Below are 57,671 nucleotides of genomic sequence, written 5' to 3' on the forward strand. Positions count from 1 at the left end.
GCGGGCATTGCGGAACTCGCCGCGCTGGATGGCCACGAAAGTGATGATCGTCGCCCCCAGGGTCGCCAGCCACCAGGACTGGGCGTTGGCGGCGCCAAAGCAGGCGACGGTGAAGGCGGCCCCAAAGCAGGAGACGATGCCGGAGGTCAGGGCCGGATTGTTGTGGCGGCGCGAGGCGAAGATGGCGTAGCCAAGCGCCACAGCCGCCGCCAGGGCGCCGACAACGCCCAGCTCATACCAGATCTCGAACGGCAGCGTGCGCGGCGCATCCGGCGACAGGTAGCCGGCGACACGGGCGCGGATGCTGGTGTCGAGACCGTGTCCGGTGATCATGCGCAGCGGCTCACTGCCGGTTTCCTCAGCCCAGGCGCGCAGCGCCACGGCGCCGGGATACAACGGGCCGTGGAAAAACTTCAGGAACGGCCGCAGGATCAGCGGGAACAGCGGGGCCAGCGCCAGCAACGCCGGCATCAGCACCGCGATCACCCGCACGCCGCGATCGCCTGTCAGCCGGGTGATCGCGTACAGCACGGCGCCGACAGCGACAGCGAGCAGGGCGGCGCTCTCCGGCATGACGCAGGTCGCCACCGCCACAACGCCGAGCAGCACGCAGGCGCCGAGAATGCGCCGCCGCGACACCAGCCAGGCCACGGCCGGCCAGACCATCACCGCCAGCACGACAAGGCCGCGCTCCAGCGGATCGGCGTCCATCAGTTCGGCGTTGACGTCCTGGGCGCGGAACGCCCCCAGCGCCAGGGCGCCAAGCGCGCCGATGGCGACGCCGACGGGGATGAGATGCAGATTGGCGGTGCGCACCCGCTCCGGCAGGCTCGCCACGCCAGCAACGCCAATCAGGGTCATCCAGCCGATCTGGATGGCCTTCTCAGTGGCGGTTTCGGGAAACGGCGTCCAGCTGATGGAAACAATCGCCCAGCCCAGCAGCACCAGCGCAGCGACGCCGCCTGGCGTCATGAACACGTCGCGAATGGCGCGCAGGGGCTTCCTGGGCGCGCGATCGATCAGGCTGGCAAGCACCAGCAGGGCCACGGCGATCGGCGTCAGAATCACGGCCGCGCGACGGGAGACCACGGCGCCGATGGGCAGCAGGAACACCAGGGTGAAGAACCCCACGCGACGCAGCAACTGGGCGGCGTCGACCGTGGGGTCGAACCGGTTTGTCGTCTGGGCCTGCGCCTGCGCCGGCCGGGCCGTTGTCGCGCCCGCCGGTCCGCTTCCCTGAAGGACGGGACGCGCCGCCGGTTTGGAAGAGCCTGAACCCTGCATGTCCATCCGATTCCGCTACTGGCAAACCAGTCTCGCATAGCGTGGTCTTGATGGCGGCGCCACCTTCATGGCGGGATCATGGCGGACGCTACCCGTAAGCCGTTTGGGAAAAGCAACCCAACCTGCATAAAATTCTTTTCATTACAGACAGATAAACGAGGCCCGCATTTTGACCGGCTCAAAATTTGTTCCGGCCGTGTTGCAAAAAAACGCAAGCCCGAAGTCTGGAACCGGCGAAAAAAAGGCCCCGTGGGACGGGGCCTTTCCAGAATATCCATGCTGTCGCGATCTGACGTGAGGGCGTCGGCCAGACGGAACGTCTGGCAGGCCGGAATCCGTTCAGGCGGGATACAGACGACTAGTGCTTGCCGTCGCGCAGGAAGTTGATGATCCCCGAAAAATCGGAGCCGCCGAACCCCGCCGCCGCGAAGCGCTCGTAGATTGCCGCCGCAGCCGCGCCGAGCGGCGTCGCGGCGCCGCTGGTCGAGGCCGCGTCCTGGGACAGCTTCAGATCCTTCAGCATCAGGTCGACGGCGAAGCCCGGCTTGTAGCCGTTGTTGGCCGGCGAGGTCGGGACCGGGCCAGGCACCGGGCAATACGAGGTGATCGACCAGCACTGGCCCGAGGACGTGGAGGCCACGTCGAACAGCGCCTGATGCGACAGGCCAAGCTTCTCGCCCATGGCGAAAGCTTCGCAAACGCCGATCATCGAGATGCCGAGGATCATGTTGTTGCAGATCTTGGCGGCCTGCCCGGCGCCGGCGTCGCCGCAATGCACGATCTTGCCGCCCATGACGTCGAGCACCGCCTTGCCGGCGTCGAAGGCCTCTTTGGCGCCGCCGACCATGAAGGTCAGCGTGCCGGCCGCGGCGCCGCCGACGCCGCCGGAAACCGGCGCGTCGAGCGCCGCCATGCCGGCCTCCCCGGCCATGCGGTGGGCGACGCGGGCGCTGTCGACGTCGATAGTGGAGGAATCGATGAACAGGGCGCCCTTCTTCGCGACAGGCAGCGCCTGCTCCCAGACGTTGAGCACCAGCTTGCCGTTGGGCAGCATGGTGATGATCACGTCAGCGCCGGCGACGATGTCGACGGCGTTGGCTGAGACGCTGACGCCCTGGGCGGCGGCGGCGTCGCGCGAGGCTTCCGAAAGGTCGGCGCCGCGCACGACGTGGCCGGCCTTGACCAGATTGGCGGCCATCGGGCCGCCCATGTTGCCGAGGCCGATGAAAGCGATGGTGCTCATGGGAATGCTCCAGGAAGATGGGGCCGGCGCGGCCGGGACTGATGACAGGCCCGGATCCGTTCATGCCGAACCGGACCTGGGCCACTTTCTGTTTTCATGCGCGCCCTGACGCCAGGCGGCAGGAACGCCCGCCGCTTTGGTCTGACGCATTTTCTTGACGAAAAGTGGCGTCCACTTTTCTCGAAAATGCTCTGGATCGCTTCGGGCGAAACCCGGGCCTGGAGGCGCTCTGCCTTTTGGGTCTGACGCATTTTCTTGACGAAAAGTGGCGTCCACTTTTCTCGAAAATGCTCTAGCGGCCCACCAGGGCGCGGGCGACGATCACCCGCATGATCTCGTTCGTGCCTTCGAGAATCTGGTGCACGCGCAGGTCGCGGACAATTTTTTCCACGCCGTACTCGTGCAGGTAGCCGTAGCCGCCGTGCAATTGCAGCGCCTCATTGGCCACGTTGAAGCAGGCGTCGGTGACGAAACGCTTGGCCATGGCGCAAAGTTTGGTCGCCTCCGGCTCCTTGCGGTCGAGGGCGGCGGCGGCGCGCCACAGGAAGCTGCGGGCGGCTTCGAGTTCAATGGCCATGTCGGCGATGCGGAACTGCAGCGCCTGGAATTCGTCGAGGCGTTTGCCGAAAGCCTTGCGCTCATTCATGTAGGCCAGTGATTTTTCCAGCGCAGCCTGGGCGCCGCCGAGCGAACAGGCGGCGATATTGAGGCGACCGCCGTCAAGGCCAGCCATGGCGATCTTGAAGCCATCGCCTTCATTACCGAGCCGGTTGGCCACCGGCACGCGGGCGTTGTCGAAGATGACCTGGCGGGTCGGCTGGGCGTTCCAGCCCATCTTGCGCTCATTGGCCCCGAACGACAGGCCGGGCGTGTCCTTCGGAATCACCAGGGTTGAGACGCCTTTGGCTCCCTCGGCGCCCGTGCGGACCATGACCACGTAAACGTCGGTGTCGCCGGCGCCAGAGATGAACTGCTTGGCGCCGTTCAGCACGTAGTCGTCGCCATCGCGCACGGCCTTCGTCGACAGCGCGGCGGCGTCGGAGCCGGCGCCCGCTTCGGTGAGGCAGTAGCTGGCCATCCACTCCATGGTGGTGAGCTTCGGCAGCCATTGCATGCGCTGGCTTTCCGAACCCCAGGTGTCGATCATCCACGAGGCCATGTTGTGGATGGAAATGAAGGCGGCGACAGCCGGACAGCCGGTGGACATCGCCTCAAAGATCAGCGCCGAATCGAGCCGGGTCAGGCCTGAGCCGCCGACGTCCTCGCGGATATAAACGCCGCCCATGCCCAGCGCCGCGGCGGCGCGCATCTGCGCGACCGGGAAATGCTTTTTCTCGTCCCATTCCAGGGCGTGCGGCGCGATCTGCTCGCTGGCGAAGGCGCGGGCCATGTCGCGAATGGCGACGTGATCTTCCGAGAGAGCGAAAAATGGCGTGCTCTGGCTCATGCTTCTCCGTTCCCTCTTCCCGTTTCCCGCCAACAGCCGTTGGCTCACTGTCCCTGGCCAACCATTACTGGCCCACTGTTCTTGTGGCGTGGGCCGGACCCTGATCCGGCCCGCGCATGTCAGCCGCCCGGCGTCGTCCGCCAGGCGAAAACGCGATCAACCCATGGTCGGGATGACGAACTCGGCGCCTTCCTTGACGCCCGACGGCCAACGCGAGGTCACCGTCTTGGTCTTGGTGTAGAAGCGGATCGAATCCGGGCCGTGCTGGTTGAGGTCGCCGTAGCCCGAACGCTTCCAGCCGCCGAAGGTGTAATAAGCGATCGGAACCGGGATCGGCACGTTAATGCCGACCATGCCGACATTGACCTTCGCCGCGAAATCGCGGGCGGCGGCGCCGTCACGGGTGAAGATGGCGACGCCATTGCCATACTCGTGCTCGGACGGCAGGCGCAGCGCCTCGTCATAGTCCTTCGCGCGGACCACCGACAGCACCGGGCCGAAGATCTCTTCCTTGTAGATCTTCATGTCCGGGGTCACATGGTCGAACAGGCAGCCGCCCATGTAGAAGCCGTTCTCATAGCCCTGGAGCTTGAAGTCGCGGCCATCGACGACCAGCTTGGCGCCCTCGTCGATGCCGGCCTGCACGTAACCCTTCACGCGCTCCAGCGCGTCGCGGGTCACCAGCGGGCCATAGTCGGCGGTCAGGTCGGTCGACGGGCCGACGCGCAGCGCCTCGACGCGCGGGACCAGCTTTTCCATCAGGCGGTCAGCGGTGGCCTGGCCGACAGGAACGGCGACCGAGATGGCCATGCAGCGCTCGCCAGCCGAGCCGTAGCCGGCGCCGATCAGGGCGTCGACGGTCTGGTCGAGGTCGGCGTCGGGCATGATGATGGCGTGGTTCTTGGCGCCGCCGAAGCACTGGGCGCGCTTGCCGGTGGCGGCGCAGCCCTGGTAGATGTATTCGGCGATCGACGACGAACCGACAAAGCCAACGGCCTTGATGTCCGGGTCCTGGAGGATGGCGTCAACCGACTCCTTGTCGCCGTTGACGACATTGAGCACGCCAGCCGGCAGACCAGCTTCCAGCATCAGCTCGGCGAGGCGCATCGGCACGCCCGGGTCGCGCTCGGACGGCTTCAGGATGAAGGCGTTGCCGCAGGCGATGGCCGGGGCGAACTTCCACATCGGGATCATCGCCGGGAAGTTGAACGGCGTGATGCCGGCGACGACGCCGAGCGGCTGGCGCATCGAGTAGATGTCGATGTTCGGGCCGGCGCCCTCGGTGTACTCGCCCTTCATCAGGTGCGGCACGCCGATGGCGAACTCCACCACTTCCAGGCCGCGCTGGATGTCGCCCTTGGCGTCGGGAATGGTCTTGCCGTGCTCGCGGGCGAGCAGTTCGGCAAGGCTGTCATATTCAGCCTGCGCCAGTTCAAGGAACTTCATCAGCACGCGGGCGCGGCGCTGCGGATTGGTGGCGCCCCAGGCGACCTGGGCTTCGCGGGCGTTCTCCACGGCGGCGCGCAGCTCCGCCTTGCTGGCGAGCGCGACCTTCGCCTTCACTTCGCCGGTCATCGGCTCATAAACGTCGGCGAAACGTCCCGAGGCGCCAGCGACGTGCTTGCCGCCGATAAAATGGCCATAGGTGTGCATGCGACCCTCTCCCGTTGCCGCCCGGCCTGCGGGCGCCGTTCCCCAGAGCATTTTCCAGCCAAAATAATCATTTTGCGCGAAGAGAATGCATCATATCAAAATGATAGAGCGAAATTTCAGCCAGACCGGCCGCATTTCGCTCCAGAGCGCGCGCCGGGGATTGTTGTCCGGCTTGCGCCCTGATGCAATTTGGCGCCGCCCGACGCGTGTCGTCCCTTCGCGAAATCTGCTTGTCATTCCGCTGCAGCAACGCCACCGGACGCGAAAACCGTCTTGGGGGTATCACTAACAATTACGCACCGCTATATGCGTTTGTGAATGGTGTTGGTGCGAAAATCCACATACCCGCGATGCAAACAGGCTGGAGCAATGAACAGGTTTGACTGGGACGACCTGCGCTATTTTCTCTCGGTCGCCCGGGCCGGGCGGCTGACCGTCGCGGCGCGCCGCCTGGGCGCCGATCACGCCACCGTGTCGCGCCGCATCACCTCACTGGAAACGGCGCTCAAGGCCAAGCTGTTCGAGCGGCGCCCGCACGGCTACCAGCTCACGGCGCAGGGCGAGCAGCTGCTGGCCAACGCCGAGGCCATCGAAACCCAGGCGCTGGCGGCGCAGAGCGAAATCGGCGGCGCCGACCTGACCCTGTCCGGCGCCGTGCGCGTCGGCGCCCCGGACGGCTTCGGCTCCATTTTCCTGGCGCCGCGCATCGGCGCCCTGGCCGAGCGCTATCCGGAGCTGGACATCCAGCTGGTGGCCATGTCGCGCATTCCCTCGCTGTCGAAACGCGAGGCGGACATCGCCGTGTCGCTCAATCCACCGCGCGAGGGCCGGATCGTCGCCCGCAAGCTGGCGGATTACGATCTCGCCCTTTACGCCGCCCCGGCCTATCTCGACGCGGCGCTGCCGGTGCGATCGCCCCAGGACCTGTTTGAGCACCGCATCGTCGGCTACATTGATGACCTGATCTATACGCCGGAGCTGGACTATCTGGACGAGGTCGCCAAGGGACTGCGCCCGCGCATCCAGAGTTCCAGCATTCTCGCCCAGCTGGCGGCGACGGAGGCGGGCGCCGGCGTCTGCGTGCTGCCGCGCTTCATGGCCGACGGCGCGCGCCTGCGGCGGGTGCTGCCGCGGGAGGTCACCCTCACCCGTTCGTTCTGGCTGATCGTCCACGCCGATTTGCGCGACGTCGCCCGCATCCGCGCCACCATGGATTTTCTGGTGCGCGAAACCCGCGCAGCCCGCGCCGTGCTGCAACCAGAGACGGCCTGAGGCGTCTCCGTCATCAGCGCGTCCGGAGGCGCGCCAGACATCCTGGGCCGGGTAACCTTGCTCTGGCGCTGACATCGCCCTGCCGCCAGGCCAGGCTTCCTGGCGATTGGCGGCGACCATTCCCGTCGGTCCGTCGTCCGAATCCGTTGTCGGGAGCACCAGCCTTGCCCTTGCCAGTTCCGCCGCCCTGGCCTCCGCCCTACGCCGCATTGCCAGGGTTGGCGATGACGCCCCCTCGTCACCACCAGCAACGGCCTGACAGGATTTCATTCTGGACAGGCTGCTTCAGGCCAGACGCCGTCACACATGATGTCGACATACCTGCAGACCGGGAGGAGGTCTCCCTTCCGCCCTACCTGCCGAATGTCAACGCCACGCTCCAATGCGTGCGCGCCTTCCTTGAGCTGGACGCATGCATCTTTGGCAAAGACGGTGTCGACCAGCTATTTCTCACCTCTGGCGACTACGTCAGCCAGGTAATCGCCCATTTCCAGAACTATCGCATCATGGACCAGGGGAAAACGCCGCGCATCTGGCTTCAGGCCGACAAACGGTTGTCCGGCGTAGCGGAGTACGCATCCTCCTACAGCCAGTTCGCCGTCCTGCACCAGCGGTTGCGCGGCGTAGACGTCGCCGACCGGGATTGGGGCTGCCAGTTGATTGTCGGCGTCAAAGCGGGCGTCCCTGTTCCAGCCGAAGCGAAGTTTCCGGTTCCGCTGGACAGTGTCCGGCTATACGCCGGCGAACACAGTTTCCGCACAGCCCGCATCAGCACGCGCGCCCTGCTGCATCCCAACCTGTACGCACAACCGTTGCCCAGCGCGATGACGGAAGGCGTCGCTGACATATTCCGGGACGCCGACGCCCTGGCGCGCGAAGGGCTGCTGTAACGGGGGCCCGCGCGATGAAATGCGCGGTTTCCTCTTGCCCGGCCCGCATCACATCCCCATTTGTGGGCGCATCCGCGCCGCGCCGTCATGGCGGTGGTTTCTTTCCTGCATCTGTCGCGAGTTATTCATGGCCAGTTCTGACGAACCGACCTCCGCCCCCCCTGTGTCCGCCAGCCGCCGGCTGGGTCTCCTGCCAACGCTGATCTTCAGTTCGCGCTGGTTGCAGTTGCCGCTGTATCTCGGCCTGATTGTCGCCCAGGCTGTCTATGCCTTCCTGTTCCTCAAGGAACTCTGGCACCTTGTGGTGCACGCCTTCGACTTTTCCGAGCAGCAGATCATGCTGGTGGTGCTCGGCCTGATCGACGTGGTGATGATCTCCAACCTGCTGATGATGGTGATTATCGGCGGCTATGAAACCTTCGTGTCGCGCCTGAAGCTGGAAGGCCATCCGGACCAGCCGGAATGGCTCGACCACGTCAACGCCAGCGTGCTGAAGATCAAGCTGGCCATGGCGATCATCGGCATTTCGTCGATCCACCTGCTGCGCACCTTCATCGAGGCGGGCAATCTGGGCGTTCCCGGCAAGTCGAATTACACCGAAACCGGCGTCATCCTGCAGACGGTGATCCACGTGGTGTTCATCCTGTCCGCCATCGGCATCGCTTATGTCGACCGCATCAGCAACCCGCCGTCGCATCACGGCGCCGACCATCACTGAAGGCGGCTGAAAAGCACAGGGGCCGGCGCACGCCAGCCCTTGTGCATCCATCCATGCGCCCGATCTCAGCCGGCGCTTCCGCCCCAGTTGGGATCTGCGAGCACGTCGTCGCCGTCAGCGCCCAGCCCGGGCGACGCGCGCCTGGCGACAACCGGCTCGCCATCCATGATGATGGGCGAGCGCACGCCAGGCACGCTGCCGCCGGCGACGCCGGGGTGCGGCAGGTCCATGCGCAACCCGCGATGCACCACCTGCGGATCGGCGAACACCCCGTCCAGCCGGTTGATCGGTCCCACCGGCACGCCGGCCGCCGTCAGCCTGGCCAGAATGTCGTCGCGGGCGAAAGTGGCGGTGCGCGCCGCCAGTAGCCCGGCCAGCTCCTCCCGGTGGCGGATGCGGTCGGCGTTGTGACGGAAGCGCGGATCCTCCACCAGTTCCGGAAGACCGAGCACCGCGCAGATGTGCGCGAACTGCGGATCGGTGCCCGAGGCGATGATGAAATGACCGTCGCTGGCCGGAAACACCTGATAGGGCGCCACATTGACGTGGGCGTTGCCGACGCGGGCCGGGTTCTCGCCGGACACCAGATAGTTCATGGCCTGGTTGGACAGCACCGCCACCTGCGCATCGAGCAGCGCCATGTCGATGTGACAGCCGACGCCGCTGTCGCGCCGGCCCTGGAGCGCCGCCAGGATCGCCACGGTGGCGTACATGCCGGTGAACAGGTCGGCGACGGCGATGCCGGCCTTGACCGGCTCACCCTGCGGATCGCCGGTGAGCGACATGACGCCGCCCAGCCCCTGGATCATGAAGTCATAGCCGGGGCGCGGCGCATAGGGGCCGTTCTGGCCAAAGCCGGTGATCGAGCACCAGATCAGCGCCGGGTGCTCCGCCCGCAGGCTGGCGTGATCGAGGCCATATTTCACCAGACCGCCGACCTTGAAGTTCTCGATCACCACATCGGCGTGGGCGGCGAGCCGGCGCACCAGCGCCTGCCCTTTGGCGTCCTCGAAATCGACGGCGATGGAGCGTTTGCCGCGATTGGTCGCGTGATAATAGGCGGCGCCCATGTCGCCGCCGTCAGTCCCGGTGAGGAACGGCGGGCCCCACTGGCGGGTGTCGTCGCCGACGCCAGCGCGCTCCACCTTGACCACGTCGGCCCCGAGATCGGCCAGCAACTGGCCCGACCACGGGCCGGCCAGCACGCGGGCGAGTTCCAGGACACGCACGCCCTTCAGCGGTTGCGGCGCCATCAGCCTCTCCATCCTGGTGTGGGCGCGCGCCGGATGACCATGACGCGCGCAAGATCGTTGCGGACAAGATTGTTGCGGATTTGATGCGTCATGCATGCTGCCCCCGCGCCGCATCTCCGCCGCGCCGGGACGCGCTTCAGAAAAACGCCTGCAGGCCAGTCTGGGCGCGGCCGAGGATCAGCGCATGCACGTCGTGCGTACCCTCGTAGGTATTGACCGTTTCCAGGTTCTGGGCGTGGCGCATGACGTGGAATTCCTGATGAATGCCATTGCCGCCATGCATGTCGCGGGCAACGCGGGCAATGTCGAGCGCCTTGCCGCAATTGTTGCGCTTGACGATCGAGATCATCTCCGGGGCCATCTCCCCCGCGTCGAACAGCTTGCCGACGCGCCATGAGGCCAGCAGCGCCAGCGAGATTTCCGTCTGCATGTCCGCCAGCTTCTTCTGCACCAGCTGCGTCGCGGCCAGCGGCCGGCCGAACTGTTTGCGATCCAGCGTATAGGCGCGGGCGCGATGCCAGCAGTCCTCGGCGGCGCCCATGGCGCCCCAGGAAATGCCATAACGGGCGCGATTCAGACAGCCGAACGGACCCTTGAGGCCGGAGACGTTGGGCAGCAGGGCGTCCTCGCCCACCTCCACATTGTCCATCACCACCTCGCCCGTGATCGAGGCGCGCAGGGAGAGCTTGCCCTCGATCTTCGGCGCCGAGAGGCCTTTCAGGCCCTTCTCCAGCACGAAACCGCGAATCTCGCCGCCGTGCGCGGCGGATTTGGCCCAGACCACGAATACGTCGGCGATCGGCGCGTTGGAGATCCACATCTTGGAGCCGTTGAGGCGGTAACCGCCGTCGATCTTCTCGGCCCGGGTCTTCATGCCGCCAGGATCGGAGCCGGCGTCCGGCTCGGTGAGGCCGAAGCAGCCCACCCATTCGCCGCTGGCCAGCTTCGGCAGGTACTTCTTGCGCTGCTCTTCGGAGCCGTAGGCGTAGATCGGGTACATCACCAGCGACGACTGCACGCTCATCATCGAGCGGTAGCCGGAATCGATGCGCTCCACCTCACGGGCGACCAGGCCATAGGCGACATATGACGCGCCAGCGCAGCCGTATTCCTCCGGCAGGGTGACGCCGAGCAGACCGAGCGCACCCATTTCGTTGAAGATCTCGCGATCGGTGCGCTCATGGGCGTAGGCGCCGATGACGCGCGGCAGCAGCTGCTCCTGGGCGTAGGCGCGGGCGCTGTCGCGAATCATGCGCTCATCGTCCGTCAGCAGGCCGTCGAGAAGGAACGGATCCTCCCAGTTGAACGCCGCGCCAGAAGTACCAGCCATGTCTCCGCTCCCGTCACTTGCCCCGTCATCAGCGAAAGCGGGGACGTGCATACCTTGTTGCGTCAACAGCCATAGAGCAACTCCGGCCTGAGCGGGAGCCGTCGCGTCCCTGGAGCGGACAAATCGCCGCCCCCAACCATTTGATGAGAAAAGGAATGGTTGTCATCGGGCGGAACACGTGGCAGTCCACGCCTGTTACGGAAGCGCAAGGGGCATGCAGCCAGATCATGCCGCGCCAGTGGGCTCCCCGGCCAGCACGGCGCAGCGTGGGCAAGCGCCCGCTTCAATTGAAGCGGCGGCCGCGCCCAGGCGTCATGGCGGCGGCGTCATGGCGATGGCGTCATGGCGATGGCGCAAGCCCCGCCCCGGCGATGGACCGCTGCGGCGATCGTCCCGGCGCGCAACCCCGTGACAGCGCCTCCGCCGCATGCGCGCGGCGATGGCCAACGGGAGAAATTCATGTCTGCAGCCACCAGCCCTGCGACCCCGGTCGACTACCTGGACTTCATGAAGAGCTTCAACGCGAAGGACCTGTGGCGGGACGTCACCGCCGGGTCCGACGTAATCAACGCCTGCGTCGCCTGCTGCGACCGCTGGGCCGGGGGCGGCCGCGTCGCCCTGATCCATGACAGGGGCGGGGTGACTACGCAGACCACCTACGCCGACCTGAAGAAGCGCGCCGCCCGCTTCGCCCATCTGCTGAAGCGCCAGGGCGTCGGCAAGGGCGACCGCATCGCCGCCATGATGCCGCGCACGCCGGACATGCTGGCCGTGCTGCTGGGCGCCTGGCGCGCCGGCGCGGTTTACGTGCCGCTGTTCACCGCGTTCGGCCCGAAGGCCGTCGAAAGCCGCGTCCATGGTTCGGAAGCGAAGCTGGTGGTGACCGATGCGGTCAACCGGCCCAAGCTCGACGGCGCCGACAACATGCCGGAGATCGTCGTCATCGGCGGCGGCCAGCAGGCCATTGACGCCGGCGACCTCGACTTCGAGACCGAGATGGCGAAGGGGTCGGACGCGTTCGCCCCGGTCCCGCTCGATCGCGACGACCTGATCATGATGCTGTTCACCTCCGGCACCACCGGCTCGCCCAAGGGCGTGCGGGTGCCGATGTTCGCGCTGACCGGCTTCCTCGCCTACATGCGCTATTCGGTGGATCTGCGTCCGGACGACAAATTCTGGAACATCGCCGATCCGGGCTGGGCTTATGGCCTGTATTACGCCGCCACGACTCCGCTGCTGATGGGCCAGACCACCCTGTATAGCGAAGACGCCTTCACGGTGGACAATTTCTACCGGGTGCTGAAGCAGTACGGCATCACCAACCTGGCCGGCGCGCCCACCGCCTACCGGCTGCTGATGGCTGCCGGCGACCAGGCCGCCGCGGCCGTGAAGGGGCAGTTGCGCGCCGTGTCGTCCGCCGGCGAGCCGCTCAACGCCGAGGTGATCCGCTGGTTCGACCGGGCGCTCAATGCGCCGATCCGCGACCATTACGGCCAGACCGAAACCGGCATGGTGCTGTGCAATCACCACGCCCTGACCCATCCGGTGCATGAAGGCGCCGCCGGCTTCGCCCTGCCCGGTTACCGCATCGTGGTGATCGACCAGGACGATAACGAGCTGAAAAGCGAGCAGCAGGGCGAACTGGCCATCGACCGCCAGAACTCGCCGCTGCTGGTGTTCAACGGTTATTGGGGACGCGATCCGCTGCCCGCGGACCAGCGCTATTACCGCACCGGCGACACGGCCGAGATCAATGCCGACGGCACCATCAGCTTCTTCGGTCGCGCCGACGACGTCATCACCTCGTCGGGCTATCGCATAGGCCCGTTCGACGTGGAGAGCGCGTTGATCGAGCATCCGGCGGTGGCCGACGTGGCGGTAATCGGCAAGCCCGACCCGGAGCGCACCGAACTGGTCAAGGCCTTCATCATCCTGAAGCCGGGCGTCGAGGGCACGGACGCCCTGCGCGACGAGCTGGCCCAGCACGTGCGCAAGCGCCTGTCAGCCCACTCCTACCCGCGCGAGATCGACTTCGTCACGGAGCTGCCGAAGACGCCGAGCGGCAAGGTGCAGCGTTTCATCCTGCGCGCCGCCGAAGTGGCGAAGCTGAAGGACGCCGGCGTACAGATCTGAGCGCGGGCCAAAGCCGGCCATCCGATCCCCGCGCGGGTCAGGGCTCCGCAGGCCCTGTTTCTCCCCACCAGACGACTGAAGGCGCGCTCCCCCAGAGCGCGCCTTCTTTCTTTGACCCGGCCAGGAACCGCCCCCCAGAGACGTTCCCCGACCGATCAGGCCCTGGCTGCGGTTACGCCGCCAGCGCCTCGTCGGCAGGGCCAAAGAACTCATAGTGGATGCGACCGGCCGGGACGCCAGCCGCCACCAGGGCGGCGATGATGTCGCGCAGCATCGGGCGCGGGCCACAGATGTAATAATCGGCTTCGGCGACCGGCGTCTGGCGCTTCAGCCAGTCGCCGGAGATCACGCCTTCCTCGTCGAAGTCGCCGCCTGGGGTTGACGCGGGGCTGGGCGCCTCATGGAAGAACACGGCCTTGCCGTCCGGCAGCCTGGCCGCCAGCTCCCGCACATGGGCGGCCATGGCCTGGGCTGAGGAATCGAAGGCGCCGTGGGCGAACAGCACCTGACGCCTGGCGCCTTCCGCCGCAAGGCTTTCCAGCATCGCCACCATGGGCGTGAGGCCAACGCCGCCGGAGAGCAATACAACCGGGCTGTCGCCAGGCTGCAGATAGAAGTCGCCGGCCGGCGCGCCAACCTTGAGGCTGTCGCCAACCTTGACCCGGTCGTGCAGCCAGCGCGAGGCCAGGCCGCGCGGCTCGCGCTTGACGGTGATGCGGTAGCTGGCGCCGTCAGATGCGGCTGACACGGTGTAGTTGCGCTTCAGCGGCGGCTGGCCGGGGATGCTGAGCCAGAGGGTGAGATACTGGCCAGGCTTCTGCCGCACGACCGGTCCACCGTCGGCCGGACGCAGCACGAAAGAATTGATGATGTTGCTCTCGCGAATGATGTCGGCGACGACGAAATCGCGCCAGCCGTTCCAGCCGCCGGTCGCGCCGGCGATCTCCTTGTAGATCGTCTGCTCGCGCTCGATCAGCACATCCGCCAGGAACCAGTAGGCCTCGCCCCAGGCATCCATGATCTCATCCGTGGCGGCGTCGCCAAGCACGGTCCTGATCGCGGCCAGAAGGGCGTCGGCGACGTAAGGGTAGTGCTCCGGCAGGATCTGCAGGCCAACGTGCTTCTGGGCGATGCGCTCCACCGCCCCGGTCAGCGCTTCCAGATTGTCGATGTTCTGGGCGTAGGCGAGAATCGCCCCGGCAAGCGCCTGCGGCTGCGAACCGTTGTCGCCATGGTGCGACTGGTTGAACAGGTCGCGGATCGCCGGATTGCGGAACATGTTGGCGTACATTTCACGGGTGACGGCGAGACCGTGGAGCGCCAGCGCCGGAGCGGTGGCCTTTACCGTGGCGATGGTCCGTTCACTCAGTGACCGTGGCATGTGGAGGCTCCAGAAACAGTTTGACCGGCCTCGGCTCAGGTAGACTGGCGGCATGCCGGACGACGCCAAATCATGCATCGCAAATGCATCTATTCACGCCGTTGAAAATCATGCAACGAAAATGCATCTTTCAAATTGTCGCAGGAACCGGCTGCGGCGGCTGCGCAGCATCCGGTGAAACGGGCCTGTCGCCGCACCGGCGCAGGGATGGAAAACGGCGGAACGATGCGATTGACGCGCTACACGGACTACGCCATGCGCGTGCTGCTCTATCTGGGGGCGCGGCCTGACCGTCTGTGCTCGATCGCCGAAATCGCCGGGGCCTACCGTATCTCCCAGAACCATCTGATGAAGGTCGTCAACGATCTGGGGCGCGCCGGCTATGTGGCCAGCGTCCGCGGACGCGCCGGCGGCGTGCGCCTGGCCCATGACCCGGCCGACATCAATATCGGCGCGGTCGTCCGCCACACCGAGGACGGCTTCGATCTGGTCGATTGCGGCGGTTGCGTCATCGCCCCCGCTTGCGGCCTGACCAGCGCCCTCGGCGAGGCGCTGGCCGCCTTTCTGGCGGTGCTCGACGGCTACACGCTCGCCGATTTGCTGACCAAACGGGCCGACATGACGCGCCTGTTGCTCGGCGCCGCCTCGCCGCCGGCAACGGAAACGAAAACGCCCCGGCGGACAGCCTGGGCGTGATCAGGACATTTTCAGAACGCGCCGGACAGACATTGTCTGGCGAGGCGGCGCCCCCGGGCCAAAATCCGTTCATGCTGAAGCGGATCTGCCCCTGTTTCTGTTGAACGGACGCCTTCACGCCAGGTGGCGGCGCCCCGGCCCTCAGCCCTCAGCCTTGTCCAGGCCGTACAGGGTGTGCAGCGTGCGTACCGCCAGTTCCGTGTAGGCCGCGTCGATCAGCACCGAGAACTTGATCTCCGACGTGGTGATGGCGCGGATGTTGATGCCCTTGTCGGCGAGCGCCCGGAAGGCGCGGGCCGCGACGCCGGCATGGCTGCGCATGCCAACGCCGATGGCCGACACCTTCACCACATCGGTGGCGCCTTCGATCTCGGTGAGGCCGAGACTGTCGCGGCGCCCGTCAAGGATCTTGCGGGCGCGTTCGTAGTCCGCGCCGGGCACCGTGAAGGTGATGTCCGTGTAGGCGTTGTCGCCCGACACGACCTGAATGATCATGTCGACGTTGATATTGGCTTCGGCCAGCGGCACGAAGATATCGGCGGCGACGCCCGGCTTGTCGGCGACGCGACGCAGGGTGATCTGCGCCTCGTCCCGGGAATAGGCGATGCCGGTGACGACCTGCTGTTCCAAGATCTCCTCCTCGTCGCAGATGAGCGTGCCGCTGCCTGGATTGGCCGGATCATCGAAGGACGAACGCACATAGGTGCGCACGCCGTGCACCATGGCCACTTCGACCGAACGCACCTGCAAAACTTTCGCGCCAAGCGACGCCATCTCCAGCATCTCCTCAAAGGAGACGCGGTCAAGCCGGCGCGCCCGGCTGACAATGCGCGGATCGGTCGTGTAGACGCCGTCCACGTCGGTATAGATATCGCACCGGTCGGCGCCGATGGCGGCGGCGACAGCGACGGCGCTGGTGTCGGACCCGCCGCGCCCCAGGGTGGTGACCCGGCCGCTTTCCTCGTGCAGCCCCTGGAAGCCGGCGATCACCGCCACCTCGCCGCGGCCGAAGCCCGCGAGCAGCCCCGCGCCGTCAATGCCGGTGATGCGGGCGGAAGAATGGGCGCCGTCGGTCAGGATCGGAATCTGCCAGCCCTGCCAGGAGCGGGCGGGCTGCCCCATGCCCTGCAGGGTGATGGCCAGCAGGCCGGCGGTGACCAGCTCGCCCGAAGCGACGACCGCGTCATATTCACGCGGATCGTACAGCGGCGCAGCCTCACGGCACCAGGCGACCAACTCATTGGTCTTGCCGGACATGGCGGAAACAACGACCGCGACGTCGTTGCCGGCCTCCACCTCCCGTTTGACATGGAGAGCGACGTTACGGATGCGCTCGATATTCGCGACGGAGGTACCGCCGAACTTCATTACCAGGCGGGCCATGGCTCTCAATCACAATCGGTGGGAGGCGCGCGCCGCCAGACGGCGCGACCAACTGGGGAAAGAACCGCGCGTATAGGAAGCGGCATTGACGCTGTCAATGGATGCGCCCCGCCCTTCCAGGAGCACTCGACAGGGCGGCGCGCGTGGTGTAAAGGCGCGACTTCAACTGAAAACAGCGTGGCCGAAACGCTTGCAGTCTTCGTTGGACGTCGCCCCCGGCGGCCGGGTTCAGACCCGCGCCCCAAAGCAGGCGTCCTGATGGCTGCCACGGCAGGAGCACATGATGAACATTATCGAGCAGATCGATCAGGAGCAGATCGCCCGCCTGACCGCCGACCGCAATTTCCCGGAGTTCGAGCCCGGCGACACCGTGCAGGTCAACGTCAAGGTTCGCGAAGGCGAGCGTTCCCGCGTGCAGGCCTATGAAGGCGTCTGCATCGCCCGCGCCGGCGGCGGCATCAACCAGAGCTTCACCGTTCGCAAGATCTCCTATGGCGAAGGTGTCGAGCGCGTGTTCCCGCTGTATTCGCCGATCATCGACTCGATCAAGATCGTGCGTCGCGGCAAGGTGCGTCGCGCCAAGCTGTATTACCTGCGCGACCGTCGCGGCAAGTCGGCCCGTATCGCCGAGCGCGTTGAGCGCGCCCCGAAGGCCGCCAAGTAAGCCTTTAAAGCAAGTAAGACTGTCAAGTCAGGCGCCGGTCCCGGCGCCTCGCTTCCACCCGCCGCGCTCCCGCACGGCGGGTTTATTTTTGCCGTTTTCCCGCGACGCCTGTCGAGGCTGGGGCGCACGCCAGCCTGCCGGAGCAGGCCAGGCCCGTTGTGATGGCGATGCGGTGACAAGCCGCGACGGCTTCGCCGCTCATGGGCCCTGACGGCTCCAGCCGACGACTTTTCTCCCTACTCGGTGGCTTCGTCGGCCAGCGGCCGGAAGCGCGCGGCGCGGATGGAGATGCAATAGCCGGCCAGCACGTCGATGGCGGCGATCAGGGTGATGATCAGAAACGCCGCTTCGCCGCATTTGCGCACAAACAGGAATTCCACCGCGCAGACCAGGAAAACGACCAGCGACAGGGCGTGATTGACCAGCGACGAGGTGCGCGCCCGGGCGCTGATGATTTCCACGAACAACAGGGCGAAGGCCGCGACGACAAAGGCGTCGCCGGTGGTGATCGGCCACAGTTGCCCCGATGGCAGCGTCGTCTGGCCGACCACGGTGGTGGGCGTGGCCGAACCGAACACGACCAGACTGTTCCATGCCGCCACGATCAGGGCCAGCAACGGAAATGCGCGCAGCACAAACATTCGGAATGCTCCCAGGCAGCCTGTCAGGCGCCGTCATGACGCGGAGCGCCGCGACGCGACGCCGGGCGCAGTGTTGCTGGGCTGGCGGGCGCCCGTCAATCGGCGCGCCACGCGGCGCCGTTGATCAACACGCTCCGACGATGGCCAACGCCCATTGTCATGCGCCGCCCGCCCCCCATATGCCTGCGAAGACGACGCCCGTCAGATGGCGGCCGCGCCGCGCATCGCAATTATCCGCTCCATCCGCGCATGTGCGCCATCCATGCATGTGCTCCGCCAGCGCATGATCTGGCGAACCGACTGCGCTGGTTGCCGTTGTTTCGCCAGACTGGATTTGCTACAAACAGCCCATGGACGCCCGGACGATCATGACAGCGACAGCGCCTGGCCGCGTAGGGACGGTTCGTCCCTGGCGCGCGATGGCGGTTGCGCGGCTCGACGAGCCGGGCCGCATCCTGCTGCACGATCACACGCGCCTGCCCGGCCGGTTTTTCGGCCGCATGACCGCATCGGTGCAGGCGGAGCTTACCGGCTGAGGCTTGCGGCGCACCCGCCGCCAGCCTCGCGCAGCGGGCCATCCCGCGCAGGCCGGACGCCGTGCAACGCCATGGCGCATGTGTCGCCAGCAACCGGCGCACCCTCTCCCGGCCACGCATCAGGACCCGTTGCGCAAGCCCCGTGAACGACACGGCGGCTCCCACCATAACGATGGGGCCGCATTCCGGCGCACGCCATTGCGCCAGCTTTTCCGAACCAACGAGGCCTGCCATGGCTCCCCGCACCCTGTACGACAAGATCTGGAACGACCACGTGGTCGACACCCGCGAAGACGGCGCCAGCCTGCTGTATATCGATCGCCACCTGGTCCACGAAGTGACCTCGCCCCAGGCCTTCGAGGGCCTGCGCGTTTCGGGCCGCAAGGTGCGCGCCCCGCAGAAGACCCTGGCCGTCGTCGATCACAACGTGCCGACGTCCGACCGCTCCAAGCCCAACCCCGATCCGGAGAGCGCCACCCAGATCGAGACGCTGGCCCAGAACGCCCGCGACTTCGGCGTTGAGTATTACTCCGAGCACGACGTCCGCCAGGGCGTGGTGCACATCATCGGCCCCGAGCAGGGCTTCACCCTGCCCGGCACGACCATCGTCTGTGGCGACAGCCACACCTCCACCCACGGCGCGTTCGGCGCCCTGGCGCATGGCATCGGCACCTCCGAGGTCGAGCATGTTCTGGCCACCCAGACGCTGATCCAGAAAAAAGCCAGGAACATGCTGGTCCAGGTGGACGGCAGCCTGCCGGCTGGCGTGACCGCCAAGGACATCATCCTGGCGATCATCGGCGAGATCGGCACCGCTGGCGGCACCGGCCATGTGATGGAATACGCCGGCCAGGCCATCCGCGAGCTGTCCATGGAAGGCCGCATGACGGTCTGCAACATGAGCATCGAGGGCGGCGCCCGCGCTGGCCTGATCGCCCCGGACGAGAAGACCTACGAATATCTGCGCGGCCGCCCGAAAGCGCCGCAGGGCGCGGCCTTCGACGAGGCCGTGCGCTTCTGGGACACGCTGCGCACCGACGAGGGCGCGCACTTTGACTCGGTGATCCGCCTCGACGCCGCCAATTTGCCGCCGATCGTTTCCTGGGGCACCAGCCCTGAGGACGTGATCTCGGTGGCCGGCGTGGTGCCGGATCCGGACCAGATCACCGACGAGGCCAAGCGCATCTCCAAGCATCGCGCCCTGGAGTACATGGGCCTGAAGGCCGGCACGAAGATCACCGACATCGGCATCGACCGGGTGTTCATCGGCTCGTGCACCAACGGCCGCATCGAAGACCTGCGCGCCGTGGCCCGCATGGTCGAGGGCCGGAAGGTGCACGCCAGCGTCAACGCCATGGTGGTGCCGGGCTCTGGCCTGGTGAAGCAGCAGGCCGAGCAGGAAGGCATCGACAAGATCCTGATCGCCGCCGGCTTCGACTGGCGCGAGCCGGGCTGCTCGATGTGCCTGGCCATGAACCCCGACCGCCTGGCGCCGCATGAGCGTTGCGCCTCGACCTCGAACCGCAATTTCGAGGGCCGTCAGGGCTTCAAGGGCCGCACCCATCTGGTGTCGCCGGCCATGGCCGCCGCCGCCGCGATCGAAGGCCACTTCGTCGACATCCGCAACTGGGGTTGAGAGCCTTGAGCGCTTCCGCCGCCGACATTGCCGACGGAAGCGCTGGCGATCCCGCCCGGGTCGCCAGCCTGACGGCGCCCACCATCGCTGACTTCGAACGGATGGCCGACGACGCGTTCGCCGCCCTGCCGCAGGAGTTCCGCGACATGTGCGCCGGCGTGCTGATCCGCGTCATGGATTTTCCTGACGAGGACACCATGCGGACCATGGATTGTGAAACGCCGTTCGACCTGCTCGGACTGTTTCACGGTCTGGGGCTGGCCCAGGGCGGAGCGTTCCAGCACACCGGACAGTTTCCCAACCAGGTGTTTCTCTATCGCCGGCCCATCCTCGACTATTGGGCCGAACATGAGGAAACCCTCGGGGACATCGTCACGCACGTCCTCGTCCATGAGATCGGCCACCATTTCGGCCTCTCGGACGATGACATGGAAGCCATCGAGGCCGCCGCCGAGGCGACCTGATCGGCTCCGGTTTTATTTGACGCATTTTCTTCACGAAAAGTGGCGGCCACTTTTCTCGGAAATGCTTTCGGGCCGCGCTGGCGGCTGGAGAGACAACATGCAGAAGTTCACCACGCTGACGGGCGTCGCCGCCCCGCTGGAAATCATCAATGTCGACACCGACATGATCATTCCCAAGCAGTACCTGAAGACCATCAAGCGCACCGGCCTCGGCACCGGCCTGTTCTCGGAAATGCGCTACAACGAGGACGGCTCGGACAATCCGGACTTCGTGCTCAACAAGCCGGGCTACAAGGCGGCCACCATCCTCGTCGCCGGCGACAATTTCGGCTGCGGCTCCTCGCGCGAGCATGCCCCGTGGGCGCTGGTCGATTATGGCATCCGCTGCGTCATCTCGACGTCGTTCGCCGACATTTTCTACAACAACTGCTTCAACAACGGCCTGCTGCCGGCGATCGTCTCGCGCGAGGACCTGGACAAGCTGTTCGACGACGCCAATCGCGGCGCCAACGCCACCCTGACCATCGATCTGGAAGCCCAGGAAATCCGTGGGCCCGACGGCGGCGTGGTGAAGTTCGAGATCGACCCGCAGCGCAAGCACAAGCTGCTGAATGGCCTCGACGACATCGGCGAGACCGTGCACGCGCGCGGCCCGGCCATCGACGCCTATGAGCAGCGCATCGCCGGCAACCGCCCCTGGCTGTGAGGCGTTCGCGCCCCTGATACAAAAACGCCCCCGCAAGGGGGCGTTTTCATTTGGGGCCCCCGCAAGAGGCAGCGGTCGCAAGAGGCAGCGGCGGCCCGTTCGCCGGGGCAAACGCGTCAGACGTCGGGACCGCCCGCCATATCCGCCTCCAGAAAGGCGCGCACGTCGTCGCGCGGGACGTTCTTCGCGATGAAGCTCTGGCCAATGCCCCGCGCCAGAATGAAGGTCAGGGCGCCGCGCGACACCTTCTTGTCCTGGGCCATGGCCTCAAGGACCTCATCCACCGTCCCGACGCCGCCGGGGATCTGGGTGGGATGCACCGGCAGGCCGGCGGCCGCCAGATGGCGGGCGACACGGTCAGCGTCAGCCGGGGCGCAAAGGCCGAGCCGGGCGGAGAAGCGGAACGCCTGGGCCATGCCGATGGCGACGCCCTCGCCGTGAACCAGCCGGGCGGAATCGTATTGCGTCAGCCGCTCCAGGGCGTGGCCGAAGGTGTGGCCGAGGTTGAGCAGGGCGCGATCGCCGGTTTCGGTCTCGTCACGGGCGACCACAGCGGCCTTGGCGGCGCAACTGGTCGCGACAGCGTATTCGCGCGCCTCCGTCCCGCTGTAGACGGCGTTCCAGTTCTGCTCGCACCAGGCGAAGAACTCCGGCTGGTCGATCAGGCCGTATTTGGCCACCTCGGCGTAGCCGGCGCGAAACTCGCGCGCCGGCAGGCTGTCGAGCGCCGCCGTGTCGGCCAGCACCAGCGATGGCTGGTAAAACGCGCCGATCAGGTTCTTGCCGTGCGGCGAGTTGACGCCGGTCTTGCCGCCCACCGAGGAATCAACCTGGGCGAGCAACGAGGTGGGAACCTGGACGAAACGCACGCCGCGCCGCAGGATCGCCGCAGCGAAGCCGGTGAGATCGCCAATGACGCCGCCGCCCAAAGCGACGACGATGTCGCCGCGCTCGATCTTCGCCGCCAGCAGCGCTTCGCAGACCTGCTCGACATGACGCCAGCTCTTGGTGGCCTCGCCCGGCGGCAGCACGATGGCGTCCACCCGCAGGCCGGCCTGCGCCAGGCTGGCGCGGGCCCGTTCGCCCAACTCGCGATTGACGTTCTCATCGGTGACGATCGCCACATTGGCGCCAGGCGCCAGACGGGCGACGGCGTCGCCCAGACCGTCGAGCAGGCCGCGGCCAATGCGGATGTCATAGGAGCGTTCGGCCAGCGCCACGCGGATCACGCGCTCGCCGGTGCTGCTGCCAGCCGTTTTTGCCTGCGCCGCCGCTGCGGAGGCCGCCGTCGTCATGCCCGGTTGTCCTTCTCGATGGGCCGGATGCCCGGCAAATAGTCCAGCACCGCCGCGATCACGTCGTCGACGACGACCTCGTGCGGGCTTTCATGGGAATGCACGGTAAGGTCCGCCTCGGCGTAAACCGGATAGCGCTCATCCATCAGCCGGCGCATGGCCCCTTCCGGGTCGGGCGTCTGCAGCAGCGGCCGGTTGCCGCGCTTGCGCACCCGCTTCATCAACACGTCCAGATCAGCTTTCAGCCAGACGGAAATGCCCCGGGCGCGCACCAGCGCGCGGGTCGTGGTGTCCATGAAGGCGCCGCCGCCGGTGGCCAGCACATGGCCGCCCTCGGCCAGCAGCCGGGCGATCACGCGGCGCTCGCCATCGCGAAAATACGGCTCGCCGTGGGCGGCGAAGATCTCTGGAATGGTCTTGCCGGCGGCGCGCTCGATCTCGGCGTCCGCGTCCACGAACGGCAGGTCGAGCCGCGCGGCCAGCCGGCGGCCGACCGTGCTCTTGCCGCAGCCCATCAGGCCGACCAGAACCAGGGAGCGTCCGCGCAGGCCACGGCGCAGCCGCTCGTAATCGGCGGAGGCGTCCGGTCTGTCAGCGGAAGTCTGTTGCAACGTCATGGGCTGTCGATACCATGCCTTCACGAAACTGTCTTGCTGCGACTGCCCCCCGCGCGCCCGTGAAACCGGGAAAAATCTGGCGAAAATCGTGGGCGTTAACTGTTCCCTGCCAGACAGGTTGCAATATGATCCGGGCGCTCGCACGCGCCGGTTTGGGTTCGGGCGCTTTCCGGCCAGACGGAATCGTCTGGTCGACCAGAATGCGCGCAAAACAGGACAGTCTGGAGCAGCTTTCGATCCACATGGATCGGAAACCGCCCGAGGATCGCCGCCGGGGGCCGGATGCCGACGCTTTTTCGCCTACTGGCCATTCTCGCCGTCGCCGGCGCGGTGGCTGCAGCCGCCATGACGGCGCTCGCGACGCTGGTCACGCCGACGCCGCGCGAAATCACCACGACCATCCGGCTGCCGCCGGACAGCAAGGCCCCGACAGGAGCCGGCCATGCGCGCTGACGCCGCCGTTGATCTGTTTCTGGACATGCTGGCGTCCGAGCGCGGCGCCGCCGCCAACACGCTCGACGCCTATCGCCGCGATCTCGACGACTATACGGAATTTCTCGCTGGCGAGGGGCTGTCGCCGGTCGACGCCGACGCCAGCGCCGTGCGCCGCTGGATCGCCGACCTGCATGAACGCGGCCTGAAGGCCTCGTCGGCGGCCCGCCGGCTTTCCGCCGCCCGCCAGTTGCACAAGTTTCTCTATAGCGAGGGCGAACGGTCCGACGACCCCACCATCGCCATCGACGGGCCGAAGCTGGGCCGGCCGCTGCCGAAAATCATGTCCATCGCCGAGGTCGACCAGTTGCTGGCGACGGCGCGGGAGGGAGTCGAAGACACCGGGCGCCCCCGGCTGGCGCGGCTGCGCGCCGCCCGCATGAGCTGCCTGCTCGAACTGCTCTACGCCACCGGCATGCGCGTGTCCGAACTGGTGTCGCTGCCAGCCTCGGCCGCGAATACGCGCGAGCGGTTTCTGGTGGTGATGGGCAAGGGGCGCAAGGAGCGCCTGACGCCCCTCACCGACGCGGCCCGCCTGGCGATGCAACGCTGGCGGGACATTGCGCTGGAAGCCGCTCCCATGCCGCAGGCGACGCCGGACGCCGCGCGAGAAAAAACGGCCCCGAAGCGGGGGCGGCCCAAAAAGGCGCCGCCGCCGGCCCCGGCCAGTCCCTGGCTGTTCCCTTCCGACAGCGCCAGCGGCCATCTGACCCGCCAGGCCTTCGCCCGCGATCTGAAGGACATCGCGGCGGCGGCCGGCATCGCGCCGTCCAGGATCAGCCCGCACGTCCTGCGCCACGCCTTCGCCAGCCACCTCCTGCACAACGGGGCTGATCTGCGCATCGTGCAGGAGCTGCTCGGCCACGCTGACATCGCCACGACCCAGATTTACACGCATGTGCTGGACGAACGGCTGAAATCCGTGGTGCGCGACCTGCATCCGCTGGCCCGAAGCTGACCGGTGTCGACGCCAACATTACAAAATGCTCATTTGACACGTAAAACAGGCGTTTGACATGAAGGGGCCCGATATCAGGGCCAATATGACCGGTGAAATGGCCTGAACCGGACGGCTGACGTCGCCCATGACGGCTCCCGGTCAATCAGTGAGCGCGTCGCCGGACAACGCCCATGGGCCCGGCATTGCGCCCTGCGCCCTGGCAGCGCCAGACCCGGTCTCCCCGGAGCGCTGACCAGTCACATGAAGACGGGGCCTGCGCCCCGCAGCCCGGAAGGGACGGGAATCTGATGCGTTTGCGCCCTGTTGTCATCGCCCTGGCCATCGCCGCTGTCGCCGGTGGCGGCTGGTATTACGCGCGGCATCAGGGCGGAGCCGGAAAAGCCGACGGGAAAACCACGGAGAGTCGCGGACAGGCTGGCCGTCCTGGCGTCGCCGTCATCACCGCCGCCGCGACCTCTGAAACCTTTCCCGTGCGGCGCCGCGCCATCGGCGTCATCGAGACGCCCGCATCGGTTGTGGTGCGCTCGCGCATCGCCAGCCAGATCCTCGAACAGCACATCCGGGACGGACAGATGGTGAAGGCGGGCGATCCGCTGTTTACCCTGGACGACAAGGAAGCCCGCGCCGCGGTTGCCCGCGATGAGGCGGCCGTTGCCCGCGACACGGCTTTGCTGGCCCGGGCCAACGCGGACCAGGAGCGCGTCAAGCAACTGGCGGCGCGCAACACCGCCGCCCAGTCCCAGGTGGACCTAGCCGTCGCCAACGCCCGCAGCGCCGCCGCCGCGCTCGCCGGTTCGCAGGCGGCGCTCGCCGCCAGCAAGCTCCAGCTGAGTTACACCAAAATCGATGCGCCGATGGCCGGCCGCATCGGCGCCGTGCGCGTGCCGCCGGGCAATCTGGTGGGCGCCGGCGACCTCTCGGGCCTGGGGCTGGTGACCATCACCCAGATCCAGCCGGTGCGCGTCACCTTCACCCTGCCGGAACGTGACCTCGGGGCCCTGCGCGGAGCCATGCTCAGGCAGGCGCCCACGGTGCGGGTGATGTCGCCGAATTCCGGCGAAGAGCTGGCCAGCAGCATCGTTGATTTCGTCGACAACGCCGTCGACACCGGCTCCGGCACCATCGTCGCCCGCGCCACCTTCCCCAACGGCGACCTGCGGCTGTGGCCCGGCATGTTCGTCGACGTGGCCATGGACCTGGACCAGCGGCGGGACACCACCATCGTGCCGACGGTCGCGGTGCAGCAGGGCCAGGACTCGCCCTTCGTTTACGTAGTGGGCAAGGACGGCAAGGTCGACTCGCGACCGGTGAAGGTGTTCGCCGCACTGGAGGGGCGCACCGCCATCGCCAGCGGCGTCAGCCCTGGCGAGCATGTGATCATTGAGGGGCAACAGCGGGTCGGGCCTGGCGTGCGGGTTAACGAAACGCTCCGACCCCCCGACAAGAACGCGGAAAAGGAAGACATGGCCCGGACCGGAGCGCCGCGGGCCCGGCCTGAGAAGGGCAATCCCACCTGATCCTGAACCAGGCGGCGCCGGCGTAACGCCGACGCTCCGCTCCAGGGTCCAGGTTTGATGATGATTTTTCAGACGGCGCGACCGGTCTCGTCCGACCGCAACGCGCCCGGCTAGCGCATTTTCGCGAAACGCGGGCTCCGCCTTTCCCGACGAAATGCGTCCGATCCAAGCAACAGAGCGCTTCCGGCCAACCGGATTTCACTGAAGGCGCTCTGGCACACACGGCGGCGGCCGGCGTCAGGAGCAAGGCGACGTGAATATTTCCGAGTTCTGCATTCGCCGGCCCGTCGCCACCATCCTGATGTGCGCGGCCCTGCTTGTCGGCGGCCTGTTCGCTTACCGGCAACTGCCGGTGGCGGCGCTGCCGCGCACGGATTTTCCGGTGATTTCCGTCTCCGCCACCTTGCCCGGCGCCTCGCCGGACACCATGGCGAATTCCGTAGCGACGCCACTGATCAAGCAGTTCGCCACCATCGCCGGCATCGATCAGATCACCACCACCAATTCGCTTGGCTCCACCACGATCAATATCCAGTTCGACCTGAACCGGAACATCGACGCGGCCGCTGCCGACGTTCAGGCGGCGTTGACCGCCGCCCAGCGGCGTTTGCCGGTGGAAATGACCACCCTGCCCAGCTTCCGCAAGGTCAATCCGGCCGATGCGCCGGTGTTGCTGCTGGCGCTGACCAGTTCGACGCTGCCGCTGCCGGAACTGGATGGCTTCGCCCAGCAGGTGATTTCCCCGGCAGTCTCGACGGTGAACGGCGTCGCCCAGTTGCTGGTGTTCGGCTCGCAGAAATTCGCCGTGCGGGTGCAGGTGGACGCCAACGCCCTCGCCGCGCGCGGCATCGGCCTCGACCAGTTGCAGCAGGCCATCGCCGCCGCCAACTCCTCCACGCCGGTCGGCACCATCGACAACGACCGGCAGAGCATTACCATCCAGACCAACACGCAGATGATGCGGGCCGCCCAGTTCCGCGACATCATCGTGTCCTACGCCAACGGCCGGCCGGTGCGGCTGCGCGACGTCGCCAACGTCATCGACTCGGTGGAGAACAACAAGACCGCCAGCACCTATGACGGCGTGCGCTCGATCGTGCTCGCCGTCTACCGCCAGCCCGACGCCAACACGGTGGAGGTGGTGGACCGGGTGAAGGCGATGTTGCCGGCCTTCCAGGCGCAATTGCCCCCGGCGGCGCAGCTGTACACGCTGATCGACCGCTCCACCTCGATCCGCGAGGCGGTGGCCGACGTCCAGTTCACGCTCTACCTGATCATTGTTCTGGTGGTGCTGGTGATCCTGCTGTTCCTGCGCCGCATCTACGCCACCTTCATTCCCAGCCTCGCCGTGCCGATCTCGCTGATCGGCACCTATGGGGCGATGTATCTGTTCGGCTTCTCCATCAACAACATCTCGCTGCTGGCGCTGACCCTGGCGGTGGGCCTCGTCGTCGACGACGCCATCGTGATGGTGGAGAACATCTACCGGCACATGGAGGAATACGGCAAATCCGCCTGGGAGGCGGCGCTCGACGGCTCGCGGGAGATCGGCTTCACCATCGTCTCGATGACCCTGTCGCTGATCGCGGTGTTCATTCCGGTGCTGCTGATGGGCGGCGTGGTCGGGCGGGTGTTCAACGAATTCGCCATCGTGGTGTCGTGCGCCCTGCTCGTCTCGGCCTTCGTGTCGCTGACGCTGACGCCGATGCTGTGCGCCCGCATCCTGCCGCCGCCGCTGACCCATGACGAGGCGCGCGCCGGCGTCGCCGGCCTGCTGGAGCGCGGCTTCGACGCGCTGCTGTCGGCCTATGACCGCACGCTTCAGGCGGCGTTGCGGGCCAAACCGCTCACCTTCATGGTGTTCGTCATCACGGTGGCGGCCACCGTCTGGATGTTCATCACCATTCCCAAGGGGTTCTTCCCGACCGAGGACATCAGCCAGCTCAACTTCAACACCGAGGCGCGTCAGGACATTTCATTGCAGGAGATGGCGAACCTGCAACGCCAGGTGGAGAACGTGTTCCGCAATTCGCCGCACGTCTCCCATGTGGCCTCGGTGATCGGCGCCTCCGGCGGCACCCTCAACCAGGGGCGCGGCTTCATTGAACTGAAGCCCAAGACCGAGCGCGGCCATCTCGACAAGGTCCTGACCGACCTGCGCCGCGAACTGGTGAAAATCCCGGGCATCACCACCTTCATCACGCCAACGCAGAACCTGCGTTTCGGCGCGACGCGCTCGCGCAGCCAGTACCAGTTCGTCATGCAGGGCCTGAACCAGGACGAATTGTACGGCTGGGCGACGAAAATGGGCGACGCGCTGCGCCGCGATCCGCTGTTCCTCGACATCGCTTCCGACCTGCAGATCAACGCCTTGCAATCGTCCCTGACCGTGGACCGCGACAAGGCGCTGGCGCTCGGCGTCGACGCCGACCGACTGCGCTCCACCCTGTACGGCGGCTTCGGCGCCCGGCAGATCTCGACGATCTACAGCACCGGCGACAGCTACCAGGTGATCCTGCAATTCGATCCCGGCATGCAGTGGAGCGACGAGTTGCTCGACACGGTGCGGGTGCGTTCGGCCAGCGGCAAGCTGGTTCCCGTCGGGGCCTTCGCCCGCATCGACCGCACCGTCGGCACCCTGTCGGTGAACCAGCTTGGCCAGCTTCCCGCCGTCACCCTGTCGTTCAACCTGCCGGCCGGCGTGTCGCTGGGCGACGCCACCAAACGCATCGACGCCATCAAGCAGACAATGAACCTGCCGACGACCATTTCGACCACCTGGTCTGGCGACGCCAGCATCTTCCAGGCGGCGCTGGGCAATCAGGGCCTGCTGCTGCTGGCCGCGGTGCTGACCATCTATATCGTGCTGGGCATGCTCTACGAGAGCTTCATCCACCCGTTCACGATTCTCACCGGCCTGCCTTCGGCGGCGGTGGGGGCGCTGATCTCGCTCCAGATCTTCGGCATGGATCTCAGCGTCATCGCCATCATCGGCATCCTGATGCTGATTGGCATCGTCAAGAAAAACGCCATTATGATGATCGACGTGGCGTTGCAGCTGCAGCGCGGCGGCGAGACGCCCGAAAAGGCCATTTACCGGGCCTGCCTGATGCGTTTCCGGCCGATCATGATGACGACGCTCGCGGCGCTGATCGGCACGCTGCCAATCGCCATCGGCCATGGGCCAAGCGCCGAGCTGCGCCAGCCGCTGGGCGTCGCCGTGGTCGGCGGCCTGCTGCTGTCGCAGTTGCTGACCCTGTACATCACCCCCGTGCTGTACATTTACATGGAGGGCCTGTCCCAGGGGGTCAACGCCGGCTTCGCCCGCCTGCGGCGCAAGAAACCTCCGGCGGCGCACACGCCGGCGGAATAGCGCGATCACGCAAATTCCGCCATTGTTGCGCGCCAGAGAGGTTTTTTGGGATGACTTTGCGTTCCGGCCTGACGCCAGAATTCACTGGGCCTGACCCGGTGGATTCTGGCGAAGCCCGGGCGGCGCCTACGCTTTGCGGGTCGCGGATGCGTCAGCATCTTCGCGGTCTGGCGTGACGGCCCGCTTTTGCAAGTTGCGCCTGGCAAGTTGCACCTGGATCACCGCGGCAAGTTCGCCGCGATGATCCAGGCGGAGCGGCCTGGACGCGGTGCTGGAAAACGCTCTGGTTCATCAGACGGGAGCAGGCATGGCAGGCGCAGTAGCGGACCGGTTTCAGGGCGGCGGACGGGCAAGGCGTCCACTACGGTTGATCGCGCTGACATGGCTGGCGCTGTTCGCAGCCGCGCTGTCGGGCCAGCTGGCGCTGGGACAGACCAGTCCGGCCCAGCCGCAATCCACACAGCAAAATCCCGGCCCGCAACAACCAGCGCCTGCGAAACCCGCCGCCGGGGCGCCGACGCCCGCTCCGCCCTCCCCCGCCACCGTCGATGAAGCGGCCCGCATCTCGGCGGAGGCCCGCGCCAAACTGCTGGCGTCGGCGCGCGGGGTGTTCGACCAGCAAAAAGTCCGCCTGGCGGAGATCGAAACCTCGCTGTCGCGGCGCAACCACACCAACGCCCAGCTTGATGAGTTGCGCATCCAACTGGCCGAAGCCACGGCCGCCCTGCAGGACGCGCTGGGGCCGCTGGCCCAGCGGGCCAACGCCGCCAAGGCCCTGGTCGACCAGCTTGGCCCCAAGCCGGACGAGAAGAAGGACGGGCCGGAAACAGCGGAAGCCGCCGCCGAGCGCGAAAGCCGGCAGCGCAACTACACCGAAATCGCCGACATGGCGCGCATCGGCAATGCCTTGCTGCTGCAGGCCAGCCAGTTGTCCGAAACGGTGGCGGGCGAGCGGCGCAGCCGGTTCACCCACGCCCTGTTCGACCATTCATGGAGCATTTTCAGCCCACAGCTGTGGACGTATGTCGCCGCCTCCGCCGCTTCCAACCTCAAAGCCCTGGGCGCCATCGGCGCGGACTGGCTGACAGCCCTGAACGCCCGCATCGCCGACAAGCGCATGCTGCCCTTTGGCCTGTCGCTGGTGGCTGTGGGGCTGGTGTGGCTGGCCCGGCGCTTCCTGCTGCGGCGGCTGCATGTGCGCATCGTCAGTTACAATGCGCCCGGCCAGTTGCGCCGCGCCGTTTCGGGCCTGGTCATTACCGTCAGCGACACCGCCGCCGTCGCGCTTGGCTGCTGGTTTGTCTACCTCGGCCTGGACGGCAGCAATCTGGCGCCTGCCAGCGTCGAGCCGCTGATCAGGTCCGTGCTTGAGGCGATCGTCGTCGTCACCTTCATGCGGGCGCTGATCGTCGCCCTGCTGGCGCCGGACGCGCCGCAATGGCGTATTCTCGATATCCCTGACCAGACAGCCGGGCCAATCGCCACGACGCTCACAACCATTTCGGGCCTGGCGGTCACAGGCTGGGCGCTGGGGGAGATTCTGGAGATTATCGGCGGCGACCGGGCCACCGCCACGGCGCTCGACGCCGTGGTCAACGCCAGCGTCGCCCTGCTGTTCGTGCGCATGCTGCGCCGGATGCGCGATGACGCCGACTGCGATGCGCAAAGCCTTGGCCCTTATGTGCCGACCGACGGCGCCACCTCCGGCCTGTGGCGGCTCGGCGCCTGGACCATCGGATCGCTGACGCTCGCCGCAACGGCGACGGGCTTCATTCCGCTGGCCAGCTTTCTCATCAACCAGACCCTGTGGACGCTGACCCTGCTCGCGGTGCTCAAGCTGCTGCTGGTGATCATTGATGAGGGTCTTGGCCAGGCGTTCGGCGACAACAGCCGGATGTCGCTGGCGATGCAGACCACCGTTGGCGTGCGCAAACGCTCGCTGCAGCAACTGGGCGTGGTGCTTGCCGGCGTGTTGCGCATCACCCTGATCGCGCTCACCGTGCTGCTGGCCCTGGCGCCATTCGGCATCCAGTCAACCGACTTCATTGGCTCGGTCCGCAACGTGTTTTTCGGGCTGCACGTGGCCGGCTTCAACATCTCGCCGGTCAGCATCCTGTCGGGCCTGGCGCTGCTGGTCGTCGGCGTCATCGTCACCCGCGCCTTCCAGGGCTGGTTGCAACAGAAATTCCTGCCGGCGACCAATCTCGATTCAGGCCTGCGCAACTCGATCACCACCGCCGCCGGCTATCTGGGCGTGTTCATCGCGGTGGCGGCGACGCTGGCCAATTTCGGCCTGAGCCTCGACCGCATCGCCATCGTCGCCGGCGCGCTGTCGGTCGGCATTGGTTTCGGCCTGCAATCGATCGTCAACAATTTCGTCTCCGGTCTGATCCTGCTGTGGGACCGGTCGATCAGCGTCGGCGACTGGATCGTCGTGGGGGCCGAACAGGGCTATGTGAAGCGCATCAGCGTCCGGGCCACGGAAATCCAGACATTCGAGCGCGCCTCCATCATCGTGCCCAACTCCACCCTGGTCTCGGGCACGGTGAAGAACTGGCTGCGCAATAACCGCACCGGGCGCATCGCCATCACTGTCAGCGTCGGCTACCAGCAGGATCCGCAAGTGGTGGCCGATCTGCTGCTGAAATGCGCCAACGCCCATCCGGACGTGCTGCGTGAACCGAAACCATCGGTGCTGTTCAGCAATTTCACCGCCACGAGCCAGGACTTCGACCTGCGCTGTTTCAGCGACGTCGAGGCGATGTCGCGTATCCGCAGTGACCTGAACTACCGGATTTTCTCCGCGCTGACCGAAGCGCGGATTTATGTGGCTCCGGGGCCGGCGCGCAGCGAGGTGCAACTGCTGCTGCCCGAAGATCTGCAGCAGGTCATCGGCGGGCGGGCGGCGGCGGGCGGCCCGGCCAGAGCCCCAGCTCCGGCGCCTGAGGCAACGGACTCTTGACGATTGCGGAGGCAGGGTGCGTCGCGCGCTGATCGCGGATAAGCCCGCCCACGCGCACCATTATTGACGGGACGCATTTTCCTGACACAAGCGGTCGCTTTTCCTGGAAAGTGCTCCGAACCTGGAGCCGGCCCCTTGCCTCCTGCCTTTCTGTCCCCCGCCGCTTTGCGCTCCGGAATCCTCGCGGCTCCGGCGCTGACCGTCGCCGCCCTGCTGGCCGGTTGCGCCAGCCAGCCGCAGGCGCCGTCCGCGCGCCAGCCGGCCTTCTACGCCAACCTTGCCGAAACGGGCGCGCGTCTTGATGTGGCTGACGCCGCGCAGACCATCAATCTCTACCGCCAGCGCCACGGCCTCGCGCCTCTCGGCGTCGATCCCGACCTGACGGCCCTGGCCAACAGCGAAGCCGGCGCCATGGCCGGTCGCGACGCCCCGGCCTCCGCCGACGCCCTGCGCCGCTCGCTCGCCAGCCGCGGCGTCAGCGCGCCGATGGTCAACATGTCGGCCGGCTATCGCACCATGGCGGAAGCGTTTTCCGGCTGGCGCGACTCGCCGGCCCACAACGCCGCCATGCTGAACCCACGCGCCACCCGCATGGGTGTGGCCGCCGCCAGCGCCAGGCCCAACTCGAAATACCGGGTGTACTGGACGCTGATCACCGCGGGGCCCTGAACCGTCCCGGCCGGGCCGGCGCCTGCGCGCCTGACCGCAGGCCCCAGGGAAAAATCCGTTCACGCTGAACCGGATTTCACCGCACGGGCGCTAGCGAAAAACGGCCTCCACGTCGCTGGCGACGCTCGTATCGCGCGGCGGCGTGGCGTACCAGACGATCAGCCCAATGACGCCAACTGGCGCGAACAGCGACAGCAATTGCAGCCAGCCGCTGCGGTTAAGATCGTGAAGGCGTCGCGCCGACAGGGCGAGGCCTGGGAGCAGGACCGCCAGGCTCCAGAGCATCTCCAGAACCCCCGACCGATCGATGACGCCAAGGATCACCGAGACACCGACCAGCATGAGAACCGGCCACCAGAATTCCGAGCGACTGGCCCGGCCCGAGAAGGTGGCGTAATTCCGGAAAAAACTGGCGATTGCCGCCGGGAAATCCTGCGGCCGTCCAGGCGCGGCGCCAAAGCGGTTTGGCCCTGGGGGCGCCTTGCGGAGAAGGAACGCCAGCGGGAGCGCCACGACAAGAAGCACCACGATCCAGTGCCAGATTGAAACTCCGCCCAAGACAACCTCCCATGCCCCCAAAAGCCGGCTGGACGCGCAACGGCCCCATCAGGGTCGCGTCGCGCAGCGGGTCCTGCCGCGCTCGCCGGTCCCCACGACAGGCGCAGGCGCCGTTACAGGCGATCTGGCGGCTGGGCTCCGCCCGCCCTGCCTGGCTCATCCGGCGTGCGAGCGGTGATCGCCAGGGCGTGGATGCGGTCCGGCGTCAGTTGGTCAGCCAGTTCCGCGTTGACCAGGCGATGGCGCTCCAGCCGGGACTTGCCTGCGAAGACTGCCGATACAATGTATACGGAGTAATGGGTTTCCCCCTCCGGTCGCGCCCCGGCATGGCCGGCGTGACGGTGGGAGTCGTCAACGACGTCCAGCTCCATCGGCGAGAACGCCGCCTGAAGACGGTCGCGGATCAGGTCTGCGCGCTTCATGGTTTGCTCCTTTGGGCGAGCCGTCAAGACGGGCTGCGGGAACAGTCTGGTACGGCGTGAGCGCCATTTTGGCCACCGTTTTCCACCGGCGCCGGACTGGCGCCGCCCTTTTCAGAAGCCCGGCCCGCCAGCGTTTTCGCCTGCTGTTTTCAGATGGGGACTGGGGCGGCGGTTTGCAGGGGCGTTGGCATGGGCATTTTCCCGGCGTGCGCAAGCCGTCGGCGTCTGGTATGATGCCGGCCCGCCAGACCTCCCGGTTCTCACCGGGACGGCGGGCGGGATTTGCCTGGCAATATTGGCGGCGGGGCGCCGCGCCGGAAACATTGATCCCGGCGCAACCGGCGACGGCACGGATTGGCCGCCCTGTCGCCATGGTTTTCCATGCGCCGTCGGCGGGGCGTCGCGACGCCTGGCTAAAGCGTTTTCCCGCGGAGCGGACGTTTCGCGGGAAAAATATGGCGTTCATTCAAAAAGACGGAATGAACCGATCTCAAACCCCGGCGACAACGACCCATCGGGGTTTCGACAGGCTCAGGCCGCGTTTCCTGTGCGGAAATGCGTTTCGCTGCCTTGAGCCGCGCAATGGCGGACGCACCAGCGTCCTCGCAATACGGCCTGACCCGCGGCGCGCCGTGGATTGCGCCACCATGACCATTCTGACGCCGGCGGCCTCGGCCCCAGCGCGCCAGGCGGAGCCATGACCCAGGGCGAAACGCCATCCGGCCGGGCTGGACGTCGCCCTGCCTTTTTGTTTGGACGCACGCGTCAGGAACGGACAGCCTTCCGCTCCCGACCATGCCTTGAATTGCAAGACGCACGGACAGATGGATCTCAATTCACCCCTGTTTGACCGCATTCGCGCCAGTCGCAAGAAGGAAGAAGAGCCGCAGCCGAAAACCCCGGCGTGCGACCATCCCGGCTGCCGTGAACCTGGCGTGCACCGCGCGCCCAAGGGACGCCAGCGGGAAGGGCAGTACTGGTGTTTCTGCCTTGAGCATGTGCGCGCCTACAACCAGTCGTACAATTATTTCAATGGCATGGACGACGCCTCGGTCGCCAGCCACCAGAAGGCGGACCAGGTGGGGCATCGCCCGACCTGGAAAATGGGCGTCAAGGGTTCGGCCGGCATGCGCTCGAAGATCGACGCCAGCGGACGGGTCGCCGACCCTTTCAACCTGTTCCGCAGCGCGGCGGCCCAGCGCAATCCCGCCGCCGCGCCGCGCGTCGGCCTCGCCGCCCGCAAGGCGCTGGAGACGCTCGGTCTCGACGAAAGCGCCGACGCAGCCGCCATCAAGACGCGCTACAAGCTGCTGGTGAAACGTTTTCACCCCGACGCCAATGGCGGCGACCGCAGCTTCGAGGCGCGCTTCCAGGAAATCATCAAGGCGCACGGCGTACTGCGCGCCCAGGGCCTCTGCTGAGTCCCCGCGAGCAAACAGATGCACTGAAGGAGACGGACGCCCCGGGGGCGCGACGCCGCGGATTGACCGCCCGCGCCGGGGAATTTCAGCCTCCAGCCCGCCCGCCCTGTCGCGCCGGCGCCGAATCCCGACAAAAACGCCGCTCCGGCGCCCCTGTCATGAGCCCGGAACATTGCCCCCCGGGCAAACGGGTTCTAGAACTGTGGGTGTCGCCTGTCCGTTGGCGGCGCGCCCACAGGAGCAGCGCCGGACCGGGCCAGCCCAGCGGGCAGGTCCCGGCGTTGGCATCCAGATGGCGGATCCGTCTCCGGTCCTGACCGGATGGGTCGCCATGTCATGCGGCGGCGTTCAGCCGCCATATGACCGGATCTCGCTCCAGGGCCTGGCGACATGCGTTTGAGCTTTGAGATCCAGCCCGTCCGGGCGCCTTTTCAAAAGCCAAATTCGCACGCCGCTGGAAGTATCATGTGGGTGGTCTTTTGATTCCCGCGTCTGCGTCGCCACCCGGCCAGGCAAAACGCTGGAACCAAAGGACCACCAGGCCGGCTGCTGATCGAGGAATTACATGCAAGCCCCAAGCGCGTCATCCGGCGTTCCGGATGTGAAAGTCTCCGTCCGCAAGCTGTTCGGCATCGATTCCGACATGGAGGTTCCCGCCTTCTCAGCGCGCGACGAGCATGTGCCGGAAATCGATCCCGATTACCTGTTCGACCGCGAGACCACGCTCGCGATTCTCGCGGGGTTCGCCTTCAACCGCCGCGTGATGATCACCGGCTATCACGGCACCGGCAAATCCACCCACATCGAGCAGGTGGCCGCGCGCCTCAACTGGCCATGCGTGCGCGTCAACCTCGACAGCCACGTCTCGCGCGTCGATCTCGTCGGCAAGGACGCCATCGTCCTTCAGGACGGCAAGCAGATCACCGAGTTCCGCGACGGCATCCTGCCGTGGGCGCTGCAGAACAACGTCGCCCTGGTGTTCGACGAATATGACGCCGGCCGCGCCGACGTGATGTTCGTGATCCAGCGCGTGCTGGAAGTGTCCGGCAAGCTGACGTTGCTCGACCAGAATCGCGTCATCCATCCGCACCCGTCGTTCCGCCTGTTCGCCACGGCCAACACCGTCGGCCTCGGCGACACTTCTGGCCTGTATCACGGCACCCAGCAGATCAACCAGGGCCAGATGGACCGCTGGTCCATCGTGGTGACGCTGAACTACCTGCCGCACGAGCGCGAAGTGGACATCGTTCTCTCCAAGGCGCCGCACTATCGCGACGGCGCCACGGGCCGCGACACGGTCGACCGCATGGTCCGGCTGGCCGCTCTGACCCGCAACGCCTTCATGAACGGCGACCTCTCCACGGTCATGAGCCCGCGCACGGTCATCACCTGGGCCGAGAACGCCCGCATCTTCGGCGACGTTGGCATGGCTTTCCGCCTGACCTTCCTCAACAAGTGCGACGAGCTGGAGCGCACGCTGGTGGCGGAGTTCTATCAGCGCTGCTTCGGCAAGGAGCTGCCGGAAAGCGCCGCCAATCTGGCGCTGGCCTGACGTCGGCAAGCACCGGCGCCGGCTGGCGTCGTCCTGCCGCTGCATGACCCGCCGCCTCACCTGGATGAGCCGGCGCGTCATCGACATTCGCGGGCGGAGCGCTTCCCCCCGGAACGCTTCGCGAATACCGGATCTGGCGACGACCCGGATTGGTTGCTGGCCAACATGGATCGCAGGCCGCTCCACGTTGTCCTGTTTTGAGTGAATTCTGGTCGACCAGACATTTCCGCCTGGTCGCAGAGCGCTCCAGACGCCTTTCACACGGGCCGGACCGCCCGGCGCGGCAGGCCCCGGAGCAGACATCCGCCGGATTGGGCCGGAGGTTTGCTCCATCATTTTGATGTGACGCGTTTCCTGACGCGAGGTGGCGTCCACTTCGCAGGAAAAGCGCCCAGGCAGGATACAGGCGATCGTGACGATCCCGAACACCCGACCAGCGGGCGCGAAACCCGCCCCCACCGAACCGCTGAAGCGGGCTGTCGGCGACTGCATGCGGGCCATGGCCGGGAGCAGCGCGCTTGAGGTGACCTTCGGCGCCGACAAGCCGAGCCTGGTCGTCGACCGCGCCCGCATTCCCGAGCCGCCGCGCAAGATGTCGGCGGCGGACGTCGCGGTCATGCGCGGCCACGCCGATTCGATGGCCCTGCGCGTTGCCTGTCACGACGATGCGGTGCACCGCAAATTCGCGCCGGAAAGCCCCCAGGCGCGCGCCGTCTATGACGCCGTGGAGCAGGCCCGCGTCGACGCCATCGGCAGCCGCCGCCTGACCGGTTCGGCCAGCAATATCGCCGCCATGCTGGAAGACCGCTATTCCCGCGCCAACCTCCAGCACGTCGCCGACCGGGCCGACGCGCCGCTGGCCGACGCGCTGGCGATGCTGGCGCGCGAGCGCATGACCGGCCTGCCCCCGCCGCCCGCCATTCGCCGGGTGGTGGACCTGTGGCGTGAAGGGGTCGAGCACAAGGCGGCCGCCAGCCTTGACGCCCTGCTCGATTCGCTCACCGACCAGAAGAAGTTCGCCCGCACGGTGCGCGAACTGCTCTCCAGCCTCGACATCGCCGACGAACTCGACGCCGACGAGAGCGAGGACGACGACGACAGCCAGCAAGACGCTCCCGAATCCGGCGCCGACCAGGAGCAGGGCGACGGCGACCAGCAGGACACGGGCGAGCGCGGCGACGCGGAACTGTCCGAAGATGTCTCCGAGGAGATGCAGGAAGGCGCCATGGAGGCGGACGACGCCCCCCCTGGCGAACTGCCCGACGAATCCGATCTCGGTGATTCCGAAAGCTCCGGCGAGACGCCGCGACCGCCCCAGACCAAACCCGGCGACAACCGCGCCACCGACTACAAGGCTTACGCACCGCGTTTCGACGAAGTGGTCAGCGCCGAGGAGCTGTGCGACGCCGAGGAGCTGGCGCGGCTGCGCGGCTATCTGGACAAGCAGCTGGCCAATCTGCAGGGCGTGGTGGCCCGTCTGGCCAACCGCCTGCAACGCAAGCTGCAGGCGCAGCAGAACCGCGCCTGGGAGTTTGACCTTGAGGAAGGCATGCTCGACCCGGCGCGGCTACCGCGGATCATTATCGATCCGTTCCAGGCGCTGTCGTTCAGGCAGGAGAAGGACACCAACTTCCGCGATACGGTGGTGACGCTGCTGATCGACAATTCCGGCTCGATGCGCGGACGGCCGATCACCGTGGCGGCGACCTGCGCCGACGTTCTGGCCCGCACCCTGGAGCGTTGCGGCGTCAAGGCCGAGATCCTGGGCTTCACCACCCGCGCCTGGAAGGGGGGGCAGTCGCGCGAGCTGTGGCTGCAATCCGGCAAGCCGGCCAATCCGGGCCGCCTCAACGATCTGCGCCACATCGTCTACAAGGCCGCCGACGCGCCATGGCGGCGGGCGCGCAAGAATCTGGGCCTGATGATGCGCGAAGGCCTGTTGAAGGAGAACATCGACGGCGAGGCGCTGGACTGGGCTCACAAGCGGCTGCTGGGCCGGCCCGAGCAACGCAAGATCCTGATGGTGATTTCCGATGGCGCGCCAGTCGACGATTCCACCCTGTCGGTGAACCCGGGCAACTATCTGGAGCGCCACCTGCGCCAGATCATCGCCGAGATCGAGCAGCGCTCGCCAGTGGAGCTGATCGCCATCGGCATCGGTCACGACGTCACCCGCTACTACCGGCGCGCCGTCACCATCGTCGACGCCGAGGAACTGGGCGGCGCCATGACCGACAAACTGGCCGAACTGTTCGATGAAACGCCAGCGCCCCGCGCTGGCCGGGCCGAACGGACAGCCCGCGGCCGGTAAGGTTTAGTGCTGGGCAGATTGGCTGACGGAGAATGGGTGGCGCGGTCAGCCCGCGCCATTTGTTTTGGGCGCAGGGCGAGGTTCGGGCCGCTCACAGGGGATCGCGCGGCTGCCGGGCGGCATGGAGAGAGCGGCGCGGCGTGGATGCGCGCCAAGGGTCCGGGATGACGGCGGCAGTTTTGGGCGCGGCGAAGAATAAATGGCGCACGCTGACCGCGCCATCTTCGTCGATCATGCGGACCCATGTCCGCGAACATCAGCGGAATGCCAGCACAATCTGAAAACTGAAGGCAAACCTGGAAACCGGTGAACACCCGTCTCTCACATGGCGGAACGCCAGCGCGACGTGGCCTCCGAGGCGGCGCAGAGCCCGCGCGCCGCCATGCGGACAACAAAAAAGGCGGCCTGGGCCGCCTTTTCATCGGGCTAGTCTGGCTCCGTCAGCCGGAGCCTCGCCCTTCTGTTCACGCACGCCCTGACGTCTTGCGTCGGGTCATGCGACCGGCGCGCCTTAGCTGGCGGCGGCGGCCTTCTTCTCGATCTCGCGCTTCAGCGCGAGCGCGCCCTGCGACAGATCGGAAGCCGAAGCCTTGGCGAGGAAGCCGTCCAGGCCGCCACGGTGCTCGACCGTGCGGAGGGCGGCGGCGCTGACGCGGAAGCGAACAGCGCGCTCAAGGGCCTCCGACTGGAGGGTCACATTGCACAGGTTCGGAAGGAACCGGCGCTTGGTCTTACGATTGGAGTGGCTCACGAGATGGCCGGTCAGAACGGCCTTCCCAGTCAGCTCGCAACGGCGGGCCATGATCGTTGTCCTGCTCAACGGCGAAGCGGCGCGGTCCCCAAATGGCGGACAGCTTGCTTGACCGACAATTCCATGAAGTGCCGGAGCTATAATGGCGCGTGGCGGCAGCGTCAAGCCATTGTCCCCGTGCACGAGGACAAATGTCCCCGCCGGGCGGGGCAACCGGGGGACGCAAGGCGATCCAGCCGCGCTTGCCGCCTCCTTGGCCGCCTTCGGGATCCCGGCGCCGCAAAAAACGTCACGCCAGTTTCACCATACAGAAACCGGAATCATGCCATATGGCCGCCCACCATCTGACATCTGGCGCGCGTCCCCCCGGGACGACGCATGCGGAGGACCTGCTGTGGCCGCGAAACTGTCGAGCGATCTGCGATCTGGAGCCCTTGTTTATCACAGCCATCCGAAGCCGGGAAAGCTGGAGATCAAGGCGACGAAGCCGCTCGGCAACCAGCGCGATCTTGCCCTGGCCTATTCGCCGGGCGTCGCCGCCGCTTGCGAGGCCATCGCCGCTGACCCTGCGGAAGCCGCCCGCCTCACCATCCGTCAGAATCTCGTGGCGGTGCTCTCCAACGGCACCGCCGTGCTCGGCCTCGGCGACATCGGGCCACTGGCCGCCAAGCCGGTGATGGAGGGCAAGGCGGTCCTGTTCAAGAAATTCGCCGGCATCGACGTTTTCGACATCGAGGTGGCGGAGCATGACCCCCAGCGGCTGATCAATGTGGTGGCGGCGCTGGAGCCGACATTCGGCGGCGTCAACCTTGAGGACATCAAGGCGCCGGAGTGCTTCGAGATCGAGGAGCAACTGCGTGAGCGCATGTCGATCCCGGTGTTCCACGACGACCAGCACGGCACCGCCATCATCGTCGCGGCGGCGGTGACCAATGGTCTGGCGCTGGCCGGAAAGGACATCGCCAACGTCAAGATCGTCGCCTCGGGCGCCGGCGCGGCCGCCCTCGCCTGCCTGAACCTGCTGGTGTCGCTCGGCGCGAAGCGGGAGAACATCTGGGTCACGGACCTCGAAGGCGTGGTCTACGAAGGCCGTCCCGTGCTGATGGACCGCTGGAAGGCGATTTTCGCCCAGAACACCGACAAGCGCACCCTGGCTGACGTGATTCCCGGCGCCGACATTTTCCTCGGCGTCTCCGCCGGCGGCGTGCTCAAACCGGAGTTGCTCGCCGCCATGGCGCCGCGCCCGCTGATCATGGCGCTGGCCAATCCGTACCCCGAGATCATGCCGGATGAGGCGGAAAAGGCCCGCCCGGACGCGATGATCTGCACGGGACGCTCCGACTTTCCCAACCAGGTCAACAACGTCCTGTGTTTCCCCTTCATTTTCCGCGGCGCGCTGGACGTCGCGGCCACCACCATCAATGAGGAAATGAAGCTGGCGGCGGCGCACGCCATCGCCGCCCTGGCGCGTGAGGCGCCCTCCGACATGGTGGCGACGTCGGGCGGCGGGGCGCAGCCGTTTGGTCCGCGCTCGCTGATTCCCAACCCGTTCGATCCGCGCCTGATCCTGCGCATCGCCCCGGCGGTGGCCAAAGCGGCGATGGACACCGGCGTCGCCACCCGGCCGCTGGCCGACGTCAAGGCCTATGCCGACAGCCTGACGCGCTTCGTGTTCCGCTCCGGCTTCGTCATGAAGCCGCTGATCAGCCGCGCCAGGGAAAATCCCATGCGCGTCATCTATGCGGAAGGCGAGGATGAGCGCGTGTTGCGCGCCGTTCAGGCGATCGTGGAAGACGGGCTGGCCCACCCCATCCTCGTCGGCCGTCCGGCGGTGGTTGAATCGCGCATCAAGCGGTTCGGCCTGACCATCCGTCAGGGCGTCGATTTCGACCTCACCAATCCGGAGGATGATCCGCGCTACCGGGACTATGTCGCCGCCTATCTCGATGTGGCCGGCCGCAAGGGCATCACGCCCGACGCCGCCCGCACCCTGGTGCGCACCAACAACACGGTGATCGCGGCGATCGCGGTGCGGCGCGGCGACGCCGACGCCATGATCTGCGGCCTGGAGGGGCGCTTCCAGTCGCGGCTGCGGCACATTGGCGACATCATCGGCCTCGCGCCCGGCATCAAGGAAATGTCGGCGCTGTCCCTTGTCATCACCAGCAAGGGGCCATTCTTCATCGCCGACACCCATGTGCGCCAGGACCCGAACGCCGAAGAACTCGCCGACATGGCCATCGCCTGCGCCAGCCATGTGGCCCGCTTTGGCATGGAGCCGCAGATGGCGATGCTGTCGCATTCGGATTTCGGCTCGTCCGATTCGCCCTCCGCCCGGAAAATGCGCGCCGCGCTCGAACTGGTGCGCGAACGGGCGCCGGATCTTGTCATCGACGGTGAAATGGCCGCCGACACGGCGCTTTCCGAAATGGTGCGCGACAAGGTTTACCCCAACGCCCGCATCAAGGGCGCGGCGAACGTCCTGATCATGCCCAACCTGGACGCCGCCAACATCGCCTTCCAGATGACGCGGGCGGTGGCGGACGCCCTGCCGGTCGGCCCCATCCTGATCGGTCCGGCGCAACCGGCGCACATCGTCACCCCCTCGGTCACGGCGCGCGGCATCGTCAACATCACGGCCATCGCCGTGGTCGAGGCTCAGGAGCACGCCAGGAACAGGCTGGCCAGCGCCGCGACTTGAAAGCAGGCCGGCCTGACGGCAGTGTCAGACCACCACAATGAACCGGAGGGGGCGTCATGAGCCTGTCGGGATTGCAGACGTCCGCGCCGGCGCGGACGTGCGGCCCCTGCACCCTGTGCTGCAAGGTGATGGGCATCGTCGCGCTCGACAAGCCGCGTGGCCGCTGGTGCCCGCACTGCAAGCCGGGCAAGGGCTGCGACGCCTATGAGGCGCGCCCGGACGAGTGCCGGACGTTCTCCTGCCTGTGGCTGGGCGAGGGATTTCTGGGGGAGGAATGGCGGCCGGACCGCAGCAAGCTGGTGCTGTACACGGAGCACGGCGGCGCCCGGCTGGTCGTGCAGACCGATCCCGGAGCCGCTGGCGTCTGGCGGCGCGAACCATGGTTCAGCCAGATCCGGACATGGGCCGCGGCGGCGACGGCCAGCCGCCGCCAGGTGCTGGTGGTGACCGGCGACAACACCACCATCGTGCTGCCGGATCGTGAGGAAAACCTCGGCCGCCTGCATGATGGCGACCAGGTGATCGTTCACGAGCGCCAGGCCAACGGCGCGTCGACGTGGGACGTGGAAGTCGTCCGGGCCTGAGAAGTCCCGGGACAGTCCGTCATCCACCAGGAGCATTTCGGGAAAAGCGGCTTCCACCTGTCTCGCATAAAATGGCGTTCGATCAGGGAAACAGGGCGAACCAGCGAACTGGATTTCGCCGGAACGCCCTCGCCAGATTACAGCTGGCGGGCTTCGTCCGGCAGCATGATCGGGATGCCGTCGCGGATCGGATAGGCCAGACGCGCCTGGCGGCTGATCAGTTCCTGGCGCTCCGCGTCATATTCCAGCGTCGCCTTGGTCAGCGGGCACACCAGCAATTCGAGCAGGCGCGGGTCGAGCCGGGTGACGCCCGGCGTGGGATTGTCCTGGTTTTGGGCGTCGCTCTGGCCGGTCATGGGTTACTTCCAGTTGATAGACATCGGGACGTTGTCTCCAGAGCATTTCCGGTGAAACCAGTTCACCCAAAATGCTCCATCTCTTCAGGGCAATTCCCGATCTACACGGATCGCGGATGGCTCCAGTTGCCCTCGTTTTTTGAGCGAATTCTGATCGACCGGATGGTTCCGTCCCGTCGGAAAACGCTCCAATTTCACGCATTTTCTTCGCGAAAAGTGGGCTCCGCTTTTCTCAGGAATGCTCCGGCGCCAGCCTATTGCAGCGACGGGTCTGATCCGGCGCCGCCGCGCGCCAGCTCAATCTCGGTGATGGCCACCAGCATCTCGGCGCGGGTTTTCAGGTCCGGCGCCTCCAGCAGCGCCTGCTTTTCACGCATGCCGTAAGGGCTCATCATCGACAGGGCGTTGACAAGCGCCTCGTTGGAAGCGCTGCGCACGCCGCGCCAGTCGATGCGCAGGCCGCGCGCCTTCACGAAAGCCTCAAGCGCGGCGATGACGGCGTCGCGATTGACGTCGTCCTCACCAGCGCGCGCGCAAAAATCATTGCCAAACGGGTGATAGTCGACCCGCGCCTGGCGATAGGGCGTCGTCACCACCAGCTCTTCCGTCAGGCGGAAACGCGCCACGCCGGTCAGGGTGATGAGATAGCGCCCGTCGCCAGTCTCGGCAAAGTGGGTGACCCGGCCGATGCACCCGGTTGCGTACAGCTCCGGCGCCGGCGACGGATCCTCGTCTTTGAGCGGCTGGATGATGCCAATGACCCGGCGGCCAGCCAGAGCGTCATCGACCATGGCCAGATAGCGCGGCTCAAAAATATTCAGGGGCATCTCGCCGCGCGGCAGCAGCAATGCTTCCGGCAGCGGAAACAGCGGAATCGTCAGCGGGCAGTCCTGCGGACCGCGATAGACAGCATTCATAACCACGGCGTCATGCCTCTTCCTGAGCTTCTGCCTGCGCTTTTGCTGTGGCTCAGGCAAACATCAGCGACGACAGGCGGCGCCGGCCTGTCAGGGTCGCGGGGTCCTTGGGACCCCATGCCTCGAAAAACTGCACGAGCTGCTTGCGGGCGGCTTCGTCGTTCCAGCCCCTGTCCTTGCGGAAGATCGTCAGCAGCTCCTCAACGGCAGCCTTGCGGTCCCCCCTGGCGTTATGCGCCAGCGCCAGATCGAAGCGGGCTTCGTGATCATCCGGATTGGCGGCGAGGCGCGCCTCCAGCTCCGCGGCCGGACCAAGATCGCCGGCCTGCTCCGCCAGCTCCAGCGCCGAACGGGCCGAGGCAATGGCGGGATGATTGAGCTTGTCGGCGGGGGCGAGCGCAAGGAAGCTGCGGGCGCCTTCCAGGTCGTCCAGCTTCACATGCAGCTTGACCAGCGCGGCGATGGCGTCGGCATTGTCCGGCTCCTGCTGCAGCACGGCGGCGTAGAGCTCGGCGGCTCCCTGGGCGTCGCCTGCGGCGTCAAGCGCCGCCGCCTCTTCGAGCAACGCGTCAATCGCCGTCGGCCCCAGCGGCCCGACCAGCCGCTCGATAAAGGAACGGATCTGCCCTTCCGGCACCGCGCCCATGAATCCGTCCACCGGCTGACCGCGCTTGAAGGCGATCACGGCCGGAATCGACTGGATGCCCATCTGGCCCGCGACTTCCGGGTGGTCGTCGATATTCATCTTGACCAGCGACACCTTGCCGCCAGACGACGCCACCACCTTCTCCAGCACCGGCGCAAGCTGTTTGCATGGCCCGCACCACGGCGCCCAGAAGTCTACCAGAACCGGCGCATTCATCGAGGCGCGGATCACGTCGTCGGCGAAGCTCGCGGTGGTTACGTCCTTGACGGAGGTTGCAGCGGAAACAGCGGTCTGGTCGGTCATCGGCAACTCGGTCATGGGTGGCGGGGTCCCTGGCAACAGCGTCCTGAGCGCAATGGGGCGGTGTGTTTCGCTCACCACGCGCTGACGACATTTCTGCCCGTCAAAATGGGGCCTCGCCAGCCAGAAAACAATTCCGGCGGCGCAATTCGGGACAGACAATTGCGGACGGCCGCCGTGGCGAACCGCATGGACCGTGGCGCCGCCGATCCCGGAAAGCCGCCAGGCGCAACCGCCGCAGCCGCAGACCACGCGCAGAAGCCGGCTTTCTTGCACGCCTCCCCAGGCATGCCTGAGCGCGCTTGCCTGCACGCCGCCTGTCGACGATCTGCCCGCCGTCCTGTTGTCCACATCCCTGACAGAGTGTCTCAGCTTTTTCACAGGGTGCGCCACATCCCCCCTTGCGTCCGTCCGCGTTCCAGGGCACATAGCGCCCATCGGCGGCGGCGACGTTGCTGATGGAAGCGGGTGTAGCTCAGGGGTAGAGCACAACCTTGCCAAGGTTGGGGTCGAGGGTTCGAATCCCTTCGCCCGCTCCAGAAATGGCCAGCAGACAAGCCGCCGCGAGGCGGCTTTTTTGCGTTTGGGCCACAGCCTCCCCATGGCGCTTCCCACACGGCCCTTTCCACGTGGGCCCTTCCTCCACGGCCTTCCCACGACGGCGACGTCTCGATCGGACGTCTGGATCGTCAGCGTGGAAAAATGCTGGAGGCATATTGCGCGCGAGAAAAATCTGGGGCAGATAGCGCTCATCGGCGGCGGCGACGCTGCGGATGGAAGCGGGTGTAGCTCAGGGGTAGAGCACAACCTTGCCAAGGTTGGGGTCGAGGGTTCGAATCCCTTCGCCCGCTCCAGAAATGGCCAGCAGACAAGCCGCCGCAAGGCGGCTTTTTTGCGTTTGGGCCATAATTGCGCTCAGGCCATGCCCAGCAGGCGCAGCAACGCCAGGCTGATCGCCGTGAGCCCGAGGATCGACAGCACCGCCGCGGCGACAACCCGCCAGCCCGAGCGGGCGACCATGCGCATGTCGACGCCAAGCCCCAGCGCCGCCATCGACAGCAGGGTCAGGATGGTGGCCGCCTCGCTGGCTGGCGCGACCAGCGCCTGCGGAACCAGGCCAGCCGAGCGCAGCCCGGCGAGAATCATGAATACGGCGATGAACCAGGGCAACGCATGCAAGGCGCCGGGCTGACGGCGCTGCGCGTCGCCAACCACCGCCGGCCCTGCCCTTGGCGCGAGCCGCGGCACCGCCAGCGACAGCAGCAGGCAGATGGGCCCCAGCATCAGCACGCGCACCAGCTTCACCAGCGCCCCCATATGCATCGCCGTGGTTCCAAACGGCGCGGCGGCGGCCAGCACCTGCGGCACGGCGTAGACGGTCAGCCCGGTGAGCGCGCCATATGCGACCGCGCCCATCCCCAGCCACAGACCGAGCAGCGGCAGTCCGAGCACCACCAGCACGCCCAGCACCGCCGTGAAGGCAATGGAGGCGGCCACGTCGTTGCTGTCCGCGTCGATGACCGGGGCCACGGCGGCGATGGCCGAATTGCCGCAAATCGAATTGCCACAGGCGATCAGCAGCGCCATGCGCGTCGGCAGGCGCAGCAGGCGACAGACGCCAAAGCTCAGCCCGATGGCCAGCGCCACCACGGCGGCGACGCCAGCGATCATCCCCGGCCCGGTCGCCAGCAGGGTTGCGGCGCTCACCGACACGCCAAGCAGCGCGACCCCCAGCTCCAGCAGAAACCGGGCGCTCCACGCCACGCCGGGCTCCCAGCCCGGCCCCGGATTCCAGACGCTGCGCACGGCGGCGCCAACGAGAATCGCCAGCACCATCGGCTCCAGCCAGGCCTTGCCGAACAGCGTTCTCTCGCCAGCCTCCAGCGCCAGGGCGACTGAGCCAACCGCGACGCACAGGGCGAAACCAGGCGCAAGCCCCCGCAATCTGGCGAAACCCGTTCTGGCGAAACCACAGAACAGACGGTTGGTGACGGCGGTCATGGAATGTCCTTTCGCGGCGCATCCTGGACGCCGCGAACCAATCATTCCAACGCATCGTTTTTATCGTTATGATCTGTTTTTCAGATTATTCGATGGCCCGGCTCCATGACTGCTCCATGACTCTTGAACAATTGCGCATATTCGTCGCCGTGGCCGAGCGCGAGCACGTCACCGCCGCCGCGCGGGCCCTGCACGTGTCGCAATCGGCGGCGTCGGCGGCGATCGCCGCGCTGGAGGAGCGCCACGACGTGCGGCTGTTCAACCGGGTGGGGCGCGGCGTCGAACTGACCGACGCGGGTCGAATTTTTTTGAGGGAGGCGCGGGCCGTGCTGGCGCGCGCCGCGGCGGCGGAACAGGCGCTCGATGAGTTGCGCGCGCTGACGCGGGGCAGCCTGCGGCTGGTCGCCAGCCAGACAACCGCCGCCTACTGGCTGCCGGCGATTCTGGCACGCTATCGCGCCGCCTACCCGCGCATCGCCATCAACCTTGGCATCGGCAACTCCGACCAGGCGGCGAGCCGGGTGCATGATGGCGACGCGGATTTCGGCGTGGTGGAAGGACCCGTTGACGACCCGGCGCTGGCGGTGTTTCCCATCGGCGCCGACCGGCTGCAACTGGTGGCCGCGACGCCATTCGCTGCGCCGCCCAACGCAGCGTGGCTGGGCCGGGCGCGCTGGGTGATGCGAGAGCGCGGCTCCGGCACGCGGGCGGCTCTGGAAGACGCGTTGCGCGGCCTTGGCGTCGACCCGGCGGCGCTGGACGTCGCCCTGGTTCTGCCTTCCAACGAGAGCGTACGCACGGCTGTGGAAGCGGGCGCCGGCGTGACGGCGCTGTCGTCGCTCGTTGTCGGGCCGTCGCTGGCGGCCGGCGCGCTTCACGCGGCGCCGACCGATTTCGGGGCGCGGCTGTTTTACGGCCTGCGCCACAAGGAGCGCTATCGCAGCCGCGCCGCCGACGCGCTGGTCGAACTGATTGGCCCCTGGAAAGGGTGAGCGTTTTCTGGTCTTACGGCCGGTCGCTGGCTTGCGCCTCCGCCGGATAGCCGGCGTCAGCGAGCGCGCGCAACACCGGGGCGACGGCGGCGTCGCCGGTAACGCGCGCGATGCGGGCCGGCAGATCGACGTCAACCTGCGCGCCAGCGGCGACAGACTGCACGGCTTTGGTGACCGTGGCGGCGCAATGACCGCAGCTCATGTCGGGAATATGCAGAACCAGCATGGTGATCTCCTGAAACCGGATTGGCTGACGTCACTCAACCCCTTCCAGCAGATGGAAGGTCAAGCATAATTTTCCGGGGCGGCGTCGGGGGCTGAAAAAGCGCATGACGGCCTGTTGACCTTCCAGTTGCAGGAAGCCCCTACCATATCCACACCGGGCGACGCGCTTGCGGAGAAAGGGGAAATTTCCTTTGTTCCTCAGGTATCGACGCCCCGTCGCAGAATCCGGCCAGCCAGCGCCGGGTTTGTCCGGATATGATGAATTGGGGCGCTTCCCACCCACGGCGCGTTGTCCGGGCGGGAGATGCCTTCACGACAGGCCAGAGGAGGCCACGTGATGAACGCCATTACCGAAGCCGGCGCCTTCCAGCGGCGCTTCCCTGTGACGGGCATGACCTGCGCGTCATGCGTGCGTCGCGTCGAAAGCGCCATCAAGGCGGCGCCTGGGGTGATCAGCGCATCGGTCAATCTGGCGACGGAGAGCGCCGACGTCGCCCTGTCCAGGGGCGCGGATCCGGCCCCGGTGATCGCCGCCATCCAGCGGGCGGGTTACGATGTGCCGGCCGAAACCATCCAGATCGATATCGACGGCATGACCTGCGCTTCCTGCGTCGCCAGGGTCGAAAAGGCCATCGCGGCCACGCCCGGCGTGGTCTCGGCGGCGGTCAACCTGGCGACCGGGCGCGCGACTGTCGAGGCCAGCGCCGGGGCGGTGGACCGCGCCGCGCTGGCTGAAGCGGTTCGCAAAGCCGGCTATGAACCACGCGAGGTCGCTGCGTCCGGCGCCGCCGACAGCGCCAGCCGTGAAGCGGCCCGCGCCACGGAAATGGGTCGGTTGCGCCGCGATCTCATCATCGCCGCCGCGCTCACCATTCCAGTGTTCGCGATCGAAATGGGCGGACACGTCATCCCGGCCCTGCACCACTGGCTGGCGGCCAGTTTCGGGCAGCAGAACCTGCATGTCGTCAGCTTCGTGCTGACAACGCTGGCGCTGTTCGGGCCGGGCCGGCGCTTCTTCAGCAAGGGCGTTCCCGCGCTGCTGCGCCTGGCGCCGGACATGAACTCGCTGGTGGCGCTTGGCGCGACGGCCGCCTGGGGTTACTCGACCGTCGCCACCTTCCTGCCGCAGGCGCTGCCGGAAGGCGCGGCCCACATGTACTTCGAGGCGGCGGCGGTGATCGTCACGCTGATCCTGCTCGGCCGCTTCCTGGAGGCGCGGGCCAAGGGGCGGACCAGCGACGCCATCCGCCATCTGATGAACCTGCAGCCGCAGGTGGCTCACGTGCAGCGCGACGGCGTCTTCGTTGAAACCCCTCTGGAGGCGGTGGCGACTGGCGACGTGCTGCAGGTGCGGCCAGGCGACCGCATTCCGGTGGACGGCGTGGTGCTCTCGGGCGCCTCCCATGTGGACGAGTCGATGATTTCGGGCGAGCCGGCGCCGGTGGCCAAAACCGGAGGCTCCGAGGTGATTGGCGGAACTATCAACCAGGCCGGCGCCTTCACCTTCCGGGCGGAACGGGTTGGCGCCGATACGGTGCTGGCGCAGATCATCCGCATGGTCGAGACGGCGCAGGGCGCCAAGTTGCCGATCCAGGGGCTGGTCGACCGCATCACCATGTGGTTCGTGCCGGCGGTGATGGCCATCGCCGCCCTCACCTTCGGCGTCTGGCTGATCTTCGGACCGCAGCCGGCGCTGAGCTTTGCCCTGGTCAATGCGGTGGCGGTGCTGATCATCGCCTGCCCCTGCGCCATGGGCCTCGCCACCCCCACCTCGATCATGGTGGGCACCGGCCGGGCCGCGGAGCTTGGCGTGCTGTTCCGCAACGGCGAGGCGCTGCAATCACTGGGTGACGCAAGGGTCATCGCCCTGGACAAGACCGGCACGCTGACCGTGGGCAAGCCGGCCCTGACGGATCTGGACGTCGCCCCGGGCTTTGACAGCGCCGATGTGCTGGCCCTGGTTGCGGCGGTGGAAACCCAGTCCGAGCATCCGGTGGCGACGGCGATCGTGACGGCGGCGCGCGAACAGGGCCTGACGCTGGCGCAGGTCAGCGACTTCTCCACCGAGGTTGGCATGGGCGTGAAGGCGCGCGTCGGCGGGCGCGATGTCACCGTCGGCGCGGCGCGCTACATGACGCAACTGGGCGTGGACGTCGCGACGCTGGAAGCGGACGCGGCGCGCCTCGGCGCCGAAGCGAAGACGCCGCTCTACGCCGCCATCGACGGCCGGCTGGCGGCCATCATCGCCGTCGCCGACCCGGTGCGGCCCACCACCCCGCGCGCCATCCAGGCGATGCACGCCCTCGGGCTGAAGGTGGCGATGATCACCGGCGACAACCGGCGCACGGCGGAAGCCATCGCCGCGCAACTGGGCATCGACGATGTGGTGGCGGAGGTGCTGCCGGACGGCAAGGTGGCGGCGCTCAATCGCCTGCGCGCGTCATATGGCGCGGTCGCCTTCGTCGGCGACGGCATCAATGACGCGCCGGCCCTCGCTGAGGCCGAGGTCGGTGTCGCCATCGGCACGGGTTCGGACGTGGCCATCGAGAGCGCTGACGTGGCGTTGATGTCCGGCGATCTCACCGGCGTCACCAACGCCATCGCCCTGTCGCGCGCGACGATGCGCAATATCCGCCAGAACCTGTTCTGGGCCTTTGGCTACAACGCGGCGCTGATCCCGGTGGCGGCGGGCGTGCTGTATCCGGCGACAGGCCTGCTGCTGTCGCCAATGCTGGGCGCCGGAGCCATGGCGCTCTCCAGCGTGTTCGTGCTGGGCAACGCCCTGCGCCTGCGCAAGTTCAGGCCCTGAGTGCAAAGCGCCTGCAAGCGCGGACTTCACCAGAACCCGATGGGTCAGATCCATCGGGTTTGGCATGCCCCCGGCTGAAAATGCGGCCAGCCAAAGAAGCGCCGCGCGTCCAGCGCAGCAGAGTGCCCGGGGAGCGTTCTGGCGGCGCGCGCGTCGCCAGGCTTGATCTTCCAGTTCCGGGAACCTTATATCAACAGCGGTTCCGGCGCGTTTCGCCGCCGCGCCAACTTGATTGCAGGAGGCCACCATGAACATTGGCGCCGCATCGCAACAGTCCGGCCTTCCCGCCAAGACCATCCGTTACTACGAGGACATTGGCCTGCTGACGCCGGACCGGGCCGGCAATGGTTATCGCGACTATTCCGCCAGCGACGTCCATCGCCTGCGTTTTCTCCAGCGGTCGCGGAGCCTCGGATTTTCCGTAGAAGAATGCCGGCAGTTGCTGTCCCTTTATGGCGATCACAGCCGGGAAAGCGCCGACGTCCGGGCCATCGCCAAAAGCAAGCTGGCGGAAGTCGAACGCAAACTCACCGAACTGGCGGAACTGCGCGACGCCCTGCGGCATCTGGTGCGCAACTGCCACGGCGACAACCGGCCCGAGTGTCCGATTCTCGATAGTCTCGCCGGCCGTGGGGGCGCGCGCCAGGCCAGGATCTGACCTGCGCGCCCGTCGCTGGACGACGCGCCGGTTGTGCTGTTGATTGATACGCAAACAGCATGGAAAACCGTTCAAAAGATGCGGTGGAGCACTGAGCGGCATTTTCCTGAATAGAGACACGATGGAAGACGCAACAGAACCGCCCCAATCCATGTCCGACCGCGTCCGGATGCTCGACTGGTCCCGGTCTCCGGCGGGCCCGCCGGAGACATGGCCGGCGGACCTGCGCAGCATCTGGCGGACGGTGTTGCGGTCAACGACGCCCATGGCGCTGCTGATCGGGCGCAGGGGCGCGTTTGTCTACAATGAGGCGGTGCGGGCGCTGATCGGCGAGGCGTACGATCATCTGCTGGGCCAGCCAATTGTCGATGTGTTCGACGGCTCCGACGACTTTTACCTGCCCTTGCTGGACAGGGTGTTTGAGGGGAAGTCCGCGGGTTTTCGCGACCTGCCGTTCCGTCTGTTTCGCAATGGCGTTTGGGAAACCGGGTGGTTTGACCTCGACTACACCCCTGTGGTCGATGACAACGGCGTCATTCTTGGCGCGCTGGTCATTGGCGATGAAACCACCGGACGGGTGCAGAGTTACCAGGACCTGTTGCGCGCTCGCGACAAGCTCGACCATGCGCTGGACGCCAGCGGCATCGTCGGCGCCTGGAGCATCGATTTCACCACCGGCACGACGCAGACGGACGACCGGGTGGCCCGGCTGCTCGGCGTGGCGCCGGACGTCGCCCATGACGGAGCCGCCTCGGAGCTGTTTCTTGCCGGGGTTTACCCCGACGACCTGCCGCAGGTGCAGGCGGCGCTGGAACAGGCGCGGACCACCGGCGTCTACATGTGCCAGCATCGCGTCTGCGGCGTTGACGGCGTGCGCTGGGTGGTCGCATCGGGTCGCACGACACAGCTTCCTGGCGGCGACGCCGGCTCGCTCAGCGGCGTGGTCATCGACGTCACCAGCCAGGTGGAAACCGCCGTCGCGCTTGCCGAAAGCGAACTGCGCTTCCGCACCTACACGGAAGCGCTGCCGCACATCGTCTTCAGTTGCAACACGGACGGGCGCACGACCTATCTGAACAGTCGCTGGTATGAATTCAGCGGCCAGTCCGAGGCGACGTCGGCGACGGCCGACTGGCTGACCTGCGTTCATCCCGATGATCAGACCGCCCTGCTGGCGGAGTGGCGCAACGCCCTGGCCAATGGCGAGCCGTGCCATTGCGTCGCCCGCCATCGCCACAGGTCCGGCGAATACCGCTGGATCCAGGCCGCCGTGCTCCCTATCCGCGATCAGGCGGGCGCCATCGCCAACTGGATTGGCACGCTGACCGACGTTCATGAGGCGCGCCTGCTGGAAGCCGAGCGGGAAACGGTTTCTCACGAACTGGAGCACCGGATCCGCAACCTGTTCGCCCTGGTTCAGGGACTGATCAGCATCACCGCCCGCGAAGACCACACCCTTCAGTCCTTCACGGAGCAGTTGCGCAGCCGGCTGACCGCCCTGCACCATGCCCACGGGCTGGTGCGCGATGGCGCCATCGTCTCCGGCGCCAATTCCGGCTCGTTGCTGTGGCTGGTCCGGGAGTTGCTGGAGCCTTATGACGCTGGACGAAAACGCGCCGCCGTCAGCGGCGACGACGCGAAAGTTCCCGCCAGGGCGATCACCTGGCTGGCGCTGATCTTTCATGAGCTGGCGACCAACGCGGCGAAATACGGCGCCTTCAGCACCGCCGCCGGCATGGTCACGGTGACGTCAGAACGCGCCGGCGACGCCCTGCAGATCACCTGGAAAGAAACAGGCGCCGCCCATGACGCCGCGCCGGTCGCCACCGCGCGCCACGGCTTCGGCTCGCGTCTTCTCAGCATGATCGTGGAAGGCAACCTGCGCGGCGCCGTGAAACGTTCGGTTGAACCGGACGGATTGAAAATAATCCTGGAGCTGCCCGCCAGCGTGTTTAACTGGGAAGCCTCCGACCGGGGCTGACGGCGCGACCGCGGTCGCCGTTGGCGCGGTCAGCGCCCGTTACAGGCGCCGATAACCCGCCGGACTTCCAGGGCGTCCTTCATCCAGCGCCCTTCGACGCGCAGGCAACCGCGCGCCCGCCAGGCGGCCCTGATCTGCTGCGTCGCCGCCTCCGGCCCCCGCAATGGCGGCGCCCCATCCCCCGCCCACAACGGCCAGCCGCGCCGCTCGCCCGGCAGCGATGTTTCCGCAACCACGCCCCAGGATGGGCAAGGCGCCCGCACGCACATGATCCCGGTGCGGCCAACACGGAATATGCGCATGGACGCGTCGGGTGTCTGGGCAACCGCCGGCGCGGCGCCGCCAGCGGCCAGCAGAAGCGCCATGCAGACCGCCCGCCGGAGCATTCCCGAGAAAAATGTGACCCGCGCATCGCGAAGACAATGTCTCCTGTTCAGGCGATGCAGCATTCTCCGTGAGCTGGCCCCACCGAAAACACGCCGGGTGACGCCGGCTGTCGCAACGCGCGGCTTCATGGGCGTTCCTCCGTTTCAACCTGCGGACGCTGGCGCGTTCCCGGCAAAAGCGATGGGGCGCATCCAGCGAACCCAATTGCCCTGGACGCATTCCGGCCAGCGCCCGCCTCCGGCCGGCGCCTCAGAGAGCGCCGCGAAATGTCAGATTGTAGCGTAGCCCGCCGGTTAACGGGTGCTCGCCGTCCTTCAGCCGCAGCACGCCATGGTAGTACAGCCGCGACGGACCGCCCCAGACCACCACGTCGCCGTGGCGCAGTTCGTATTTCTTCACCGGGTCGCTGCGGTTCGCGCCGCCAAACTGGAACATGCAGGGCAGCCCCAGCGACACCGAAACGATCGGCCGCGAAAAGTCCTGCTCGTCCTTGTCCTGATGCAGCGACATGCGCGCGCCAGGGGCGTAGCGGTTGATGAGACAGGCGTCAGGCGCGAAATCCGGAAAACCGGCTTCGGCGGCGCTGGCCCGGGCAAGTGCGACGAACGCCCCGGGCATGGGCGGCCATGGCGCGCCGCTGGCCGGATCGCAACGCTCATAGCGATAGCCGCGCCGGTCGGTGACCCAGCCGGCCTCGCCGCAACTGGTCATGGCCACGGACATCTCGAAGCCGCCCGGGGTGTGCATGTGACGGAAGGGCGCGGCGGCGGCGACCGCGGCAATCCCGGCCAGCAGGTCACGGTCACTGGCCAGGGCGCGGCCACGCAACAACACGGCGCCAGGAGCCATGTGCTCAGGAGCCAAGTTTTCTGGAGCCAGGCGTTCCCTTGACTGGCCGGCTGCGACGCCGGCGAAATCGAACAGGTCCATGTTGTCGCCTCCATCGCCCATGGCGCGCCGTTACGCCATGCGCTCAGGTTTTTGCGCCTGCGCCGTCATCCGCCGCCGCCGTTTTTGTGCCTGCGCCGTCATGCGCCGCCGCCGTGGCGGCGATGTCCCTGAATATGGCGTCCCATTCGGCGTCGTCCATGTCGACGAGGCCGAAACTGCGCAACAGGAACACGCCTTCCGTCGCCAGAAAAGCGAGGCGCAGCGCCCCCGCGTCAACGCCGGAGGCCGCGATCTCACGCAACCGCGCCGTGTACCAGGTGCGGGCCTCGGCGCGCTGGCCCGCGCTCATCGACAAGGCGGCGAGCATCACCGCGGCGCGGTCGGCCGAGGCGAGCCCCGACTGCGCCGTCGCCGCCACGTGCGCCCGCACCTGGCCGGCGACGGTGCCGTCGTTTTCCGGCATGGCGGCGACCTCACCGTCGAATTCCGCCTCCCAGCGGTCGATCATGGCGCGGATCATGGCGTCGCGCGAGCCAAAGCAGTACTGGACGCCGCCTTTGCTGATTCCGCCAGCGCGGGCAACGGCTTCGATTGTCAAACTGTTGATACCTTTCTCGCGTATCACAGCTTCCGCAGCGTCCAGAACCGCGTTCCTGTCAATTGTCTGCCTGCGTCCCATGGCGCGCGCGCACCTCTCCTGACCTGAATATGCGGCCTCTGGACCCGGATGGGCCCAGGCGTTCTCTATCTGGCGCGTTCCGGCCCCGACCGACGGGTTTTACCGTTCACAATGGATCGCTCCGGCGCGCCAACATGCACGGATCGAACCCTTGCTGAAACACTGTAACCGTTTACCTGAAAAGGGAATTTCGCCCGACCGCCATCCTTCGGCTGACCGGGATGAAATCGCCCCCTTTTCAATCCATACGTATGGATTTATAAAGTAGCCACACGTTTCGCAACCTCCGGAGGCCGTGAGAGAAGCCCCGGACACAATGGTGACCCATGTATACCCCCAATCGCTGGATCGTCCTTGCGATCGCATCCAGCGCGCTACTGCTTGTCGTGATCGACATGACAGTGCTCTATACGGCCCTTCCCACGCTTACCCATGACCTGAACGCCACCGCGTCGCAAAAGCTCTGGATCGTCAACGCCTATGCGCTAGTCGTCGCCGGCCTGCTGCCCACCGCCGGCGCCCTGAGCGACCGCTATGGCCACAAGCCGATGCTGCTGGCCGGTCTCGCCATCTTCGGCGTCGCCTCCATCTTCGCGGCCTTCGCGCCGGACGCCGGCTCGCTGATCGCCGCCCGCGCCGTCCTGGCTGTTGGCGCGGCCGTCATGATGCCCACCACCCTGTCGATCATTCGCATCGCCTTCACCGACGAGCGCGAGCGCGCCATGGCCATTGGCGTCTGGGCCTCGATCGCCTCGGGCGGCGCCGCCCTCGGCCCGGTCGTGGGCGGAGCGCTGCTGTCGTGGTTCTGGTGGGGTTCGGTGTTCCTCATCAACGCGCCGATCGTCATCGCGGCGCTGGTCGCCGGCGCATGGCTGATCACGCCGTCGCGCCCCAACCCGGCGCGCCGGATCGACCTGATCGGCTCGGCCCTGGCGATGACTGGCGTCATCGCCCTCGCTGTCGCCATCAAGGAAATCGGCGCCGGCGAGCGCCCGCTGGCGGTGGCCCTGGGCGCTTTCGCCGTCAGCGGCGCGGCGCTCACGCTGTTCGTGCGGCGCCAGCAGGGCATGGCCGCGCCGATGATTGACTTCCGGATGTTCCGCAAGCCCGCCATCGCCATGGGCATGCTGGTGGCTCTGCTGACCTCGGTCGCCATGATCGGCGTCGAGCTGGTTTACAGCCAGCGCCTGCAGCTTGTGCTCGGTCTCTCGCCGCTTGAGGCGGGGCTGATGATCCTGCCGCTGCCGCTTGGCGCGCTCGCGGCTGGCCCCCTCGCCGGCATGCTGGTTGGCCGCGTCGGCGCCCCGCGCGTG

The 57,671-nt window shown here is 66.9% G+C and carries 49 protein-coding genes and 2 tRNA genes (1 of these 51 only partly in view); 28 read left to right on the forward strand and 23 right to left on the reverse strand.

The genetic code is table 11. From position 1 onward, the window contains the following. The 4 genes from IE243_RS11785 to IE243_RS11800 form a co-directional block, all read right to left on the reverse strand. A partial coding sequence (locus tag IE243_RS11785) for a peptide ABC transporter permease (RefSeq protein ID WP_191319579.1) occupies positions 1-1,284 on the reverse strand: 1,284 nt, incomplete at its 3' end. A 358-nt stretch (positions 1,285-1,642) separates the two neighbouring features. Further along, positions 1,643-2,527, reverse strand: a complete 885-nt coding sequence (mmsB, locus tag IE243_RS11790) for a 3-hydroxyisobutyrate dehydrogenase (protein ID WP_191319580.1) — start codon at positions 2,525-2,527, stop codon at positions 1,643-1,645. Between the two features lie 292 nt (positions 2,528-2,819). Further along, positions 2,820-3,974, reverse strand: a complete 1,155-nt coding sequence (locus tag IE243_RS11795; RefSeq protein ID WP_191319581.1) for an isobutyryl-CoA dehydrogenase — start codon at positions 3,972-3,974, stop codon at positions 2,820-2,822. Positions 3,975-4,130: 156 nt separating this feature from the next. Beyond that, on the reverse strand, positions 4,131-5,627 hold the full coding sequence (locus IE243_RS11800; protein ID WP_191319582.1) for a CoA-acylating methylmalonate-semialdehyde dehydrogenase: 1,497 nt from the start codon (positions 5,625-5,627) through the stop codon (positions 4,131-4,133). A gap of 369 nt (positions 5,628-5,996) precedes the next feature. Between IE243_RS11800 and IE243_RS11805 the strand changes: the two genes are divergently transcribed. The 3 genes from IE243_RS11805 to IE243_RS11815 all read left to right on the forward strand — a co-directional run bounded on the left by IE243_RS11805 (position 5,997) and on the right by IE243_RS11815 (position 8,507). Further along, the gene (locus IE243_RS11805) at positions 5,997-6,899 is read left to right on the forward strand and encodes a LysR family transcriptional regulator (protein WP_191319583.1); all 903 of its coding nucleotides are present in this window, start codon (positions 5,997-5,999) and stop codon (positions 6,897-6,899) included. Positions 6,900-7,123: 224 nt separating this feature from the next. After that, a complete protein-coding gene (locus IE243_RS11810; protein WP_191319584.1) occupies positions 7,124-7,789 on the forward strand; it encodes a hypothetical protein in 666 nt (221 codons plus the stop codon). 127 nt (positions 7,790-7,916) lie between these two features. After that, positions 7,917-8,507, forward strand: coding sequence for a TIGR00645 family protein (locus tag IE243_RS11815; protein ID WP_191319585.1), 591 nt, complete (start codon positions 7,917-7,919; stop codon positions 8,505-8,507). A 65-nt stretch (positions 8,508-8,572) separates the two neighbouring features. Here the strand turns inward: IE243_RS11815 and IE243_RS11820 are convergent, their stop codons facing one another. Together IE243_RS11820 and IE243_RS11825 are read right to left on the reverse strand one after the other, a co-directional pair. Further along, on the reverse strand, positions 8,573-9,760 hold the full coding sequence (locus IE243_RS11820; protein ID WP_191319586.1) for a CaiB/BaiF CoA transferase family protein: 1,188 nt from the start codon (positions 9,758-9,760) through the stop codon (positions 8,573-8,575). Between the two features lie 136 nt (positions 9,761-9,896). Further along, complete coding sequence (locus IE243_RS11825; RefSeq protein ID WP_191319587.1) at positions 9,897-11,090, reverse strand: acyl-CoA dehydrogenase; 1,194 nt, start codon at positions 11,088-11,090, stop codon at positions 9,897-9,899. A 459-nt stretch (positions 11,091-11,549) separates the two neighbouring features. Between IE243_RS11825 and IE243_RS11830 the strand changes: the two genes are divergently transcribed. Further along, entirely contained in the window at positions 11,550-13,223 is a 1,674-nt protein-coding gene (locus IE243_RS11830) for an AMP-binding protein (RefSeq protein WP_191319588.1), read from the forward strand. A gap of 172 nt (positions 13,224-13,395) precedes the next feature. Here IE243_RS11830 and hmpA read toward each other — a convergent pair whose 3' ends face one another. Further along, positions 13,396-14,604 carry an NO-inducible flavohemoprotein gene (gene hmpA, locus IE243_RS11835; protein WP_191319589.1) on the reverse strand — a complete coding sequence of 403 codons (1,209 nt, stop codon included), beginning with the start codon at positions 14,602-14,604 and terminating at the stop codon, positions 13,396-13,398. Between the two features lie 225 nt (positions 14,605-14,829). On the opposite strand from hmpA, the gene IE243_RS11840 reads away from it, so the two are divergent. Beyond that, on the forward strand, positions 14,830-15,300 hold the full coding sequence (locus IE243_RS11840; RefSeq protein WP_191319590.1) for an Rrf2 family transcriptional regulator: 471 nt from the start codon (positions 14,830-14,832) through the stop codon (positions 15,298-15,300). A 141-nt stretch (positions 15,301-15,441) separates the two neighbouring features. Here the strand turns inward: IE243_RS11840 and IE243_RS11845 are convergent, their stop codons facing one another. Beyond that, a complete protein-coding gene (locus IE243_RS11845) occupies positions 15,442-16,683 on the reverse strand; it encodes an aspartate kinase (RefSeq protein ID WP_191319591.1) in 1,242 nt (413 codons plus the stop codon). 283 nt (positions 16,684-16,966) lie between these two features. Here IE243_RS11845 and rplS point away from each other — a divergent pair, with 283 nt between their 5' ends. Further along, a complete protein-coding gene (rplS, locus tag IE243_RS11850) occupies positions 16,967-17,347 on the forward strand; it encodes a 50S ribosomal protein L19 (protein ID WP_191319648.1) in 381 nt (126 codons plus the stop codon). Between the two features lie 236 nt (positions 17,348-17,583). Here rplS and IE243_RS11855 read toward each other — a convergent pair whose 3' ends face one another. Further along, entirely contained in the window at positions 17,584-17,988 is a 405-nt protein-coding gene (locus tag IE243_RS11855; RefSeq protein ID WP_191319592.1) for a hypothetical protein, read from the reverse strand. 368 nt (positions 17,989-18,356) lie between these two features. On the opposite strand from IE243_RS11855, the gene IE243_RS11860 reads away from it, so the two are divergent. The 4 genes from IE243_RS11860 to leuD all read left to right on the forward strand — a co-directional run bounded on the left by IE243_RS11860 (position 18,357) and on the right by leuD (position 21,330). Then, positions 18,357-18,524, forward strand: a complete 168-nt coding sequence (locus tag IE243_RS11860; protein ID WP_191319655.1) for a hypothetical protein — start codon at positions 18,357-18,359, stop codon at positions 18,522-18,524. Between the two features lie 232 nt (positions 18,525-18,756). Further along, on the forward strand, positions 18,757-20,160 hold the full coding sequence (leuC, locus tag IE243_RS11865; RefSeq protein ID WP_191319593.1) for a 3-isopropylmalate dehydratase large subunit: 1,404 nt from the start codon (positions 18,757-18,759) through the stop codon (positions 20,158-20,160). A gap of 101 nt (positions 20,161-20,261) precedes the next feature. After that, complete coding sequence (locus IE243_RS11870; RefSeq protein ID WP_191319649.1) at positions 20,262-20,624, forward strand: metallopeptidase family protein; 363 nt, start codon at positions 20,262-20,264, stop codon at positions 20,622-20,624. Between the two features lie 97 nt (positions 20,625-20,721). After that, positions 20,722-21,330 carry a 3-isopropylmalate dehydratase small subunit gene (gene leuD / locus IE243_RS11875; protein WP_191319594.1) on the forward strand — a complete coding sequence of 203 codons (609 nt, stop codon included), beginning with the start codon at positions 20,722-20,724 and terminating at the stop codon, positions 21,328-21,330. Positions 21,331-21,446: 116 nt separating this feature from the next. Here the strand turns inward: leuD and aroB are convergent, their stop codons facing one another. Continuing rightward, complete coding sequence (aroB, locus tag IE243_RS11880; RefSeq protein ID WP_191319595.1) at positions 21,447-22,625, reverse strand: 3-dehydroquinate synthase; 1,179 nt, start codon at positions 22,623-22,625, stop codon at positions 21,447-21,449. Further along, positions 22,622-23,242: a shikimate kinase gene (locus tag IE243_RS11885; RefSeq protein WP_191319596.1), complete on the reverse strand. Its 621-nt coding sequence runs from the start codon at positions 23,240-23,242 to the stop codon at positions 22,622-22,624. The genes aroB and IE243_RS11885 overlap by 4 nt, the downstream gene beginning before the upstream one ends. Before the next feature lie 282 nt (positions 23,243-23,524). Here IE243_RS11885 and IE243_RS11890 point away from each other — a divergent pair, with 282 nt between their 5' ends. From IE243_RS11890 to IE243_RS11915, 6 genes are all read left to right on the forward strand, one after another. Continuing rightward, positions 23,525-23,695: a histidine kinase gene (locus IE243_RS11890; protein ID WP_191319597.1), complete on the forward strand. Its 171-nt coding sequence runs from the start codon at positions 23,525-23,527 to the stop codon at positions 23,693-23,695. Beyond that, positions 23,685-24,692, forward strand: a complete 1,008-nt coding sequence (locus tag IE243_RS11895; RefSeq protein WP_191319598.1) for a site-specific tyrosine recombinase XerD — start codon at positions 23,685-23,687, stop codon at positions 24,690-24,692. The genes IE243_RS11890 and IE243_RS11895 overlap by 11 nt, the downstream gene beginning before the upstream one ends. 290 nt (positions 24,693-24,982) lie before the next feature. After that, positions 24,983-26,212, forward strand: a complete 1,230-nt coding sequence (locus tag IE243_RS11900; RefSeq protein WP_191319599.1) for an efflux RND transporter periplasmic adaptor subunit — start codon at positions 24,983-24,985, stop codon at positions 26,210-26,212. A 253-nt stretch (positions 26,213-26,465) separates the two neighbouring features. Further along, positions 26,466-29,585 (forward strand): efflux RND transporter permease subunit, encoded by a 3,120-nt coding sequence (locus IE243_RS11905; RefSeq protein WP_191319600.1) that lies wholly within the window; start codon positions 26,466-26,468, stop codon positions 29,583-29,585. A gap of 307 nt (positions 29,586-29,892) precedes the next feature. Next, the gene (locus IE243_RS11910) at positions 29,893-32,547 is read left to right on the forward strand and encodes a DUF3772 domain-containing protein (RefSeq protein ID WP_191319601.1); all 2,655 of its coding nucleotides are present in this window, start codon (positions 29,893-29,895) and stop codon (positions 32,545-32,547) included. A 135-nt stretch (positions 32,548-32,682) separates the two neighbouring features. After that, positions 32,683-33,216, forward strand: a complete 534-nt coding sequence (locus IE243_RS11915) for a CAP domain-containing protein (RefSeq protein ID WP_244643096.1) — start codon at positions 32,683-32,685, stop codon at positions 33,214-33,216. A 90-nt stretch (positions 33,217-33,306) separates the two neighbouring features. Here the strand turns inward: IE243_RS11915 and IE243_RS11920 are convergent, their stop codons facing one another. Both IE243_RS11920 and IE243_RS11925 read right to left on the reverse strand, forming a co-directional pair. Continuing rightward, positions 33,307-33,774, reverse strand: a complete 468-nt coding sequence (locus IE243_RS11920; RefSeq protein WP_191319602.1) for a DUF805 domain-containing protein — start codon at positions 33,772-33,774, stop codon at positions 33,307-33,309. A 113-nt stretch (positions 33,775-33,887) separates the two neighbouring features. Beyond that, on the reverse strand, positions 33,888-34,196 hold the full coding sequence (locus tag IE243_RS11925) for a BolA family protein (protein WP_191319603.1): 309 nt from the start codon (positions 34,194-34,196) through the stop codon (positions 33,888-33,890). Positions 34,197-35,020: 824 nt separating this feature from the next. On the opposite strand from IE243_RS11925, the gene IE243_RS11930 reads away from it, so the two are divergent. The 3 genes from IE243_RS11930 to cobT all read left to right on the forward strand — a co-directional run bounded on the left by IE243_RS11930 (position 35,021) and on the right by cobT (position 39,480). Then, positions 35,021-35,617, forward strand: coding sequence for a J domain-containing protein (locus IE243_RS11930; protein WP_191319604.1), 597 nt, complete (start codon positions 35,021-35,023; stop codon positions 35,615-35,617). Between the two features lie 565 nt (positions 35,618-36,182). Next, positions 36,183-37,169, forward strand: a complete 987-nt coding sequence (cobS, locus tag IE243_RS11935) for a cobaltochelatase subunit CobS (RefSeq protein WP_191319605.1) — start codon at positions 36,183-36,185, stop codon at positions 37,167-37,169. Positions 37,170-37,581: 412 nt separating this feature from the next. Continuing rightward, a complete protein-coding gene (cobT, locus tag IE243_RS11940) occupies positions 37,582-39,480 on the forward strand; it encodes a cobaltochelatase subunit CobT (protein WP_191319606.1) in 1,899 nt (632 codons plus the stop codon). Between the two features lie 91 nt (positions 39,481-39,571). Here cobT and IE243_RS11945 read toward each other — a convergent pair whose 3' ends face one another. Beyond that, a complete protein-coding gene (locus IE243_RS11945; RefSeq protein ID WP_191319607.1) occupies positions 39,572-39,715 on the reverse strand; it encodes a hypothetical protein in 144 nt (47 codons plus the stop codon). A gap of 276 nt (positions 39,716-39,991) precedes the next feature. Then, positions 39,992-40,282 carry a 50S ribosomal protein L28 gene (gene rpmB, locus IE243_RS11950; protein WP_191319608.1) on the reverse strand — a complete coding sequence of 97 codons (291 nt, stop codon included), beginning with the start codon at positions 40,280-40,282 and terminating at the stop codon, positions 39,992-39,994. 343 nt (positions 40,283-40,625) lie between these two features. On the opposite strand from rpmB, the gene IE243_RS11955 reads away from it, so the two are divergent. Both IE243_RS11955 and IE243_RS11960 read left to right on the forward strand, forming a co-directional pair. Further along, positions 40,626-42,932 carry an NADP-dependent malic enzyme gene (locus IE243_RS11955; protein ID WP_280514593.1) on the forward strand — a complete coding sequence of 769 codons (2,307 nt, stop codon included), beginning with the start codon at positions 40,626-40,628 and terminating at the stop codon, positions 42,930-42,932. 56 nt (positions 42,933-42,988) lie between these two features. Continuing rightward, entirely contained in the window at positions 42,989-43,516 is a 528-nt protein-coding gene (locus tag IE243_RS11960; protein WP_191319609.1) for a hypothetical protein, read from the forward strand. 137 nt (positions 43,517-43,653) lie between these two features. Here the strand turns inward: IE243_RS11960 and IE243_RS11965 are convergent, their stop codons facing one another. The 3 genes from IE243_RS11965 to trxA form a co-directional block, all read right to left on the reverse strand. Beyond that, positions 43,654-43,872, reverse strand: coding sequence for a Trm112 family protein (locus IE243_RS11965; RefSeq protein WP_191319610.1), 219 nt, complete (start codon positions 43,870-43,872; stop codon positions 43,654-43,656). Between the two features lie 254 nt (positions 43,873-44,126). Continuing rightward, positions 44,127-44,795 carry an LON peptidase substrate-binding domain-containing protein gene (locus IE243_RS11970; RefSeq protein ID WP_191319611.1) on the reverse strand — a complete coding sequence of 223 codons (669 nt, stop codon included), beginning with the start codon at positions 44,793-44,795 and terminating at the stop codon, positions 44,127-44,129. A 46-nt stretch (positions 44,796-44,841) separates the two neighbouring features. After that, complete coding sequence (trxA, locus tag IE243_RS11975; protein WP_244643098.1) at positions 44,842-45,753, reverse strand: thioredoxin; 912 nt, start codon at positions 45,751-45,753, stop codon at positions 44,842-44,844. A 446-nt stretch (positions 45,754-46,199) separates the two neighbouring features. Here trxA and IE243_RS11980 point away from each other — a divergent pair. Next, positions 46,200-46,274 (forward strand) — tRNA-Gly (locus IE243_RS11980). A 240-nt stretch (positions 46,275-46,514) separates the two neighbouring features. After that, positions 46,515-46,589: transfer RNA gene (locus IE243_RS11985), tRNA-Gly, on the forward strand. Between the two features lie 61 nt (positions 46,590-46,650). Here IE243_RS11985 and IE243_RS11990 read toward each other — a convergent pair. Next, positions 46,651-47,736 carry a YeiH family protein gene (locus tag IE243_RS11990; protein ID WP_191319612.1) on the reverse strand — a complete coding sequence of 362 codons (1,086 nt, stop codon included), beginning with the start codon at positions 47,734-47,736 and terminating at the stop codon, positions 46,651-46,653. Positions 47,737-47,852: 116 nt separating this feature from the next. Here IE243_RS11990 and IE243_RS11995 point away from each other — a divergent pair, with 116 nt between their 5' ends. After that, positions 47,853-48,728 (forward strand): LysR family transcriptional regulator, encoded by an 876-nt coding sequence (locus IE243_RS11995; protein ID WP_191319613.1) that lies wholly within the window; start codon positions 47,853-47,855, stop codon positions 48,726-48,728. Between the two features lie 13 nt (positions 48,729-48,741). On the opposite strand, the gene IE243_RS12000 is transcribed toward IE243_RS11995, so the two are convergent. After that, positions 48,742-48,954: a heavy-metal-associated domain-containing protein gene (locus tag IE243_RS12000; protein ID WP_191319614.1), complete on the reverse strand. Its 213-nt coding sequence runs from the start codon at positions 48,952-48,954 to the stop codon at positions 48,742-48,744. A 336-nt stretch (positions 48,955-49,290) separates the two neighbouring features. On the opposite strand from IE243_RS12000, the gene IE243_RS12005 reads away from it, so the two are divergent. The 3 genes from IE243_RS12005 to IE243_RS12015 all read left to right on the forward strand — a co-directional run bounded on the left by IE243_RS12005 (position 49,291) and on the right by IE243_RS12015 (position 54,401). Next, complete coding sequence (locus IE243_RS12005) at positions 49,291-51,762, forward strand: heavy metal translocating P-type ATPase (RefSeq protein WP_191319615.1); 2,472 nt, start codon at positions 49,291-49,293, stop codon at positions 51,760-51,762. Between the two features lie 247 nt (positions 51,763-52,009). Then, on the forward strand, positions 52,010-52,420 hold the full coding sequence (gene cueR / locus IE243_RS12010; RefSeq protein WP_191319616.1) for a Cu(I)-responsive transcriptional regulator: 411 nt from the start codon (positions 52,010-52,012) through the stop codon (positions 52,418-52,420). Positions 52,421-52,541: 121 nt separating this feature from the next. Then, entirely contained in the window at positions 52,542-54,401 is a 1,860-nt protein-coding gene (locus tag IE243_RS12015; protein WP_191319617.1) for a sensor histidine kinase, read from the forward strand. Between the two features lie 29 nt (positions 54,402-54,430). Here IE243_RS12015 and IE243_RS12020 read toward each other — a convergent pair whose 3' ends face one another. From IE243_RS12020 to IE243_RS12030, 3 genes are all read right to left on the reverse strand, one after another. Then, positions 54,431-54,766, reverse strand: a complete 336-nt coding sequence (locus tag IE243_RS12020; protein ID WP_191319618.1) for a hypothetical protein — start codon at positions 54,764-54,766, stop codon at positions 54,431-54,433. A gap of 271 nt (positions 54,767-55,037) precedes the next feature. Continuing rightward, positions 55,038-55,718 (reverse strand): DNA oxidative demethylase AlkB, encoded by a 681-nt coding sequence (gene alkB, locus IE243_RS12025; RefSeq protein ID WP_191319619.1) that lies wholly within the window; start codon positions 55,716-55,718, stop codon positions 55,038-55,040. A gap of 43 nt (positions 55,719-55,761) precedes the next feature. Beyond that, positions 55,762-56,358: a TetR/AcrR family transcriptional regulator gene (locus tag IE243_RS12030; RefSeq protein ID WP_191319620.1), complete on the reverse strand. Its 597-nt coding sequence runs from the start codon at positions 56,356-56,358 to the stop codon at positions 55,762-55,764. 326 nt (positions 56,359-56,684) lie between these two features. Here IE243_RS12030 and IE243_RS12035 point away from each other — a divergent pair, with 326 nt between their 5' ends. Next, a protein-coding gene (locus tag IE243_RS12035) for an MFS transporter (protein ID WP_191319621.1) crosses the window boundary here: on the forward strand, positions 56,685-57,671 show its 5' portion. Its footprint extends 510 nt past the window's final position; only the first 987 of its 1,497 coding nucleotides appear in the window; its start codon is at positions 56,685-56,687; its stop codon lies beyond the right edge, outside the window.

The sequence above is a fragment of the Camelimonas fluminis genome (assembly GCF_014656355.1).
GTDB classification, from domain to species: Bacteria; Pseudomonadota; Alphaproteobacteria; order Rhizobiales; family Beijerinckiaceae; genus Camelimonas; species Camelimonas fluminis.

Bases quoted from the DNA above. Each gene is read 5' to 3' on its own strand.
- IE243_RS11810 (WP_191319584.1), top strand. From the start codon at position 7,124: ATGACGCCCCCTCGTCACCACCAGCAACGGCCTGACAGGATTTCATTC.
- IE243_RS11890 (WP_191319597.1), top strand. From the start codon at position 23,525: ATGCCGACGCTTTTTCGCCTACTGGCCATTCTCGCCGTCGCCGGCGCG.
- IE243_RS12030 (WP_191319620.1), bottom strand. From the start codon at position 56,358: ATGGGACGCAGGCAGACAATTGACAGGAACGCGGTTCTGGACGCTGCG.
- hmpA (WP_191319589.1), bottom strand. From the start codon at position 14,604: ATGCCACGGTCACTGAGTGAACGGACCATCGCCACGGTAAAGGCCACC.
- IE243_RS11830 (WP_191319588.1), top strand. From the start codon at position 11,550: ATGTCTGCAGCCACCAGCCCTGCGACCCCGGTCGACTACCTGGACTTC.
- IE243_RS11945 (WP_191319607.1), bottom strand. From the start codon at position 39,715: ATGATCGACGAAGATGGCGCGGTCAGCGTGCGCCATTTATTCTTCGCC.
- IE243_RS11930 (WP_191319604.1), top strand. From the start codon at position 35,021: ATGGATCTCAATTCACCCCTGTTTGACCGCATTCGCGCCAGTCGCAAG.
- rplS (WP_191319648.1), top strand. From the start codon at position 16,967: ATGAACATTATCGAGCAGATCGATCAGGAGCAGATCGCCCGCCTGACC.
- IE243_RS11910 (WP_191319601.1), top strand. From the start codon at position 29,893: ATGGCAGGCGCAGTAGCGGACCGGTTTCAGGGCGGCGGACGGGCAAGG.
- leuD (WP_191319594.1), top strand. From the start codon at position 20,722: ATGCAGAAGTTCACCACGCTGACGGGCGTCGCCGCCCCGCTGGAAATC.
- IE243_RS11795 (WP_191319581.1), bottom strand. From the start codon at position 3,974: ATGAGCCAGAGCACGCCATTTTTCGCTCTCTCGGAAGATCACGTCGCC.
- IE243_RS11885 (WP_191319596.1), bottom strand. From the start codon at position 23,242: ATGACGTTGCAACAGACTTCCGCTGACAGACCGGACGCCTCCGCCGAT.
- IE243_RS11960 (WP_191319609.1), top strand. From the start codon at position 42,989: ATGAGCCTGTCGGGATTGCAGACGTCCGCGCCGGCGCGGACGTGCGGC.
- alkB (WP_191319619.1), bottom strand. From the start codon at position 55,718: ATGGACCTGTTCGATTTCGCCGGCGTCGCAGCCGGCCAGTCAAGGGAA.
- IE243_RS11900 (WP_191319599.1), top strand. From the start codon at position 24,983: ATGCGTTTGCGCCCTGTTGTCATCGCCCTGGCCATCGCCGCTGTCGCC.
- IE243_RS11855 (WP_191319592.1), bottom strand. From the start codon at position 17,988: ATGTTTGTGCTGCGCGCATTTCCGTTGCTGGCCCTGATCGTGGCGGCA.
- IE243_RS11995 (WP_191319613.1), top strand. From the start codon at position 47,853: ATGACTCTTGAACAATTGCGCATATTCGTCGCCGTGGCCGAGCGCGAG.
- IE243_RS11820 (WP_191319586.1), bottom strand. From the start codon at position 9,760: ATGGCGCCGCAACCGCTGAAGGGCGTGCGTGTCCTGGAACTCGCCCGC.
- IE243_RS12015 (WP_191319617.1), top strand. From the start codon at position 52,542: ATGGAAGACGCAACAGAACCGCCCCAATCCATGTCCGACCGCGTCCGG.
- leuC (WP_191319593.1), top strand. From the start codon at position 18,757: ATGGCTCCCCGCACCCTGTACGACAAGATCTGGAACGACCACGTGGTC.
- IE243_RS11815 (WP_191319585.1), top strand. From the start codon at position 7,917: ATGGCCAGTTCTGACGAACCGACCTCCGCCCCCCCTGTGTCCGCCAGC.
- rpmB (WP_191319608.1), bottom strand. From the start codon at position 40,282: ATGGCCCGCCGTTGCGAGCTGACTGGGAAGGCCGTTCTGACCGGCCAT.
- mmsB (WP_191319580.1), bottom strand. From the start codon at position 2,527: ATGAGCACCATCGCTTTCATCGGCCTCGGCAACATGGGCGGCCCGATG.
- IE243_RS12000 (WP_191319614.1), bottom strand. From the start codon at position 48,954: ATGCTGGTTCTGCATATTCCCGACATGAGCTGCGGTCATTGCGCCGCC.
- IE243_RS11925 (WP_191319603.1), bottom strand. From the start codon at position 34,196: ATGAAGCGCGCAGACCTGATCCGCGACCGTCTTCAGGCGGCGTTCTCG.
- IE243_RS11990 (WP_191319612.1), bottom strand. From the start codon at position 47,736: ATGACCGCCGTCACCAACCGTCTGTTCTGTGGTTTCGCCAGAACGGGT.
- IE243_RS11965 (WP_191319610.1), bottom strand. From the start codon at position 43,872: ATGACCGGCCAGAGCGACGCCCAAAACCAGGACAATCCCACGCCGGGC.
- IE243_RS11870 (WP_191319649.1), top strand. From the start codon at position 20,262: ATGGCCGACGACGCGTTCGCCGCCCTGCCGCAGGAGTTCCGCGACATG.
- IE243_RS11860 (WP_191319655.1), top strand. From the start codon at position 18,357: ATGACAGCGACAGCGCCTGGCCGCGTAGGGACGGTTCGTCCCTGGCGC.
- IE243_RS12020 (WP_191319618.1), bottom strand. From the start codon at position 54,766: ATGGCGCTTCTGCTGGCCGCTGGCGGCGCCGCGCCGGCGGTTGCCCAG.
- aroB (WP_191319595.1), bottom strand. From the start codon at position 22,625: ATGACGACGGCGGCCTCCGCAGCGGCGGCGCAGGCAAAAACGGCTGGC.
- trxA (WP_244643098.1), bottom strand. From the start codon at position 45,753: ATGACCGAGTTGCCGATGACCGACCAGACCGCTGTTTCCGCTGCAACC.
- IE243_RS11845 (WP_191319591.1), bottom strand. From the start codon at position 16,683: ATGGCCCGCCTGGTAATGAAGTTCGGCGGTACCTCCGTCGCGAATATC.
- IE243_RS11805 (WP_191319583.1), top strand. From the start codon at position 5,997: ATGAACAGGTTTGACTGGGACGACCTGCGCTATTTTCTCTCGGTCGCC.
- cobS (WP_191319605.1), top strand. From the start codon at position 36,183: ATGCAAGCCCCAAGCGCGTCATCCGGCGTTCCGGATGTGAAAGTCTCC.
- IE243_RS11895 (WP_191319598.1), top strand. From the start codon at position 23,685: ATGCGCGCTGACGCCGCCGTTGATCTGTTTCTGGACATGCTGGCGTCC.
- cueR (WP_191319616.1), top strand. From the start codon at position 52,010: ATGAACATTGGCGCCGCATCGCAACAGTCCGGCCTTCCCGCCAAGACC.
- IE243_RS11825 (WP_191319587.1), bottom strand. From the start codon at position 11,090: ATGGCTGGTACTTCTGGCGCGGCGTTCAACTGGGAGGATCCGTTCCTT.
- IE243_RS12005 (WP_191319615.1), top strand. From the start codon at position 49,291: ATGAACGCCATTACCGAAGCCGGCGCCTTCCAGCGGCGCTTCCCTGTG.
- IE243_RS11840 (WP_191319590.1), top strand. From the start codon at position 14,830: ATGCGATTGACGCGCTACACGGACTACGCCATGCGCGTGCTGCTCTAT.
- IE243_RS11800 (WP_191319582.1), bottom strand. From the start codon at position 5,627: ATGCACACCTATGGCCATTTTATCGGCGGCAAGCACGTCGCTGGCGCC.